Source organism: Cytobacillus purgationiresistens (genome assembly GCF_030813235.1).
Lineage (GTDB): Bacteria > Bacillota > Bacilli > Bacillales > Cytobacillaceae > Cytobacillus > Cytobacillus purgationiresistens.
The window spans coordinates 1-57,671 of the sequence record NZ_JAUSUB010000033.1 but is presented as its reverse complement, the minus strand read 5'-3'; the positions used below and the strand labels follow the sequence as shown (position 1 = coordinate 57,671).

At 39.8% G+C, this 57,671-nt stretch carries 58 protein-coding genes and 2 tRNA genes (1 of these 60 running past the window's edge); 57 read left to right on the top strand and 3 right to left on the bottom strand.

Annotated features, from left to right (window positions below; all coding sequences use genetic code 11):
- The 10 genes from J2S17_RS24375 to rsmI form a co-directional block, all read left to right on the top strand.
- On the top strand, nucleotides 1-1,251 hold the 3' portion of the coding sequence (locus J2S17_RS24375; RefSeq protein ID WP_307478828.1) for an aminotransferase class I/II-fold pyridoxal phosphate-dependent enzyme. 177 nt of this gene lie to the left of the window's left edge; only the last 1,251 of its 1,428 coding nucleotides appear in the window; its start codon lies beyond the left edge, outside the window; its stop codon occupies nucleotides 1,249-1,251.
- Nucleotides 1,252-1,286: 35 nt separating this feature from the next.
- On the top strand, nucleotides 1,287-1,925 hold the full coding sequence (gene tmk, locus J2S17_RS24370; protein WP_307478825.1) for a dTMP kinase: 639 nt from the start codon (nucleotides 1,287-1,289) through the stop codon (nucleotides 1,923-1,925).
- Nucleotides 1,926-2,027: 102 nt separating this feature from the next.
- Entirely contained in the window at nucleotides 2,028-2,357 is a 330-nt protein-coding gene (gene darA / locus J2S17_RS24365; RefSeq protein WP_307478824.1) for a cyclic di-AMP receptor DarA, read from the top strand.
- Between the two features lie 27 nt (nucleotides 2,358-2,384).
- Nucleotides 2,385-2,825 carry a YaaR family protein gene (locus J2S17_RS24360; RefSeq protein ID WP_307478821.1) on the top strand — a complete coding sequence of 147 codons (441 nt, stop codon included), beginning with the start codon at nucleotides 2,385-2,387 and terminating at the stop codon, nucleotides 2,823-2,825.
- A gap of 14 nt (nucleotides 2,826-2,839) precedes the next feature.
- Complete coding sequence (gene holB / locus J2S17_RS24355) at nucleotides 2,840-3,847, top strand: DNA polymerase III subunit delta' (RefSeq protein ID WP_307478819.1); 1,008 nt, start codon at nucleotides 2,840-2,842, stop codon at nucleotides 3,845-3,847.
- Nucleotides 3,840-4,664, top strand: a complete 825-nt coding sequence (locus J2S17_RS24350) for a PSP1 domain-containing protein (RefSeq protein ID WP_307478817.1) — start codon at nucleotides 3,840-3,842, stop codon at nucleotides 4,662-4,664. Before holB ends, J2S17_RS24350 begins: the two co-directional genes overlap by 8 nt.
- Nucleotides 4,665-4,677: 13 nt before the next feature.
- Nucleotides 4,678-5,052, top strand: coding sequence for a DNA replication initiation control protein YabA (yabA, locus tag J2S17_RS24345; protein ID WP_307478814.1), 375 nt, complete (start codon nucleotides 4,678-4,680; stop codon nucleotides 5,050-5,052).
- Between the two features lie 79 nt (nucleotides 5,053-5,131).
- Nucleotides 5,132-5,872 (top strand): tRNA1(Val) (adenine(37)-N6)-methyltransferase, encoded by a 741-nt coding sequence (locus J2S17_RS24340; RefSeq protein WP_307478812.1) that lies wholly within the window; start codon nucleotides 5,132-5,134, stop codon nucleotides 5,870-5,872.
- Complete coding sequence (locus tag J2S17_RS24335; protein ID WP_307478809.1) at nucleotides 5,862-6,122, top strand: GIY-YIG nuclease family protein; 261 nt, start codon at nucleotides 5,862-5,864, stop codon at nucleotides 6,120-6,122. The genes J2S17_RS24340 and J2S17_RS24335 overlap by 11 nt, the downstream gene beginning before the upstream one ends.
- A gap of 41 nt (nucleotides 6,123-6,163) precedes the next feature.
- Entirely contained in the window at nucleotides 6,164-7,042 is an 879-nt protein-coding gene (rsmI, locus tag J2S17_RS24330; protein WP_307478807.1) for a 16S rRNA (cytidine(1402)-2'-O)-methyltransferase, read from the top strand.
- A 42-nt stretch (nucleotides 7,043-7,084) separates the two neighbouring features.
- Here the strand turns inward: rsmI and abrB are convergent, their stop codons facing one another.
- Nucleotides 7,085-7,378: a transition state genes transcriptional regulator AbrB gene (gene abrB / locus J2S17_RS24325; protein ID WP_503128672.1), complete on the bottom strand. Its 294-nt coding sequence runs from the start codon at nucleotides 7,376-7,378 to the stop codon at nucleotides 7,085-7,087.
- 675 nt (nucleotides 7,379-8,053) lie between these two features.
- On the opposite strand from abrB, the gene metG reads away from it, so the two are divergent.
- From metG to J2S17_RS24185, 28 genes are all read left to right on the top strand, one after another.
- The gene (gene metG, locus J2S17_RS24320; protein WP_307478804.1) at nucleotides 8,054-10,012 is read left to right on the top strand and encodes a methionine--tRNA ligase; all 1,959 of its coding nucleotides are present in this window, start codon (nucleotides 8,054-8,056) and stop codon (nucleotides 10,010-10,012) included.
- 262 nt (nucleotides 10,013-10,274) lie between these two features.
- On the top strand, nucleotides 10,275-11,042 hold the full coding sequence (locus J2S17_RS24315; RefSeq protein WP_307478800.1) for a TatD family hydrolase: 768 nt from the start codon (nucleotides 10,275-10,277) through the stop codon (nucleotides 11,040-11,042).
- A gap of 454 nt (nucleotides 11,043-11,496) precedes the next feature.
- The gene (locus J2S17_RS24310) at nucleotides 11,497-12,696 is read left to right on the top strand and encodes a resuscitation-promoting factor (protein WP_307478839.1); all 1,200 of its coding nucleotides are present in this window, start codon (nucleotides 11,497-11,499) and stop codon (nucleotides 12,694-12,696) included.
- A 362-nt stretch (nucleotides 12,697-13,058) separates the two neighbouring features.
- Nucleotides 13,059-13,619, top strand: a complete 561-nt coding sequence (gene rnmV, locus J2S17_RS24305) for a ribonuclease M5 (RefSeq protein WP_307478797.1) — start codon at nucleotides 13,059-13,061, stop codon at nucleotides 13,617-13,619.
- Nucleotides 13,612-14,490 carry a 16S rRNA (adenine(1518)-N(6)/adenine(1519)-N(6))-dimethyltransferase RsmA gene (gene rsmA, locus J2S17_RS24300; RefSeq protein ID WP_307478794.1) on the top strand — a complete coding sequence of 293 codons (879 nt, stop codon included), beginning with the start codon at nucleotides 13,612-13,614 and terminating at the stop codon, nucleotides 14,488-14,490. The genes rnmV and rsmA overlap by 8 nt, the downstream gene beginning before the upstream one ends.
- 26 nt (nucleotides 14,491-14,516) lie before the next feature.
- Nucleotides 14,517-14,807, top strand: a complete 291-nt coding sequence (locus J2S17_RS24295; RefSeq protein WP_307478791.1) for a hypothetical protein — start codon at nucleotides 14,517-14,519, stop codon at nucleotides 14,805-14,807.
- A gap of 125 nt (nucleotides 14,808-14,932) precedes the next feature.
- Complete coding sequence (gene yabG / locus J2S17_RS24290) at nucleotides 14,933-15,826, top strand: sporulation peptidase YabG (protein ID WP_307478789.1); 894 nt, start codon at nucleotides 14,933-14,935, stop codon at nucleotides 15,824-15,826.
- Nucleotides 15,827-16,347: 521 nt separating this feature from the next.
- Entirely contained in the window at nucleotides 16,348-16,611 is a 264-nt protein-coding gene (veg, locus tag J2S17_RS24285) for a biofilm formation stimulator Veg (RefSeq protein ID WP_307478787.1), read from the top strand.
- A gap of 137 nt (nucleotides 16,612-16,748) precedes the next feature.
- A complete protein-coding gene (locus tag J2S17_RS24280; protein ID WP_307478836.1) occupies nucleotides 16,749-16,925 on the top strand; it encodes a small, acid-soluble spore protein, alpha/beta type in 177 nt (58 codons plus the stop codon).
- Nucleotides 16,926-17,136: 211 nt separating this feature from the next.
- Nucleotides 17,137-18,006 carry a 4-(cytidine 5'-diphospho)-2-C-methyl-D-erythritol kinase gene (gene ispE, locus J2S17_RS24275; protein WP_307478785.1) on the top strand — a complete coding sequence of 290 codons (870 nt, stop codon included), beginning with the start codon at nucleotides 17,137-17,139 and terminating at the stop codon, nucleotides 18,004-18,006.
- Between the two features lie 61 nt (nucleotides 18,007-18,067).
- Nucleotides 18,068-18,931 (top strand): pur operon repressor, encoded by an 864-nt coding sequence (gene purR / locus J2S17_RS24270; RefSeq protein ID WP_307478782.1) that lies wholly within the window; start codon nucleotides 18,068-18,070, stop codon nucleotides 18,929-18,931.
- The gene (locus J2S17_RS24265) at nucleotides 18,909-19,283 is read left to right on the top strand and encodes a RidA family protein (protein WP_307478780.1); all 375 of its coding nucleotides are present in this window, start codon (nucleotides 18,909-18,911) and stop codon (nucleotides 19,281-19,283) included. Before purR ends, J2S17_RS24265 begins: the two co-directional genes overlap by 23 nt.
- Nucleotides 19,284-19,515: 232 nt before the next feature.
- Nucleotides 19,516-19,806, top strand: a complete 291-nt coding sequence (spoVG, locus tag J2S17_RS24260) for a septation regulator SpoVG (protein ID WP_066192095.1) — start codon at nucleotides 19,516-19,518, stop codon at nucleotides 19,804-19,806.
- Between the two features lie 268 nt (nucleotides 19,807-20,074).
- Nucleotides 20,075-21,445 (top strand): bifunctional UDP-N-acetylglucosamine diphosphorylase/glucosamine-1-phosphate N-acetyltransferase GlmU, encoded by a 1,371-nt coding sequence (gene glmU, locus J2S17_RS24255; protein WP_307478774.1) that lies wholly within the window; start codon nucleotides 20,075-20,077, stop codon nucleotides 21,443-21,445.
- Between the two features lie 18 nt (nucleotides 21,446-21,463).
- Nucleotides 21,464-22,417 carry a ribose-phosphate diphosphokinase gene (locus J2S17_RS24250; protein WP_307478771.1) on the top strand — a complete coding sequence of 318 codons (954 nt, stop codon included), beginning with the start codon at nucleotides 21,464-21,466 and terminating at the stop codon, nucleotides 22,415-22,417.
- A gap of 179 nt (nucleotides 22,418-22,596) precedes the next feature.
- Nucleotides 22,597-23,214, top strand: a complete 618-nt coding sequence (locus tag J2S17_RS24245; protein WP_307478768.1) for a 50S ribosomal protein L25/general stress protein Ctc — start codon at nucleotides 22,597-22,599, stop codon at nucleotides 23,212-23,214.
- Nucleotides 23,215-23,786: 572 nt separating this feature from the next.
- The gene (gene pth, locus J2S17_RS24240) at nucleotides 23,787-24,347 is read left to right on the top strand and encodes an aminoacyl-tRNA hydrolase (RefSeq protein ID WP_307478766.1); all 561 of its coding nucleotides are present in this window, start codon (nucleotides 23,787-23,789) and stop codon (nucleotides 24,345-24,347) included.
- Between the two features lie 134 nt (nucleotides 24,348-24,481).
- Nucleotides 24,482-24,712, top strand: coding sequence for an anti-sigma-F factor Fin (gene fin, locus J2S17_RS24235; protein ID WP_307478765.1), 231 nt, complete (start codon nucleotides 24,482-24,484; stop codon nucleotides 24,710-24,712).
- 619 nt (nucleotides 24,713-25,331) lie between these two features.
- Nucleotides 25,332-28,868, top strand: coding sequence for a transcription-repair coupling factor (gene mfd / locus J2S17_RS24230; protein WP_307478762.1), 3,537 nt, complete (start codon nucleotides 25,332-25,334; stop codon nucleotides 28,866-28,868).
- Nucleotides 28,869-29,030: 162 nt separating this feature from the next.
- The gene (locus tag J2S17_RS24225) at nucleotides 29,031-29,291 is read left to right on the top strand and encodes a hypothetical protein (protein WP_307478759.1); all 261 of its coding nucleotides are present in this window, start codon (nucleotides 29,031-29,033) and stop codon (nucleotides 29,289-29,291) included.
- 52 nt (nucleotides 29,292-29,343) lie between these two features.
- Complete coding sequence (gene spoVT / locus J2S17_RS24220; RefSeq protein WP_307478757.1) at nucleotides 29,344-29,880, top strand: stage V sporulation protein T; 537 nt, start codon at nucleotides 29,344-29,346, stop codon at nucleotides 29,878-29,880.
- A gap of 215 nt (nucleotides 29,881-30,095) precedes the next feature.
- Complete coding sequence (locus J2S17_RS24215; RefSeq protein ID WP_307478754.1) at nucleotides 30,096-31,697, top strand: putative polysaccharide biosynthesis protein; 1,602 nt, start codon at nucleotides 30,096-30,098, stop codon at nucleotides 31,695-31,697.
- 30 nt (nucleotides 31,698-31,727) lie between these two features.
- Complete coding sequence (gene yabN, locus J2S17_RS24210; protein WP_307478751.1) at nucleotides 31,728-33,179, top strand: bifunctional methyltransferase/pyrophosphohydrolase YabN; 1,452 nt, start codon at nucleotides 31,728-31,730, stop codon at nucleotides 33,177-33,179.
- 33 nt (nucleotides 33,180-33,212) lie between these two features.
- Nucleotides 33,213-33,476, top strand: a complete 264-nt coding sequence (locus J2S17_RS24205; RefSeq protein WP_307478749.1) for an RNA-binding S4 domain-containing protein — start codon at nucleotides 33,213-33,215, stop codon at nucleotides 33,474-33,476.
- Between the two features lie 244 nt (nucleotides 33,477-33,720).
- The gene (yabP, locus tag J2S17_RS24200; RefSeq protein ID WP_307478747.1) at nucleotides 33,721-34,026 is read left to right on the top strand and encodes a sporulation protein YabP; all 306 of its coding nucleotides are present in this window, start codon (nucleotides 33,721-33,723) and stop codon (nucleotides 34,024-34,026) included.
- Nucleotides 34,023-34,652 carry a spore cortex biosynthesis protein YabQ gene (yabQ, locus tag J2S17_RS24195; RefSeq protein ID WP_307478745.1) on the top strand — a complete coding sequence of 210 codons (630 nt, stop codon included), beginning with the start codon at nucleotides 34,023-34,025 and terminating at the stop codon, nucleotides 34,650-34,652. The genes yabP and yabQ overlap by 4 nt, the downstream gene beginning before the upstream one ends.
- 19 nt (nucleotides 34,653-34,671) lie before the next feature.
- On the top strand, nucleotides 34,672-35,100 hold the full coding sequence (locus J2S17_RS24190; protein ID WP_307478743.1) for an FtsB family cell division protein: 429 nt from the start codon (nucleotides 34,672-34,674) through the stop codon (nucleotides 35,098-35,100).
- Nucleotides 35,101-35,197: 97 nt separating this feature from the next.
- Complete coding sequence (locus J2S17_RS24185) at nucleotides 35,198-35,650, top strand: S1 domain-containing RNA-binding protein (protein ID WP_307478740.1); 453 nt, start codon at nucleotides 35,198-35,200, stop codon at nucleotides 35,648-35,650.
- A gap of 226 nt (nucleotides 35,651-35,876) precedes the next feature.
- On the opposite strand, the gene J2S17_RS24180 is transcribed toward J2S17_RS24185, so the two are convergent.
- Nucleotides 35,877-35,948, bottom strand: a tRNA-Glu gene (locus tag J2S17_RS24180).
- Nucleotides 35,949-35,991: 43 nt separating this feature from the next.
- Nucleotides 35,992-36,065: transfer RNA gene (locus tag J2S17_RS24175), tRNA-Met, on the bottom strand.
- A 548-nt stretch (nucleotides 36,066-36,613) separates the two neighbouring features.
- Between J2S17_RS24175 and spoIIE the strand changes: the two genes are divergently transcribed.
- The 19 genes from spoIIE to lysS all read left to right on the top strand — a co-directional run bounded on the left by spoIIE (nucleotide 36,614) and on the right by lysS (nucleotide 57,289).
- A complete protein-coding gene (gene spoIIE, locus J2S17_RS24170; protein ID WP_307478737.1) occupies nucleotides 36,614-39,085 on the top strand; it encodes a stage II sporulation protein E in 2,472 nt (823 codons plus the stop codon).
- Nucleotides 39,086-39,356: 271 nt separating this feature from the next.
- Complete coding sequence (locus tag J2S17_RS24165; protein WP_307478734.1) at nucleotides 39,357-40,094, top strand: VWA domain-containing protein; 738 nt, start codon at nucleotides 39,357-39,359, stop codon at nucleotides 40,092-40,094.
- A complete protein-coding gene (gene prkT, locus J2S17_RS24160; RefSeq protein WP_307478731.1) occupies nucleotides 40,063-41,043 on the top strand; it encodes a serine/threonine protein kinase PrkT in 981 nt (326 codons plus the stop codon). The genes J2S17_RS24165 and prkT overlap by 32 nt, the downstream gene beginning before the upstream one ends.
- 276 nt (nucleotides 41,044-41,319) lie before the next feature.
- On the top strand, nucleotides 41,320-42,708 hold the full coding sequence (tilS, locus tag J2S17_RS24155) for a tRNA lysidine(34) synthetase TilS (protein ID WP_307478729.1): 1,389 nt from the start codon (nucleotides 41,320-41,322) through the stop codon (nucleotides 42,706-42,708).
- A 26-nt stretch (nucleotides 42,709-42,734) separates the two neighbouring features.
- A complete protein-coding gene (gene hpt / locus J2S17_RS24150) occupies nucleotides 42,735-43,280 on the top strand; it encodes a hypoxanthine phosphoribosyltransferase (RefSeq protein WP_307478834.1) in 546 nt (181 codons plus the stop codon).
- Nucleotides 43,281-43,426: 146 nt separating this feature from the next.
- Nucleotides 43,427-45,418, top strand: coding sequence for an ATP-dependent zinc metalloprotease FtsH (gene ftsH / locus J2S17_RS24145; protein ID WP_307478726.1), 1,992 nt, complete (start codon nucleotides 43,427-43,429; stop codon nucleotides 45,416-45,418).
- A gap of 204 nt (nucleotides 45,419-45,622) precedes the next feature.
- Nucleotides 45,623-46,402, top strand: a complete 780-nt coding sequence (locus J2S17_RS24140; protein WP_307478723.1) for a type III pantothenate kinase — start codon at nucleotides 45,623-45,625, stop codon at nucleotides 46,400-46,402.
- Nucleotides 46,403-46,483: 81 nt separating this feature from the next.
- Nucleotides 46,484-47,362, top strand: a complete 879-nt coding sequence (hslO, locus tag J2S17_RS24135; RefSeq protein WP_307478720.1) for an Hsp33 family molecular chaperone HslO — start codon at nucleotides 46,484-46,486, stop codon at nucleotides 47,360-47,362.
- Nucleotides 47,363-47,487: 125 nt separating this feature from the next.
- On the top strand, nucleotides 47,488-48,360 hold the full coding sequence (locus J2S17_RS24130; RefSeq protein ID WP_307478718.1) for a peptidyl-prolyl cis-trans isomerase: 873 nt from the start codon (nucleotides 47,488-47,490) through the stop codon (nucleotides 48,358-48,360).
- 206 nt (nucleotides 48,361-48,566) lie between these two features.
- The gene (gene cysK / locus J2S17_RS24125; protein ID WP_307478716.1) at nucleotides 48,567-49,496 is read left to right on the top strand and encodes a cysteine synthase A; all 930 of its coding nucleotides are present in this window, start codon (nucleotides 48,567-48,569) and stop codon (nucleotides 49,494-49,496) included.
- Nucleotides 49,497-49,634: 138 nt separating this feature from the next.
- The gene (locus J2S17_RS24120; RefSeq protein ID WP_307478714.1) at nucleotides 49,635-51,047 is read left to right on the top strand and encodes an anthranilate synthase component I family protein; all 1,413 of its coding nucleotides are present in this window, start codon (nucleotides 49,635-49,637) and stop codon (nucleotides 51,045-51,047) included.
- Nucleotides 51,044-51,646, top strand: coding sequence for an aminodeoxychorismate/anthranilate synthase component II (pabA, locus tag J2S17_RS24115; RefSeq protein WP_307478712.1), 603 nt, complete (start codon nucleotides 51,044-51,046; stop codon nucleotides 51,644-51,646). Before J2S17_RS24120 ends, pabA begins: the two co-directional genes overlap by 4 nt.
- A gap of 5 nt (nucleotides 51,647-51,651) precedes the next feature.
- Nucleotides 51,652-52,524 (top strand): aminodeoxychorismate lyase, encoded by an 873-nt coding sequence (gene pabC, locus J2S17_RS24110; protein WP_307478710.1) that lies wholly within the window; start codon nucleotides 51,652-51,654, stop codon nucleotides 52,522-52,524.
- Nucleotides 52,521-53,357, top strand: a complete 837-nt coding sequence (gene folP / locus J2S17_RS24105) for a dihydropteroate synthase (RefSeq protein ID WP_307478708.1) — start codon at nucleotides 52,521-52,523, stop codon at nucleotides 53,355-53,357. Before pabC ends, folP begins: the two co-directional genes overlap by 4 nt.
- Nucleotides 53,350-53,709, top strand: a complete 360-nt coding sequence (gene folB / locus J2S17_RS24100) for a dihydroneopterin aldolase (RefSeq protein WP_307478706.1) — start codon at nucleotides 53,350-53,352, stop codon at nucleotides 53,707-53,709. Before folP ends, folB begins: the two co-directional genes overlap by 8 nt.
- Before the next feature lies 1 nt (nucleotide 53,710).
- On the top strand, nucleotides 53,711-54,238 hold the full coding sequence (gene folK / locus J2S17_RS24095; RefSeq protein WP_307478703.1) for a 2-amino-4-hydroxy-6-hydroxymethyldihydropteridine diphosphokinase: 528 nt from the start codon (nucleotides 53,711-53,713) through the stop codon (nucleotides 54,236-54,238).
- Nucleotides 54,190-54,408, top strand: a complete 219-nt coding sequence (locus tag J2S17_RS24090) for a helix-turn-helix domain-containing protein (RefSeq protein ID WP_307478700.1) — start codon at nucleotides 54,190-54,192, stop codon at nucleotides 54,406-54,408. The genes folK and J2S17_RS24090 overlap by 49 nt, the downstream gene beginning before the upstream one ends.
- A gap of 32 nt (nucleotides 54,409-54,440) precedes the next feature.
- Entirely contained in the window at nucleotides 54,441-55,442 is a 1,002-nt protein-coding gene (gene dusB, locus J2S17_RS24085) for a tRNA dihydrouridine synthase DusB (RefSeq protein WP_307478698.1), read from the top strand.
- A gap of 356 nt (nucleotides 55,443-55,798) precedes the next feature.
- Nucleotides 55,799-57,289: a lysine--tRNA ligase gene (gene lysS, locus J2S17_RS24080; RefSeq protein WP_307478696.1), complete on the top strand. Its 1,491-nt coding sequence runs from the start codon at nucleotides 55,799-55,801 to the stop codon at nucleotides 57,287-57,289.
- Nucleotides 57,290-57,671 lie beyond the last annotated feature (382 nt).

Sequence of the window (57,671 nt, the reverse complement as noted above, 5' to 3'; positions counted from 1 at the left end):
CACTCGCCTGAAGGTGTGATTGCAGAGGCGGAAGAGTTACTTGCCCAGTTGTATCAGGTGCAAAAAAGCTACTTTTTAGTAAATGGATCGACAGTTGGGAACTTGGCGATGATTTTGGCTGCGGTTGGCGAAGGTGATACGGTCCTTGTTCAGAGGAATTGTCATAAATCAATTATAAATGGTTTGTCGCTTGCAAAGGCTAATCCTGTTTTCTTAGCACCCGAGTACGATGAAGAGTGGGGCGTGGCAGGCGGTGTGTCCTGTGATCTTGTGGAGGAAGCACTGATGAAATATCCACATGCAAAAGCTTTGATACTTACATACCCAAATTACTATGGCATGGTTTACCCATTAGAGGAAATGATAGCTAAGGCGCATGAAAAAGGGATTCCTGTGCTTGTTGATGAAGCACATGGGGCTCATTTTTACGGAAGTGAAATATTTCCTCCTTCAGCGGTGGAGTTAAAGGCCGATATTGTTATCCAATCCGCTCATAAGACATTGCCTGCAATGACGATGGGTGCCTACCTACATATGAATAGCACCATCGTTGCTAAGGAGCGGGTTGAGCATTATTTGCGAATTCTGCAATCAAGCAGTCCCTCCTATCCAATTATGGCATCTTTGGATTTTGCCCGCAGCTATCTAGCTTCTTTCTCAAATGAGGACGGGAAGGCTTTGATGCAAACGATAAACCACTTCCGAGATCAGTTGGATTCAATAAAGGGAATAAGCGTCTTACGTTATGCCAATCAAATGGGTGATCCTCTTAAGATAACAATACAGTCCAACACTGCTCTTACAGGCTTTGATTTACAGCGCTTATTAGAGGAGAGAAGCATTTTTACAGAGCTTGCTGATCCCTTCAATGTGTTAATGGTTTTTCCGTTGGTTAAGAAAGGAGAATTTTATCCATTTGAAGAGGTCCTAAGGTGCATAAAGGATAATATGAAGAGGCAAGAGATGTACGGTGATAAAGAAATTAAAAAAAGGCATATCAGTCACCATGCAAAGATTACCACTTTATCTAGGACGGATAGGAAAGAAGTAAAAACTGTAAAAATAGATGAGGCTTGTGGAAAGATTTGCGCGCAGCTCATTCTGCCATATCCACCAGGCATCCCGTTATTATTTCCCGGGGAAATAATAACAAAAGAACATATTCAACATTTACATGAGCTCTTGCAGGCAGGTGCGCGTTTTCAAGATGTGCTTGATTTGCAAAGAGGGCTGATTAATATTTATCAGTAACGAAACAATTTGACGAATCATCTGGGGGTTATACAATGGAAAAAGGCATTTTTATCACAGCGGAGGGGCCTGAGGGGGCCGGCAAAACAACCATCATGAATATGCTGGCTGAAAGTCTTGAGAGTGAAGGGTATAACATAAAATTAACAAGAGAGCCTGGTGGAATTGAAATTGCAGAACAAATAAGAAGTGTAATACTAGATAAGTCCAATACAAAAATGGATTCAAAGACAGAAGCGCTTCTATATGCAGCAGCACGGAGACAGCATTTGGTGGAAAAGGTTATCCCGGCATTGGAAGATGGGTATATTGTGTTATGTGACCGTTTTGTTGATAGTTCATTAGCTTATCAAGGTTATGCAAGGGGACTTGGGGTTGATGAAGTACTGTCGATCAATGAATTTGCGATCGAAAAATTAATGCCAGCACTCACTTTATATTTTGATATTGAACCAGAAAAAGGCCTTGAGAGAATTAATATTCACAAAGGGAGAGAAGTTAATCGACTTGATCTCGAAGATCTGGCGTTTCATGAAAAAGTGAGAGAAGGTTACCTCCAGCTACAGAAACGATATCCGCAGCGGATTAAAAATGTGAATGCAGCTAAATCAGTAAATGAAGTTTTTAAACAAGCACAGGAACTATTAAAACCACTGATTATTAGTAAAAAATAACAGCAACAATGAAAAATCGGTCAGTATATCCCTGTTAGTGCATAAAATAACTGATATAATATGAATAAAGTCAATTTCGCTAAATTTGAGGAGGGTGGTAAAATGAAGCTAGTATTAGCAGTTGTACAAGACCAAGACAGCAATAAACTATCAAAAGCACTTATGGATAATAATTTCCGTGCGACAAAATTAGCCAGCACAGGTGGTTTTCTGAAATCGGGAAATACAACTTTCTTGATAGGGACAGAAGATATCCGAGTGGAAAAAGCGTTGCAGATCATTAAGGATAATTGTCAATCCAGGGAGCAGCTCGTTGCGCCAGTATCTCCGATGGGTGGAAATGCAGACTCATATATTCCATACCCTGTTGAAGTAGAAGTCGGGGGAGCAACGGTATTTGTTCTACCAGTTGAACAGTTTCATCACTTCTAAAAAGATTTGGTGAATCGGGGGTAAATGATGAAAATCAATCAGGATATTCGTTTAAACGTAGATAAAGTCCGACAGGATCAAAAACAGCCTGTCGGCAACCAATTAAAATTTAATGAACTTGTTCAAAAGCATGGGCAGAAAATGCAAACATCACAAATGCATGCCCTGCTGGGTGATATAGAATCAGCGGGCAGAAGACTTGCTAGATCCAGAAGCTTTAAGGACATGGCTAAATATAAAACTTTGGTTAAAAAGTTTATTAAAGAAACGGTAGAATACGGGATGGAACTTAAGCAGTCACATAGCTGGAATCATCTCGGCCAGGGCAAGGCTTTAAAAATTGTTGAAACAATTGACGAGAGGCTTGCGGAACTAGCAAAGCAGATATTACAGCAAGAAGGAGATTCAATCGATATTCTTGGTAAAATCGGTGAGATTAAAGGATTATTAATCAATCTATATACGTAAGTGAGTTGATCAGCATGACACAAACATGGGAACAGTTTCAGGATATGCAGCCTGTCGTGCTGAAGATGTTTAAAAACAGCTTAAGTAAAAATCGGCTTGCCCATGCTTATTTATTCGAAGGAATGAAGGGTACAGGAAAAAAAGGTGCGAGCCTGCTTCTGGCGAAAAGTATCTTTTGTTTATCCCCTATTGATGGATATGTTTCATGTGAAACGTGCCTGAACTGTAAGAGAATTAACCATAATAACCATCCAGATGTTCATATGATAGAGCCTGATGGCCAATCAATAAAGAAACAACAGATTCGAGCGCTTCAAGAAGAATTTTCAAAGACAGGTGTGGAATCGAACAAAAAAGTATATGTGATTGTCCATGCGGATCGAATGACGGTGAATGCAGCAAATAGTTTATTGAAGTTTTTAGAAGAACCGCACGCTGAAACAACAGCAATCCTCATAACCGAGCAATCCCAAAGGATGCTGCCAACTATTTTATCACGATGTCAGTCTATCACCTTTAAACCACTTTCGGTTGAAATATTTATTGAACAGCTAAAAGTGAATGGTGTAAACGAGGAAATGGCAGCTATTCTTGCACGCATCACCCATAATTTGGACGAAGCTTTAGCATATAGTGGGGATGATTGGTTTGTACAAGCGCAAAAAATAGTGTTAAAATTATACGAAGTGCTAAAGAAAAATCCTTTGCAGGCGATGGTGACGCTTCAAGAGGAATGGTTTCCGCACTTTAAAGAGAAGGATCAATTAGATCTGGGTTTAGACATACTACTTCTTTTATTAAAAGATTTGCTATATATTCAGCTCGGCAAAGGTGAACAAATGGCCTTTGTTATGGAGCGAAATCGTTTAGAGCCATATTCGCTTCAATCTTCCAGCAGAAAACTGACAGATCAAATTACAGCTGTCTTAGAATCAAAAAGGAAGCTACAAGCAAATATGAATCCGCAGTTGTTGATGGAACAGCTTGTGTTAAAAATGCAGGAGGGATCTTCATTTGTATGATGTAGTGGGAGTGCGCTTTAAAAAAGCGGGCAAGATTTATTATTTTGATCCCGGAGATCTTTCAATACAAAAGGATGACTTTGTGATAGTCGAAACGGTTCGAGGAGTGGAATATGGCAAAGTCGTTATTGCTCCCAAAAAGGTTGATGAGCATGATGTTGTCCTTCCATTGAAAAAGGTCCTGCGTATTGCGGATCAAAAGGATCGAATGATTGTCGAGGAAAACAGGCAAGCAGCCAAGGAAGCTTATGATGTATGCTGCGAAAAAGTAACGACCCATCAGTTGGATATGAAACTTGTAGATGTAGAGTATACATTTGATCGCAACAAAGTAATTTTTTACTTTACAGCGGATGGACGTGTGGATTTTCGGGAGCTGGTTAAGGATTTGGCAGCCATTTTTCGGACAAGAATTGAGCTGCGGCAAATTGGTGTACGCGATGAAGCAAAAATGCTGGGTGGTATTGGACCATGCGGGAGAATGCTTTGTTGCTCAACATTTCTAGGAGATTTTGACCCTGTGTCAATTAAAATGGCGAAGGATCAGAATTTATCATTAAACCCAACAAAAATATCTGGGCTTTGCGGTCGTCTCATGTGCTGTTTGAAGTATGAAAATGATGAATATGAAACAGCTAAGAAACAGCTTCCAGATATTGGAGAATGGGTAAAAACACCTGAAGGTTCTGGTAAAGTCGTTGGTTTAAATATTTTGGAACGAATTCTGCAAGTGAACTTAAAGGAACAAGAACGCGTGCTTGAATTCACTCTTGAGGAAATAAATGAAGGTGCTGTATCAGTTCAATCCACAGATTAATGAGGTGGAATGTTTGGATAAAAAGGAAATCTTTGATTCAGTAGATAATATGGAATCTCAAATTGGGCAATTATATCAGAAGCTTGGTGAGTTAAAGCAGCATTTGGCAGAGGTGCTGGAAGAAAATAATTCTTTGAAGCTTGAAAATGATCATTTGAGACGCCGGTTAAAGATCACGACAGATAGAGAGAAGAAGACCGGGAAAAAGAATACGTCAAAACAGTCATTAGAGGAAGCGGATGACGAAAAGCTTCTGGATATTGGTGAGGGCTATGATAATTTAGCACGTCTATATCAAGAGGGCTTCCATATATGTAATCTGCATTTTGGCAGCCCTCGAAAAGAAGGGGATTGTCTATTCTGTCTATCGTTTCTTAATAAGAAATAAAAATTGCCTTCCTGTATATAGGAAGGCAATTTTTAAAGGAAATTGGGTAAAACTGAAGAATCATTTGGAGGATTTAGGTATGGATGTCTTAAAGGGAGATGAAAGATTAGATCATTTATTAGCGGAGAACTTGAGAATCATTCAAAGTCCCTCCGTTTTTTCCTTTTCAATTGACGCTGTGTTGTTAGCGAGATTTGTCTATGTACCCATTCAAAAGGGAAAGTTAATTGACCTTTGCAGCGGGAATGGTGTCATTCCACTATTTTTAAGCGCTAGAACAAAGGGGCATATTACGGGTGTAGAGATACAAGAGAGACTTTATGATATGGCGATGAGAAGTATTAAGTATAATGGTTTACAGGAGCGTTTATCGATGGTTCATGGGGACATTAAGCGTATGACTGAAAGATTTGGATATGGAAAATTCGATGTCGTCACATGTAATCCCCCATACTTTACTACTCCTTCGAATAAAGTCATGAATGAAAATGAGCATTTAGCCATTGCCCGCCATGAAATTCTTTGTACATTAGAAGATACGATTCGTGTGGCAAGCCAGCTAGTGAAGCAAGGCGGAAAGGTTGCTTTCGTTCATCGTCCTGGGAGATTACTTGATATTGTTACTTTAATGCGGAAATATCAATTAGAGCCTAAGAGAATTCAAATGGTATATCCTAAATTAGGTAAAGAGGCTAATGTATTACTTATTGAGGCCATAAAGAATGGCAAGCCGGACTTAAAGATTATGGCCCCTTTATTTATATATAATGAAGGAAATGAATATTCGAAGGAATTAAGAGAGATTTTGTATGGAGAATAATGAGCATTATTTTTACGTTTTGGAATGTAATGACGGGAGCTTGTACGCCGGATACACTAATAATCTAGAACGCCGTTTAAAGAAGCATAATGAAGGAAAGGGTGCCAAGTACACAAGAGGCAGGGCACCGCTTAAGCTGGTATTCCATCAAACATTTGATAATAAACGTGATGCCATGAGAGCTGAATATCGCTTTAAGCAGTTAGATCGTAAGCAAAAGCTCGATGTGATCGGTTTATATCGCTCGTAAATGGAGTCAATGCAATTAATAAGAAATAGGTGAGTGCATATATGCATCAACAAAAAAGCTTTAGTAATGAGGAAGAAAAGGGCATGTTGTACCTTGTCCCCACTCCGATTGGCAATCTTGAAGATATGAGTTTTAGGGCGATTAGAATCATGAAGGAAGCAGACTTTATCGCTGCGGAAGATACACGTAATACGAAGAAATTATGCAATTACTTTGAGATTGAAACACCGATTATTAGTTATCATGAACATAATAAAGAATCCAGTGGCTACAAAATAATTGAAAAGCTGAAGAGCGGATCAAAGGTGGCACTAGTGAGTGATGCGGGTATGCCGACAATCTCTGACCCAGGCTATGAATTAGTGGTGTCAGCGGTTGAAGAACATCTAACTGTTGTTCCGCTTCCAGGGGCAAATGCTGCGTTAACAGCATTAATTGCTTCAGGTATAGGAACACAACCATTTTACTTTTATGGATTTTTAGAAAGACAAAAGAAGAATAAAAGAAAAGAATTAGCTGATTTAGCGATTTTATCATCGACAATCATTCTTTATGAATCTCCTCATCGATTAAAAGAAACTCTGAATTTGATGTTAGAGCATATGGGGAATAGGAAAATCGTCTTATGCCGTGAGTTAACGAAGAAGTATGAGGAGTTTATCAGAGGAACTGTGTCTGAAGCTATACAATGGGCAGATACAGATGAGATTCGCGGTGAATTCTGCCTGATTCTTGAAGGCTCCTCAGAAGATCATCTTTCTGAAGATAATAGCTGGTGGGAAGAGCTCACAATCGAAGAGCATGTTGAACATTATATATCTGTAAAGGAATTAACAAGTAAAGAAGCAATTAAACAAACCGCCAGTGATCGTGATTTGAATAAAAGAGAGGTTTATCGAGCTTATCATGTAGAAGAATAGGGTAAATAAAAAGGCTTCTCAGGAAGAGAAGCCTTTAGCTATTTATGCTTGTTGCTTTGAAAGTTCGAAACTATTTTGGATCTCTTTTAATAATTGCTCAGCACCATCGCGACTTAAGATTAATTTACCGCCAGCAAGTGAGATGTTATCATCTGACACTTCACCTGTAACTTGGCAAGTCATGTTTGGCTTGTATTTTTTTAGGATGATTTTTTCATCATCAACATAAATCTCAAGAGCGTCCTTTTCTGCAATACCAAGTGTACGTCTTAATTCGATTGGAATAACCACACGACCTAGCTCATCAACTTTACGAACAATACCAGTAGATTTCATAATAATTTCTCCTCTCAATTCTCCAAAAGTAATATTTATCTTTTTTCGTCATTATTCGACAAAAATCTCTGTTGTTATTATAATACCAGCCATTACCATATTCGTCAATTACTTTATATTATTATTTGGTGGCAATTATTTACACGGTTCTAATCCTTGATATGAAAGGAATTAAGTTCAAAGAGGGGAAAATGACCGTTAAAAATACATTTAAAAAGGCCAAAACATAATATAACAAATTTCGACAAAATTCGTCATTTCTTATGACTTGATGAAGGAAATAGTCATATATAATTACAGTAGATTTTGAGCCCGGAACGCGGAATTACTAGTATATTTCATTTTCTTGCACAAATTATTATTTTTAGGTATATTTTGTTGATATAAGAGGTAAAGCTGACGAATATAATCGTGTACAATAGAAGGAACTGCATATGTGGAAAGTTGATACCTGTGCGGATGATTTTAATCGAATATATTTGTCGTCAAACTGAGAACGTTTATATGAGAACTCTCGTCTATTTGATGGGATCTTTATACTTTAAGACAGGAATGAGGTTCAACGTCACAGAGGATATTTTCTTTGGACTTTGTCCTTTGTTTTATCAATGCTCGTTAAGCAGAAACTGTTCTTAAAAGTTTGTATGGGGACAATATGAATGAGGAGGAACAATCATGGAGGAAAAATTAAAAACATTTTATTTAACAACTCCAATTTATTATCCGAGTGGCAATCTACATATAGGTCATGCGTATACGACTGTTGCAGGAGATGCGATGGCTCGTTATAAGCGTATGCGTGGTTTCGATGTAATGTACTTAACTGGGACAGATGAACACGGGCAAAAGATCCAGGAAAAAGCTGAAGAGAAAGGTGTCACTCCGCAACAGTATGTGGACGAGATCGTGTCAGGCATTCAAGATCTATGGAAGAAGCTTGATATTTCCTATGATGACTTTATCCGTACAACAGAGGGACGCCACAAGAAAGTTGTGGAAAAGATATTTGCACAGCTGTTGGAGCAAGGTGATATTTATTTAGGTGAATATGAAGGCTGGTACTGTACACCATGTGAATCCTACTATACAGAAACTCAGTTAGTCGATGGAAATTGTCCAGACTGCGGACGTCCAGTTCATAAAGTTAAGGAAGAGTCGTATTTCTTTAAAGTGAGCAAGTACTCTGATCGCTTGCTTAAATACTATGAAGAGAATCCATCTTTCATTCAGCCTGAATCAAGGAAAAATGAAATGATCAATAACTTTATTAAGCCAGGTCTTGAAGATTTGGCCGTTTCTAGGACAACCTTTGATTGGGGAATTAAGGTCCCTGGAAACGCAAAGCATGTTATCTACGTTTGGATTGATGCCTTATCCAACTACATTACTGCTTTAGGATATGGAACGGATGATGATTCTAAATACTTGAACTATTGGCCAGCAGATGTTCATTTAGTAGGGAAGGAAATTGTGCGCTTCCATACGATTTATTGGCCAATCATGCTGATGGCTTTAGACTTGCCGCTGCCAAAGAAAGTATTTGCACATGGCTGGCTATTGATGAAGGACGGAAAAATGTCAAAATCCAAAGGGAATGTCGTTGATCCTGTAACATTAATAGACCGTTATGGCCTAGATTCACTACGTTATTATTTATTACGAGAAGTGCCTTTTGGAGCAGATGGTGTATTTACACCAGAAGGCTTTGTCGAAAGAATTAATTTTGACTTAGCAAATGACTTAGGAAATCTGTTGAATCGTACGATTGCTATGATTGATAAGTATTTTGATGGCGTGATCCCTGCTTATCAAGGATCAACAGGAGAGTTTGATCAGGCCTTGGTGAAGTGTAATGAAGAAACGATTAGCAAATATGAAGACTCTATGGAAAAAATGGAGTTCTCTGTTGCATTAACAGCCATTTGGCAGCTAGTGAGCAGAACCAATAAATATATAGATGAAACAAAACCATGGGTGCTTGCGAAAGATGAAGATGAACGTGCAGCGCTTGCTAGTACAATGTATCATTTAGCCGAATCACTAAGACGGACTGCTGTTCTACTTCAGCCTTTCTTAACAAGAACACCGAAAGAAATTTTTGCTCAATTAAATATTGATAAGGAAGAGCTTACTTCATGGGAAAGCTTAGAATCATTTGGTGCGATTCCTGAGGATATTAAAGTACAAAAAGGTCAGCCGATATTCCCACGCTTAGATATTGCCGAAGAAGTTGAATTTATAAAAACAAAAATGCAAGGATCCGCTCCAGCACCTGCTGAGGAGGAAAAGGTCATGGAGAAGCCTGATAGTGAAGAAATTGCAATCGATGATTTCATGAAGGTGGATCTCCGTGTTGCACAAGTCCTAGAGGCTGAGCCTGTGAAAAAAGCAGATAAATTATTAAAGCTGCAGCTTGACCTTGGCTATGAAAAGCGTCAAGTGGTTTCAGGTATTGCCAAGTTCTATAAGCCGGAAGAATTAGTTGGAAGAAAGGTCATTTGCGTGACTAATCTAAAACCGGTAAAATTACGCGGAGAATTATCTGAAGGAATGATTTTAGCAGGAAGTGAGAATGGAGAACTTTCATTAGCCACGGTCGCAGAATCACTTCCTTTAGGCGCTAGAGTGAAGTAAGAACAGCCATCTGATTTATTACAAATAAGCGGACATAGAAATGTTGACGTAGAAAGGCTTACGAAGAACATTTCTATGTTTTTCTTTTTTAAATAATATTTTTAAAAAATAAAATCGTGAAATATTATAAATATCAATTCATTTTGATTAATATGAGTAACGTTTTATCTATATTAGGATAATACTCTTTGCATATACTTTTTGATATCACTATGAAATATTTGTAACACAAATATAAAAAATGATAAAAGGAGAAGATTGGATGTTTTTTGATACGCATGTTCATTTAAATGATCAACAATATAACGAGGATTTAAAAGAAGTCATTGATAGGGCGCAAACAGCGGGAATTTCCAACATGGTTGTAGTAGGATTTGATCGGCCAACCATCAATAAAGCGATGGAATTAATTGAGGAATATGATTTCCTTTATGCAAGCATAGGCTGGCATCCAGTAGATGCGATTGATATGACTGATGAGGATCTTGGATGGATTGAAGGGCTTACCAGCCATCCGAAGGTAGTAGCAATCGGAGAAATGGGACTTGATTATCATTGGGATAAATCACCAAAAGATGTCCAAAAGGAAGTATTCAGGAAGCAAATTCAGCTTGCGAAAAAAGTGAAATTGCCGATTGTGATTCATAACCGTGAAGCAACAGCAGATATCGTAGAAATTTTAAAGGATGAAGGGGCAGAAGAAGTAGGGGGGATCATGCATTGTTTCAGTGGAAGTCCAGAAGTAGCAAAGGAATGTGTGGACATGAACTTCTATATTTCACTAGGAGGACCAGTTACTTTTAAAAATGCAAAAAAACCGAAAGAGGTTGCGGCAGACATCCCGCTTGAAAAATTATTAATTGAGACAGATTGTCCATATTTAGCACCACATCCTTACCGTGGAAAAAGAAATGAACCAAGCTATGTGACACTTGTGGCAGAGCAAATTGCAGAGATTAAGGAGCTTACAGTAGAGGAAGTTGCAAGGGTAACAACCGAAAATGCAAAAAAATTATTCGGCATAAACTGATAGCGGATTATGTCAGATGTAAGCGAAGCTTGTCCAATTTTTTTCTTATTCTAAAAAGTTCTACATGAGTTTGCGGTCTCATAGGATAACCATGTCGATAACTCTCGCTTTCCAAATTCTATGTTTTTTTGCATAATAGAGACTATGTTTGGGAATATTCTGATTTTTCAAGAGGGAATAAGGTTGGTTATGGAGAATAATTTGGGAAAGAAAAGCTGAAAAATGCTTTGAGAAATTATTTTTTATGAAAGAAGAGAGCAATTACAGGAGGTGTAGTGAAGAGTTTAAACTTTCCCAGTCCCCTTGCTGTTTTCAGAGGGTAAATGCTTTTTTCTAGCAGTGTAAGAAATTAGCCTTTCTTGAAAAATCGAAATTGAGAGTGTTGACAGCCAGCAAGATACTCTATATAATCACTCCGAGAGAAAAGGAGGCAATTTTCATCGTGATAAAATACATGAAAAACCTGTTATCCAAGTCTTTGAGTAAGAAGAATTGGGCCATTATTTCTGCTAGTCTAATAGTATTTGCAGCTGCCTGCGGCTTTCTGATTTTCGAAACATCGAAGAAAACAGTCGCACTTACACTAGATGGCCAGGACCAAGTTATAAAAACACATGCAAAGACCATTCAAGATATATTTGATGATATGGATATCGGATTACGCTCAGAAGATTATGTATTTCCCTCGGTAAATACCCAGGTGAAAAATAACTTAGAGGTAGTTTGGGAACCAGCAAAACAGGTGGTAATTAAGCAAGGTAATGAGAAGGATCAAGTATGGACGACTGCTGATACAGTTCAAGAGCTGCTCGAGGAGCAGAATGTTGAAGTAAATAAGCACGATGTCGTACAGCCGCTTCCGGAAGAAGCCATTCAACATGAGATGGAAGTCGAGATTGATAAGGCTTTTCAGCTCAAGGTAGCTGACGGAGGGAAAGAGTCACAGCTATGGACAACTTCGACTACGGTCGCTGACTTTTTATCAGATCATGATATTAAGCTGAATCATTTAGATCGTGTTGAGCCAAAATTGGAAGAGACAATCAAAGAAGATGACGAAATAAAGGTCATTCGCGTTGAAAAAGTCACCGATGTAGTGGAAGAACCTATTCGTTTTGCCGTTGTTACAAGAAAAGACAACAGCATGGATAAAGGCGCAGAAAAGGTTGTTGAAGACGGCCAGGAAGGTCTTTTGAAAAAAGAATACGAAATCGTACGTGAAAATGGCAAAGAGGTCTCAAGAAAATTACTTAGTGAAAATACTGTAAAAGACAAAAAAGATAAAGTGGTAGCGGTCGGTACAAAAGCGGCACCTGTCATGCAAGTTGCTTCACGCGGAACGAACACGAATGGACAGCCGAGCGGCAAGGAAATGTATGTAAGCTCAACAGCCTATACTGCTAGTTGTAATGGGTGTTCCGGTACAACTGCTACAGGGATTAATCTAAAGGCGAACCCGGGAGCCAAGGTTATTGCAGTAGATCCGAGCGTCATTCCATTGGGTACTAAAGTGTATGTGGAAGGATATGGCTATGCTGTAGCTGCCGATACAGGTTCTGCTATTAAGGGCAATAAGATTGATGTTTTCTTTGCTGATAAATCTGACGCTTATCGTTGGGGACGTAAGCAAGTAAAAATTAAAATTCTTAATTAATCATTTTTGTGCAGGGGATTCGTCCTCTGCTTTTTTATGTGGTATATTTCATGTGGACTTTTTGTTTGAAGTCAGTTTCATATATAATAAAGGTCATGAATGTGAATCTTATACATTTATATATAATTAGACGATAAACATTACAAAAATGTTTCAACTTTTTTGCAAATAAATCATTTTTTTTAAGAAAGCTTAATTTATTTTATTGAAAGACAAGAAAGTATAAATTTTTCAATTTGAAAATGTCCAGCTTCAGTGCCTACCCTCTCTATGGTCTATGCCTAAGGGTGAGCAAGGCGCTTGCGCTTTTCTTATTGTGAAAACTTCGCGTTTTTTACAAGGTAAGTTTGTGAGGAGGATCTATGAGAATCAAGGAAATTATTGTCGTTGAAGGCAAGGATGATACCGTTGCAATCAAACGCGCATTAAATGCGGATACTATTGAGACTAATGGTTCTGCCATAAATATGGAAACGATTGAAAAAATTAAGCTCGCACAGAAGACTCGAGGTGTGATTGTGTTAACTGATCCAGACTTCCCTGGACAAAAGATCAGGAATACAATTGCAGAGCATGTCCCTGGATGCAAGCATGCATTCATTGAAAAGCATGCAGCGATACATAAACTCGGCAAGGGAGTGGGCGTAGAGCATGCTTCCCCGGAAATCATCAGGGAGGCGCTAAAAAGCGCTCATATGATGAATGAGGAGCCTGTGACGCTTATCAGCCAAGAAGATTTAATCATTGCAGGGTTAATTGGCGGGGCGGGTGCTAAGGAGCGGAGAGAAAGGCTTGGGCAGCTTCTGAAAATCGGCTATACAAACGGGAAGCAACTGCATAAGCGATTAAGTATGTTTCAGGTTAGTAAAGAGGCATTTGGTGAAGCTATAGAAAAAATACGCAAGGAGGAGCACGATGCATAAAGATATCGCGACCCCTGTTAGAACAAAAGCAATACTGGATAAGTACGGATTTTCATTTAAGAAGAGTCTTGGGCAAAACTTCTTGATTGATACAAATATACTGAACCGAATTGTAGATCATGCGGAGCTAACGCCAGAATCCGGTGCGATTGAGATAGGACCAGGAATCGGTGCTTTAACAGAACAGCTTGCACGCAGAAGTAAAAAGGTGCTCGCATTTGAAATTGACCAGCGGCTTTTGCCGATTCTTGAAGAGACACTTGCGCCTTATTCTAATACAAAAGTGATTAACGAAGATGTATTAAAGGCGGATGTGAAAACAGCGATTGAAGAAGAGTTTGAAGGTATGAACGATATTATGGTAGTGGCGAACCTCCCATACTATGTGACCACGCCTATTATTATGAAGCTGCTGGAAGATAAACTGCCAATCCGGGGTATTGTTTGCATGCTGCAAAAAGAAGTCGCAGATAGAATAGCGGCTAAGCCAGGTTCGAAAACCTATGGTTCACTATCGATTGCCATTCAGTACTATATGAAAGCTGAGACGGTAATGATTGTGCCAAAAACCGTTTTTGTTCCGCAGCCAAATGTCGATTCCGCAGTCATTAGGTTAACAAAGCTACAGGAGCCTGCCGTTGCGGTCAAGAGTGAATCATTCTTTTTCCAAGTAACGAGAGCGAGCTTTGCTCAACGAAGAAAGACATTGTTAAATAATTTATCAAGTCAGCTTCCAAATGGCAAGGCGAAGAAGGAACAAATTGTAGAGGCGCTTCACCAGGCTGGAATTGAACCAAGTAGAAGAGGAGAGACTCTTTCGCTAGAGGAATTTGCCCGCTTAAGTGACCATCTTTACACTCACTTTCAATAATCAAAGACAAAGGGGTGCCCTAAAAAGTGATTAAGTATCATTTTTGGGGAACCCCTTTATTGGTGTTCACAGAGGAATGCGGGATCGGTTTTTACTGTAAAAAAGCCTTGGTAAATGGAAAAGTAAACAGGACCCTTAAAAAGGGTGCTTACCTGCTTGCAGGCTTTCTCACTATTCGAAAATGGTTTTTAATGAGTATCAACCCAATGGGCATCTATCATCCGTGGAGACATAAAAACGCAAGTACAGTAGCTGTTGAGGAAATGGGATGTATGATACCGCCATTTTTCAAAGAAATCGTTTTAATGCTGCTTTGAATTAATTTGATTGTATTCAAACGCTGTTTTAGTAATAAACAGGCTCTTCCAGGCACAAGTTTGTGCACCCATGCATATTTTAACACTGAAACAGATTCGGAAACGGCCTAATTGGAGTGACGACAGTGACAATAAATATGATGGATATCGTCGGGAGGATCTCTTACCATTGTGATATTATGTTTCGGGTGATAGACATAAAGGAACAGGGTGGGAAGAAGCAGGCGGTGCTATACGGGGAGGATATACGGCTAATTGCAGATGCTCCTTATGAGGATTTAATTGTGATGAGTCAGTCGGATAGAAGGAAGATTGCACAAGAATACCGTTCTTTAGAAGCGCAGTCTTTAGAATTATTTCGCCAAGATGTAAGTTTGTTAAATGAGAAACAAGAGTTTGCTGCAACAGATGGTTATAGCAAATCATTCAATTATTTCCAATTGCCTGGCAGGGTTCTTCACTTAGATGGGGATCAATCGTATTTGAAGAAATGCCTTTCATTATATGAAAAAATTGGTGTGCCGGTGACAGGTATTCATTGCAGCGAGAAAGAGATGCAGAATAAGGTTGGTGAACTCATCGATTATTATAGGCCGGATATTTTAGTTATCACAGGACATGATGCCTATTCTAAAACAAAGGGTGACAAGAATAATATTAATGCTTATCGGCATTCAAAGCATTTTGTTCAAACCGTGCGTGAAGCCCGCAGAAGGATTCCTCACTTGGATCAGCTTGTGATCTTTGCTGGTGCCTGTCAATCGCATTTTGAATCGCTTATTCATGCTGGTGCCAATTTTGCAAGCTCGCCCTCAAGAGTGAATATACACGCGTTAGATCCCGTTTATATCGTTAGTAAAATTAGTTTTACCCCATTTATTGACCATATTAATGTGTGGGATGTATTGAGGAACACATTAACTGGTGAAAGAGGCTTAGGCGGTATAGAAACAATGGGTGTGCTAAGAACTGGAATGCCGTTTCATCAAGAGAACACTAATACAGATGAAGAAGTGTAGCAGGTATTTCTTGTGAATAGGCATGCCTGTTTTTTCATCCATTCTCAAATATTCGAAGCAAGACAAAGAAATTTTTTCAAAAAATGTGGAGCGCAAGCGTCCTAGCGCCTATCAAACTTCAGTTCTCCTCACTGCGATAAGTCGACATCGGTTCGCTAACCATGTTTCCTTTATCAGCTGAAGCCCTTCTGTGTCCTGTGCCCACAGGATATGGGGCATCCAGACGTTACCACAGGAAGTGGAGTCCTTAGTCTGCGATCATTGATAGAGCAAGGCGCTTGCGCTTTTCTTGAAAAGAGTAAAAGTGTGAACTAATAACCTATTTTTTCTTGTTTTCCAATATATGATTAATTTCATGCACATATTTACCTAATTTAAGGGAAAAACTATAGTTGTTGAAAAATAGCAGAAAAAGTAGATGAAAATATATTGACAACTAAATTTAATAACTGTTATAATTTATATTTTTATTTGACTATTTTGTGTCAGCGTGATATACTTTACATAGTGAGGTGGACCGAATGGCAAAAACATTATCGGATATTAAAAAAGCTCTTGATTCAAATCTTGGAAAAAGACTCTTGCTCAAGGCTAATGGCGGACGCAGAAAGACAATTGAGCGTTCAGGCGTTTTAGCAGAAACATATCCATCTGTATTCGTCATTGAATTAGATCAAGATGAAAATGCGTTTGAACGTGTATCTTACAGCTATGCGGATGTTTTAACAGAAACGGTTCAAATTACCTTCTACGAGGACACATCAGGACATGTTGCTTTAAGCTGACATATATGACTTCAAAAGAAAGCTGCAAACAAAAAGTTTGCGGCTTTTTTGTATGGTTTCTAATAAGAAAAATAAATGGGTTAACGATAGTCTACATTGACATAATAAGAACAGGCAGTGAAAAGGAGTGGATGATGATGAGCAGGAGAAAAAGCATCATGTCACAAGGTCTAAAAGAAGAAATTGCAAAAGAGCTTGGTTTTTATGATGTTGTCCAAAAAGAAGGCTGGGGCGGCATTACGGCTAAGGATGCTGGCAATATGGTCAAACGTGCAGTAGAAATGGCACAGCAAAACCTTCAAAATAAAGGCTGAACGTATACTTGCTAAAATCATAAATAAGACCACTGCTTAAAGCCGAGGCCTAGCGCTTCGGCTTTATTTTTCGCTCCCATTTCAGCGGTCGGCAAAGCATGAACTAATCTTAATATTGAATAATATTTCGTAAGAGGTCTTACTTTTCGAGTTTTGTGGTAAAATAGGACAAAAAATGGAGTCGCTGAATTTTATAAAGTGGGTGGAGACTTTGAAGCTTTTGGTTAAGGCTCCTGCTAAGATCAATTTATCATTGGATGTTCTGCGCAAGCGGGATGACGGATATCATGAGGTTGAAATGATTATGACAACCATTGATTTAGCAGATCGCCTCGAATTAACATTACTAGATACAAATGAAATTAAAATTATTTCGCATAATCGTTTTGTGCCTGATGACCATAGAAACCTAGCTTATCAAGCAGCGGTTTTGCTAAAGGAACGCTTTCATGTTAATAAAGGCGTTAGCATAGCTATCGAGAAGGTCATACCAGTAGCGGCGGGTCTGGCCGGGGGGAGCAGTGATGCAGCTGCAGCGCTCCGTGGATTGAACAGGTTATGGGGATTAGGTTTGTCATTGGATGAATTAGCGGAGATTGGAGCGGAAATCGGTTCGGATGTATCCTTCTGTGTATATGGGGGGACAGCCCTTGCTACCGGAAGAGGGGAAATTATTCAACCGCTCCCTGCCCCGCCAACTTGCTGGGTAATCTTAGCAAAGCCGTTTATTGGGGTTTCTACAGCGGATGTTTATCGACGACTGAACTTAAACGGAGTGACGCATCCAAATACAAGAGAGATGATTCATGCAATTGATACAGGTGATTACCATCTTGTTTGTAACCGTTTGGCGAATGTACTTGAGGATGTAACCTTGAAAATGCATCCAGAGGTCAATCAAATTAAAGAGCAAATGAAAAGGTTTGGCGCAGATTCAGTATTAATGAGCGGCAGCGGTCCGACCGTTTTTGGTCTTGTTCATCATGACTCTAGAATGCACCGAATTTATAATGGCCTTAGAGGCTTCTGTGATCAGGTATTCGCAGTGCGTATGCTTGGTGAAAGACATAGACTTGATTAAATCCGTACATTAATGATATATTAACGTTAAAATATTCGGATTTGATAGGAGGGTTCCAATCATGAAATTTCGACGGAGCGAGCGTTTAATAGATATGACAAATTATTTATTAGAACACCCGCGTCATTTGGTATCCTTAACCTTTTTCTCTGAAAGATATGGATCGGCAAAGTCTTCCATTAGTGAAGATCTAGCGATAATAAAAGAAACCTTTGAGCATCGTGGAATCGGGACATTACAAACTGTTCCTGGAGCGGCAGGCGGAGTAAGGTATCAGGTGAGGGTAAGGAAAGAGGATGCAGCGCCGATTATTGCGGATCTTTGTGAGTTGATTGCCAGCCCTGACAGGTTGCTGCCTGGCGGATACCTTTATATGACAGATATATTAGGTGATCCTCTCATTGTGCAACAATGTGGACGTCTATTTGCGTCTGCTTTCGCTGATAAAGAAATAGATGTTGTTATGACTGTTGCTACAAAGGGAATAGCACTTGCTTATGCAGTTGCGAACTATTTGAATGTACCTGTAGTGATAGCAAGAAGAGATAGTAGAGTGACGGAAGGTTCTACTGTAAGCATTAACTATGTATCAGGCTCTGCCAAAAGAATTCAAACAATGGTCCTGTCGAAAAGAAGCTTGGACGAAGGCTCAAATGTTTTGATTGTAGATGATTTTATGAAGGCTGGAGGCACAGTCAACGGTATGGTAAGCATGCTTGATGAGTTTAAAGCAAAGCTTGCGGGGATTGCAGTTTTAGTTGAAGCTGAAAAATCTGAGGAGCGTCTTGTTAATGATCACTTATCTTTGGTGCGCCTTTCAGACGTTGATGTGAAAGAGAAGCAAATTAATGTGACAGCAGGAAATTTCTTCGCTCATATATTAAATTCGGGAGGGAAATTGGATGAAAGTCATTCAAACAAATGAAGCACCAGCAGCTATAGGCCCATATTCACAAGGAATCATTGTAAATAATGTATTTTATAGTTCAGGTCAAATCCCGCTCACTGCTAATGGAGAAATGGTAGAAAGAGATGTTCAAGCACAAACACATCAAGTTTTTAAAAATCTCCAGGCGGTTCTTGGTGAAGCCGGAGCTTCACTTGAAACGGTAGTTAAAACCACTGTTTTTATTAAAAGTATGGATGATTTTTCAGCTATAAATGAAGTATACGGAGAGTATTTTCATACACATAAGCCAGCCCGGTCATGCGTGGAAGTAGCTCGCTTACCTAAGGATGCACTAATAGAAATAGAAGTGATTGCGCTCGTTAAATAATACGGGCGTTTTTTTTATATGCTTCAGTCCTTAGAATCGCTCGCAGCAGATAATAGTTTTGTTCATCCCCATCGTATCTGAGGTAAAAGCCCCTAAAGTCGTCCATTACACAAATCACCTAAAACATTTGACCTAAAATTCCGAAATATTTTTTTCTTAAAGAAGGAGATTTCAAAAAGATGTAGAATTGTATAATTTAGGATTTTATCTTCTGGAAAAGGTGGTGAACAGAATGGAAGTAACTGACGTAAGATTACGCCGCGTTAATACGGATGGACGCATGAGGGCGATAGCATCTATTACTTTGGATCAAGAATTTGTTGTTCATGACATTCGTGTGATTGATGGGAACAACGGTTTATTTGTGGCTATGCCAAGTAAGCGTACTCCGGATGGAGAATTTAGAGATATTGCTCATCCTATTAATTCCGGGACTCGCGGTAAAATCCAAGAAGCAGTACTAGCAGAGTACCACCGTTTAGGTGAATTAGAAGTTGAATTTGAAGAAGCAGGCGCTTCGTAAAAAAATATACAATCAATGGAGCCTTTACTCATAGTATGGGCTCTTAGATTTTTTAAAACTTTTCGCTCCTTTTTACATAGATGACCAAGAACCGACTCCATTTTGATATACCCAATTTTTTAGAAAAATCTCCTCATTTATTCATTTTCACATCAAGTTTTTACCTTTTGGATTGACAAAAATATGTACTTTCCCTTGTTTCCTTGAAATAATACCTTATTTGAGATATATTTTGTTATGGATAAAAAGGTTAATTGGAGGACTCGGAATGTCTAATCGATATGCGATCATTTTAGCTGCCGGACAGGGGACTAGAATGAAGTCTAAGCTTTATAAGGTCTTGCACCCTGTCTGCGGAAAGCCAATGGTGCAACATGTGGTTGATCATGTTTCAAAGCTTCAGATGAAAAAGGTCGTAACAATTGTCGGACACGGTGCAGAATTGGTTAAAACCCAGCTAGGTGAGAAAAGTGTTTTTGCTTTGCAGGAAGAGCAGCTCGGCACGGCTCATGCAGTCATGCAAGCGAAGGACTTGCTTGAAGGCAAGGCGGGCGTAACCATCGTAGTTTGCGGTGATACGCCACTAATTAAGTCTGAAACGATGGAAGCACTTTTTAAGCATCATGAAGAACAATCCGCTAAGGCAACCATTTTAACGGCATGGACTGCGGAACCAGCAGGCTATGGCAGAGTGGTGCGCAACAACAATGGTTTAGTTGAAAAGATTGTAGAACATAAAGATGCCTCAAAAGAGGAACTGCAGATTCAAGAAATCAATACAGGAACCTATTGCTTTGATAACCAAGCGTTGTTTTCTGCATTGAAAAAAGTTTCTAATGATAATGTTCAAGGGGAATACTACTTACCAGATGTAATTGAAATCCTTAAAGGCGAAGGGGAAGTGGTTACAGCGTATCAAACCGCTTACTTCGAGGAAACCTTAGGGATAAATGATCGTGTGGCACTATCGCAAGCTGAAAGCTTCATGAAAAAACGCATCAATGAGGAGCATATGCGCAACGGCGTCACTATTATCGATCCGATGAATACGTACATTGGTGCGGATGTTGAGATAGGCATGGATACAATTCTTTATCCTGGCACGAGTTTATCAGGGAACACGGTAGTAGGATCCGATTGCGTCATTGGACCAAATACACAGATTGAAAACTGTAAGCTAGGAGATCAAACAGCCATTCGACAATCCGTCGCTGTTGACAGCCAAATAGGCTCATCAGTGAATATCGGTCCATTTGCTCACATACGCCCGCAATCAGATATTCACGACGAAGTTAAGATTGGTAATTTCGTTGAAGTGAAAAAAGCTGTATTTGGCAAGGGAAGCAAAGCATCACATTTAAGTTATATTGGAGATGCGGAAGTCGGTCGTGATGTGAACCTAGGCTGCGGGTCGATTACAGTTAACTACGATGGAAAAAATAAATATCTGACTAAAATAGAAGACGGCGTTTTTGTCGGATGCAATTCAAATTTAGTCGCTCCGGTTACAATCGGAGAAGGTGCTTATATTGCTGCAGGTTCAACTATTACAGAGGATGTACCGGGAAAAGCCCTTTCAATTGCCCGCGCACGCCAAGTGAATAAAGAAGATTATGCGGAAAAATTAAACAAGAAATAAATATCATGGAGGCGCATCATGTCAAATCAATATTTAGATCCAAATTTAAAGGTATTTAGTTTAAATTCAAATAGAGACTTAGCTAGCGAAATTGCTAAATTCATCGGTGTAGAATTAGGAAAATGCTCTGTTACTCGCTTTAGTGATGGAGAAATTCAAATTAACATCGAAGAAAGCATTCGCGGCTGTGATGTTTATGTCATTCAATCAACAAGCAATCCAGTTAACGAGCACTTAATGGAGCTTTTAATAATGATTGATGCCCTCAAACGTGCATCTGCAAAGACAATTAATATTGTTATGCCTTACTATGGCTATGCACGCCAAGACCGTAAAGCAAGAGCGCGTGAACCAATTACAGCGAAATTAGCTGCAAATTTACTAGAAACTGCTGGAGCAACTCGCGTCATCACACTTGACTTGCATGCGCCGCAAATTCAAGGGTTCTTTGATATTCCAATTGACCACTTAATGGGTGTGCCAATTCTTTCCGAGTATTTCAAGGATAGAGTAGAAGGCGATATTGTAATTGTTTCTCCAGACCATGGCGGAGTTACAAGAGCACGTAAAATGGCGGATCAACTAAAAGCACCGATTGCTATTATCGATAAGCGCCGTCCAAGACCGAATGTGGCTGAAGTTATGAACATCGTAGGTAATATCGAAGGCAAAATTGCGATTTTAATTGACGATATTATTGATACTGCAGGGACGATTACACTTGCTGCCAATGCGCTTGTAGAAAACGGTGCATCTGAAGTATATGCTTGCTGTACTCACCCGGTATTATCAGGTCCTGCGATTGACAGAATCGAAAACTCACAAATTAAAGAATTAGTTGTCACTAATTCAATTGCATTAGCAGAAGAAAAGAAAACAGGCAAAATTGTTGAACTTTCTGTTGCTCCTCTTATTGGAGAAGCGATAATTCGTGTTCATGAAGAGCAATCCGTTAGTGTCCTGTTTGATTAATATAAGTAGATAGAATCAAAGGCTTGCTAGTAAAGCAAGTCCTTCTCTTGAAAATAAAGAACATTACGAATTTGTTTCTGAAATTGATTGTGTATAGTTATTTGAGCTTAGACGTTTAGACTTTTGAGATTTAGGGAATTTATTAAGTATAAGCCTTAAAAATGAAAGGGGACGTTATCATGGCAACTGTATTACAAGTAAAGGAAAGAAAGGAATTTCGTCATTCCTTTTTAACAAGTATACGACAAGAGGGGAATGTCCCAGCTGTTGTATATGGAAAAAAGATGGAGAGTAAATCGATTTTTTTCAGTGAGGCAGACTTTATTAAAACCATTAAAGAAGTAGGGAGAAACGGTGTTTTTTCTTTAGACTTAGATGGTAAAAAACATGATGTTGTATTAACGGATTATCAAGCAAATCCTTTAAAGAATAATATTGTACATGCTGATTTTCTATCTATAGATAAAACAACTGAATTAACAGCGGATGTTACTGTTAATCTTGTGGGAGATGCGCCTGGAGTAAAAGAGGGTGGCGTATTGCAGCAATCCTTCCATGAAGTTTCTGTTACTGCTACAGCAGATAAAATACCACAATCGATTGATGTGGACATTTCTAAACTTCAAGTAGGTGACAACTTGACCATTGCCGATTTGAAGAGTGCTTCTTCTTATATTATTAATCACGAAGAGGATGAAGTACTCTTATCCATTCTTCCGCCTAGAGTTGAAGAGGTTGTTGACAGTGGTGAGGTGCAGGGATCTCAAGAAACAGATGCAAAAGAAAAGGAAGAATAAAGGTCATTTATTCATTAAAGCCTTTATATAACTTGGGCTGGCCTATAGAATCTCTAGGTCAGCTTTTATTTATGCCTAGAAGGGCTATATGACTTGGGGACATAAGGCAAGGCCTGCGTAAAGGTAAACAACCTTTCTGTGGACCTTGTCTTATGCATGAGGTCTATACAGGCCTTAAACAAGACGTGGAGGACCTTGCCCTATGCTTGACGTCCACAGGATGTGGATGATGCAGGCGTTGCCACATGACGTGGCAAACTTAGCCTGCGTTCCTCTCTGGGCAAGCCTCCTCAACATTATAAATAGTCCAGTGTCGGAGGCTAGGGGCTCGAGGTCATAAGCCAATGCCTATATAAAGGTAAAGAACACCTTTCTATAGACCTTGTCTTATGCTTGTCGCCCCTGGGCAAGCCTCCTCAACATTATAAATAGTCCAGTGTCGGAGGCTAGGGGCTCGAGGTCATAAGTCAAAGCCTATATAAAGGTAAAGAACACCTTTCTATAGACTTTGTCTTATGCTTGTCGCCCCTGGGCAAGCCTCCTCAACATTATAAATAAGCGGGGATGAGATGATGAAGTTAATTGTAGGCTTGGGGAATCCGGGTAAGCCATATGATCGAACAAGACATAATATTGGTTTTGAGGTGATTGATGCCATTTCACAAAAATGGGGTATTTCACTTAATCAATCGAAATTTAAAGGGATATATGGAGTTGGACATATCCAAGGCGAGAAGGTTTTTCTTTTGAAGCCACTTACATATATGAATTTATCAGGAGAATCGATTAGACCGTTAATGGATTATTATGATATTGATATTGAAGATTTGGTTGTTATTTATGATGACCTAGATTTGCCAGTTGGCAGGATTAGACTTCGCCAAAAGGGAAGTGCTGGCGGACATAATGGGATTAAATCAACGATTGCACATATCGGTACACCGGAATTCAACAGAATTCGAGTGGGTATTGACCGTCCGCCAAGCGGAATGAAGGTACCTGACTATGTTCTTGGTAAATTCTCAGCTGAAGAACAAGAAGAGATGAAGGAAATGATAAAAAAATGTACAGAGGCATGTGAAGATTGGCTAGAAAAGCCATTTTTACAAGTTATGAATGTTTATAATCAATAAACCTTCATAAAAAACTTGTGCTATCATAGTATTAAATAGATGATGAACCCGCTTAATAGATTGCGACCTGAATAACTTCACTGCTAAGAGTCAATAATAAAGCTAAATTGACTCGATTAGGGAGGGACAGGCAGGTGGCCATCCATTATTATTGTCGCCATTGTGACACAAAGCTGGGTTCGATTGAAGAGAAATCTGTTCATGCGGAGCATTTAGGCTTCCATAAGCTGAATGATGAAGAAAGACAGGATATGATTTCATATAACTCATCAGGTGATATGCAGGTAAAAGCCATTTGTGAAGATTGCCAGGAATCGTTAGAACGTAACCCTGACTATCATCAGCAAGATTTCCTCATTCATTAAAGAGCTTTGGACAGTTCATCCAAAGCGTTTTTCTATTTCTTTACAAGATAAGGAAGTGTGCATTTTTCAATTTAGAAAAATGTCTAACTCCAGCGCCTATCACCTATCAAACTTCATGACTCCTCCTTGCGATAAGTCAACATCGGTTCACTACCGCTCACGGTGTTTCCTTTATCGAAAGAACAACCCTTACCGTTTGTACGGCGATGAGCAAGGCGACAGCGCCTAGCCACTCGAGGTTATAAGCCACAGTTGAATTGAAGGTAAAGATCAACCTTCATTTCAACTGCGTCTTATGCTTTTCGGGGCTGAGCGAGGCCCATTCGCTTTTCTGGTAAGGGTGAAAGTACCTAGTAACATTGATTCGGTTTTAAAAAGCTGTGTTTAACACAGGAGGTGCTTTCACTTGCAAGAACGAATAAATAGTATAAATAGATAATTGTTTAGTACAGTTCCATTCTACACGGCTTCCCGATATTATTTTTTCGGGAGGCTTGTAGCGCTTTAAAAAGGTACTGATGCTTTTCTAAAAAGATAAATATAAATTTTTTCAATTAGAATAATGTCTAGCTCCAGCGCGCAAGGCGCTTGCGCTTTTCTAAATAGGAGGACCACTGCCATGTTAGGGCTTAAACGTATTTTTACACAGCAGGACGAGGTAATGTCCGTCTTGTCGGGAATAGATGAAGGCTTAAAGGAGCAAATTATTTCTGGGCTGACAGGCTCAGCAAGAACATTATTCTTAGCTTCTATCTATGAACAATCAAAAAAGCCGATGTTGATCGCTACGCATAATTTGCTGCAGGCTCAAAAGCTTTATGATGACATGCTTCATTTATTAGGGGAGGATGAAGTATTTCTTTATCCAGCCAATGAATTAATAGCGGCTGAATTAAGTATAGCGAGTCCCGAGTTGAAAGCTCAAAGAATTGAAGGATTGAATCATTGGAGCAATCAACGCTCAGGCATTATGATTGTGCCGATGGCCGGACTTCGCAAGATTCTTCCGCCGCCTTCAATTTGGAGAAACGCGCAATTATTATTAAAAATCGGTGACGACTTAACGGAAGAACAATTAAAAAGGTTTGTGAAAATGGGGTATCAAAGAGTTGAGATGGTGTCTTCGCCAGGTGAATTTAGTGTAAGAGGCGGAATCATAGATATCTATCCATTGACTGAAATGGACCCTATTCGAATCGAGTTATTTGATACAGAAGTAGATTCCATCCGTTACTTCTCATTGGAGGATCAACGGTCAAAGGAAAAGGTCGATCGAGTGCTAATTGGCCCCGCTACTGAAACCCCAATGGAAGCAGAGCACTTTGAAAGAATCATTGATCAGCTTGAGAAAGGATTAGGAACAAGCCTGAAAAAGCTGAAGGATGATCAAGCAAAACAGAGCTTAGCGCAAAATGTGGGCTTTGAATTAGAGCAGTTAAAGATGGGCAATAAGCCTGAGCAATTATTTAAATATTTATCACTCGCCTACGATGGGGGAAGTAGTTTAATAGACTATCTTCCAGAGAATGGGCTGATTTTCATTGACGAAATTAGCAGAGTGCAAGAGATGAACGATTCGCTAGAAAAGGAAGAAGCTGAATGGTATACGAGTCTTTTAGGTGACGGACAAATTATTCATGATGTGCAAACGTCACATCAATTAAAAGAGCTGATGCATGTAACAAAGCATCCAATTACTTATATGTCACTATTCCTTCGTCATGTACCTAATACGAATCCGCAAAATATTATTAATGTCTCCTGTAAGCCGATGCAAAATTTCCACGGTCAAATGCATGTGCTTAAGTCTGAGTTGGAACGTTGGAAAAAAGGAAATTATGCCGTTGTGTTTCTCGGTGTGGATGAGGAACGGGTGCAAAAGCTGCAAAACGTACTAGAAGACTATGAAATTGAAAGTATGATTACTGTTGACAGTCAATCCCTCGCACAAGGAAGGATACAGATCATGGAGGGTGGTCTGCAAACTGGCTTTGAATTAAATAACCAGAGGCTTGCAGTCATTACGGAGGAAGAGCTGTTTAATAAACGCACAAAAAAGAAAACCCGCCGCCAAAAGCTATCGAATGCAGAGCGGATTAAAAGTTATTCGGAGCTAAAAGTAGGAGATTATGTCGTTCACGTCAATCACGGGATCGGAAAGTATTTAGGGATTGAGACCTTAGAAATAAACGGTGTACATAAGGATTATTTGAACATTCGTTATCAAGGAAGCGATCAGCTATATGTACCCGTTGAACAAATTGATCTTGTCCAAAAATATGTAGGTTCTGAATCTAAGGAGCCTAAAATATACAAGCTGGGCGGAAACGATTGGAAACGCGTAAAGAAAAAAGTTCAATCATCAGTGCAAGACATCGCGGATGATTTAATTAAACTATATGCAGAAAGAGAAGCATCAAAGGGTTATGCATTTAGTCCGGATGGAGATATGCAGCGAGAGTTTGAAGTAGCATTCCCTTATCAGGAAACAGAAGATCAAATTCGCTCCATTAATGAAATCAAAAAGGATATGGAACGGGAAAGACCAATGGATCGTCTTCTTTGCGGAGATGTTGGTTATGGGAAGACAGAGGTAGCCATTAGGGCGATTTTCAAAGCGATAGCAGATGGCAAGCAGGTTGCTTTCCTCGTACCTACAACCATTCTTGCTCAACAGCATTTTGAAACGATGAGAGAGAGATTTCAAGATTTTCCGATAGAAATTGGAATGCTAAGCCGATTCAGAACGAAAAAGCAGCAGACTGAAACGATTAAAGGTTTAAAGGCGGGCACAGTTGATGTAGTGGTAGGTACGCACCGAATATTATCTAAAGATTTATCTTATCGTGATATCGGCTTGCTTATCATAGATGAAGAGCAGCGTTTTGGAGTGACACATAAAGAAAAAATCAAGCAATTAAAAACAAATGTCGATGTTTTGACGCTTACCGCAACACCTATTCCAAGGACATTGCATATGTCGATGCTTGGCGTGAGGGATTTATCTGTCATCGAAACCCCACCTGAAAATCGCTTTCCTGTACAAACCTATGTGATGGAATACAACGGTGTATTAGCTCGTGAAGCAATAGAAAGAGAGTTAGCACGAGATGGGCAAGTATACTTTTTATATAACAGGGTGGAAGACATTGAGCGGAAGGCAGAAGAAATATCCATGCTGGTTCCTGATGCGAGGGTGACATATGCCCATGGTCAAATGAGCGAGAATGAGCTTGAGAGTGTCATGCTTGGATTTTTAGAAGGAGAATATGATGTCTTAGTAAGTACCACTATTATTGAAACAGGTGTCGATATTCCAAATGTAAATACATTGATCGTTCATGATGCAGATAAGATGGGCCTTTCACAGCTTTATCAGTTAAGAGGACGGGTAGGGCGCTCTAACAGGGTAGCTTACGCGTACTTTACTTACCGAAAAGATAAAGTGCTCACAGAGGTTGCAGAGAAGAGACTGCAGTCAATTAAAGAGTTTACAGAGCTTGGCTCCGGCTTTAAAATCGCCATGCGTGATTTAACCATACGCGGGGCAGGTAATCTGTTAGGTGCAGAACAGCATGGATTTATCGATTCCGTCGGTTTTGACCTTTATTCACAAATGTTGAAGGAAGCCATCGAAGAACGAAAAGAAAAGATTGGTGGAGAACCGAAGAAGGAACGAATGGAAATCGAAATCGAAATCGATGCCTATATACCTGACGCTTACATTTCAGATGGTCATCAAAAAATTGAAATGTATAAAAGGTTCAGAGGAATTAACTCTTTAGAGGATGTCGAAGAGCTTCAAGATGAAATGATGGATCGTTTTGGAGAATATCCGGATGAGGTATCTTACTTATTTAAAGTTGCAGAAATGAAAGTATATGGGGAATTGGCTGGCATTGAAATAGTGAAACAAGTAAAAGATGAAGTGCGCATCGTACTATCGGAAACTGGAAGTGCGCAAATCGATGGCCAAAAAGTGTTTAAGCTAAGCAGTCAATATGGCCGAATGATTGGATTAGGTATGGATGGAAAAAAATTAAAAGCGGTGCTTCATATTAAAGGTGTCCCGGCCCAAAAATGGCTCCAAATTGCATTTGAATTCATTCAGGGAATGAACGATTCTAAAAAATCACAGGAAAAAACAATCGGTTAAAAAAGACAAATGATGGTAATCCAATTGACATATATGAAATGTTTAGTGTAATAGAACAAGGGTAATTCAAGGGTAAGACACTTATTTTGACATGTTTATCCCTTTCTGGAATGAAACACACCTACAAGAAAAAAATATTTGGACATGCATATAACTTTCCATATGAAAGATACTAAGTTCAAACATGGCGATGCATTCATTATCTCCCAATTGAATCATGGCTGTAAGAAAAGTAAAGCGAATGAAGAAGAACACCGTTTAAAAGTATTTACTTTTGACATAGACGGATGTCAGCTTCCGAAGCTTAACCCAACATCAGAAAAGGGATTTCAGAAAATCACGACTACTAAAGCTATGCTTAGTATAGATGATGGGAGGATTTTTGAAACACATTGTCCTGTGTCTGAAGGGGTTAAGTATTGAGATGCTTCCGCTTTTCGTTAAAAATCATCAGATGAAAGTGAGGCAACGTTGAATGAAGGCAACAGGTATTGTTCGTCGTATTGATGATTTGGGTCGTGTAGTAATTCCTAAAGAGATTCGCAGAACCTTGCGGATACGCGAAGGAGACCCTTTGGAGATTTTTGTAGACCGTGATGGGGAAGTCATCTTAAAGAAATATTCGCCGATTAGCGAACTTAGTGACTTTGCTAAAGAGTATGCAGAAGCACTTTATGACAGCTTAGGTAATCCGGTCTTAATATGCGATAGAGATACATACATCGCAGTTGCAGGGGGATCCAAAAAGGACTACTTAAATAAGAGCGTCAGCGAACTCCTTGAAAAAACGATGGAAGATCGCAGCTCTGTTCTCATTACCCAATCAGGTGACATTTCAATTGTTGATGGCAACACAGAATCGGTATCATCCTATACAATCGCACCAATTGTAGCTAATGGAGATCCCATTGGAGCCGTCGTTATCATTGCAAAAGAAGATTCGATAGGTGAAGTGGAGCACAAGTCAGTTGAAACAGCAGCGAGCTTTTTAGCTAGACAAATGGAATCATAAATTTTAAAAGGGCAGCCTGTGCTGCCTTTTTTTGTGCGTTTTTATCCCATGGCTAGACTTTTGTCTATGCTCGACATGAAATGGCAAAGACATATATACTATATTACAGTCGAAAGAATAGAAGATCGAAGGCGGCTGCACTAGACTTGTAACCGCCGCATTACCTCCTTCTAACAAGGAATCGAACGGAAGCAGGTAGTTGGACAGGAAAGGAGATGGACGAACTGAAACCCGTTCATCAGTCTAATGGTTTCTTTAAAGGTACACTTATTTTAACGGCAGCAGCAATTATAATAAAGATTTTAAGTGCGACCTACCGCGTACCCTTTCAAAATATTGTTGGGGACGTTGGATTTTACATATATCAGCAAATCTACCCGTTTTATGGGATTGCATTAGTGTTAGCAACCTCTGGATTTCCTGTCGTCATATCAAAACTATATGCCGAGCAGGCAAGCGAGAAAGGCCGGAAACCTGCACAAAATTTATTTGTGATCTCTGCCATCGTCATATCGAGCATTGGATTCATGGGGTTTTCATTTCTTTATTGGGGGGCAGACTGGTTTGCAATAAGAATGGACGATCCTGAATTGGCAGGTCCGTTGCGGGTGGTTTCGTTTATCTTTCTGCTTCTACCTGTTATTTCTTTGTTGAGAGGCTATTTTCAGGGTGAGGAGAATATGGTTCCTACCGCGATTTCTCAAGTATCAGAACAATTCATAAGAGTGGCCATCATCCTTTTTACCGCGATTTTATTCACCAAGCAAGGGTATTCCCTCTATGAGGTTGGTGGCGGTGCGTTCTTTGGATCAATTGCAGGGGGACTAGCAGCTGTTATCATTTTACTTGTTTTTCTATATAAAGAGAAGAAAAGCCGTCCTTATATAGCCTGCGGAAGCTTGAGAATGAAAGGCAGCTGGCAGGTGGTAAAGTCGTTATTAATTCATAGCTTTGCCATTTGTGTCAGCAGCTTACTCCTTATTTTTATTCAGCTTGCAGATTCTCTTAATTTATATTCGCTGCTGGTTTCATCGGGTTTTGGTGAATTGGAGTCAAAGCAGATGAAGGGGGTTTATGACAGAGGCCAGCCCCTGATACAACTGGGACTAGTGGCAGCTACATCGATGGCCCTTTCCTTAGTACCTCTGATTACAAAGGAAAAGATGAAGAAGGATGAGGCATCATTATACGGCATGATAAACCTCGTATTGCGAATGGGTTTGGTCATTGGTGTGGCAGCCACCGCTGGCTTATGGTCCATTATCGAACCGACTAATATTATGCTTTTTGAAAACGCAAAGGGATCAGAGGTTTTAGCCATTCTGTCTTTCTTAATTTTATTCGGTTCCCTCATCATTACTGTGACAGCCATCCTTCAAGGCTTAGGGTATATATTATATCCAGCGTTTATCATATTGATTGGCTGTATTATGAAATATATATTAAATATCATCTATGTGCCAAAAGGAGATATTGCAGGTGCTGCAATTGCTTCATGTATTGCTCTATGCATCATCCTTATTTTATTATTAGCTAAGTTGAAGATTCATGTGAAGGCACCGCTTGTAAAAAAGAGATTTGTTTTTCTTATTGTCCTTGCTGCGGGATGCATGGTGTTATCGCTCTCCATTTATTTGCAGCTGACAAATGGTTTGTATTCAAACGGAGATATACGATTAGTTGCAAGTTTCCAAGCGCTTAGCGGGGCAGCAATTGGAGCGGTGGTCTATTTATATATTGTGTTAAAAGGAAAGGTTTTTACAGAAAAGGAGCTACTGATGCTCCCGTTTGGCAGCAAGCTAACGAAACTTTTATAAAACACTCAGTAAAAAGGAGAAGAAGACCGGATGAAGATAACGATTATTGGCCTTGGCGCAGGTGACTTAGATCAATTGCCTTTAGGTGTATATAAGATATTAAAATCGACGGAGCATTTATATTTGCGGACAAAAGAGCATCCCGTCATGCAGGAATTAGAAAAGGCAGGATTAGCTTATCAATCCTTTGATGACACTTATGAATCACATGACAGATTTGAGGACGTCTATGAAGAGATCTGCGAGACTCTCCTTCGTGAGGCGGAACAAAAGAAGATTGTCTATGCTGTACCTGGGCATCCGCTGGTGGCTGAGAAAACAGTGCAGCTTTTGTTAGAACGAGGAGCCAAGAATGGTGTGGAGGTCGAAATCAAAGGTGGACAAAGCTTCTTAGACGCTTTATTTCAAGCATTGAAGGTTGATCCAGTTGAAGGCTTTCAATTATTGGATGGTACGAGTTTGAGAAAAGATGAGATCATATTAAAACATCATATTGTTATTGGCCAAGTGTATGATCAGTTCGTTGCTTCTGAGGTGAAGCTATCTTTAATGGATAGGCTGCCATATGACTATAAAGTATTTATCGTTACGGCAGCTGGGAGTAAAGAGGAAGTAATAAAAGAGGTTCCTTTATTTGAACTTGACCATCATATGAGCTTAAATAATCTTACATCCGTTTATGTGCCGCCAGTAAATGACGATACAATCCTCTATAAACAATTTGAAAAGCTGAGAGAAATCATTGCTGTCCTTCGTGGTCCCAATGGCTGCCCTTGGGATCAAAAGCAAACACATTCTTCATTGAAGAAATATTTAATTGAAGAAGCTTATGAACTCATTGAAGCCATCGATGAAGATCATATTGACCATATGATAGAAGAATTGGGAGATGTCCTTTTACAAGTTATGCTCCATGCACAAATTGGTGAGGATGAAGGCTTCTTTTCAATAGAAGATATCATTCAAGGCTTATCAGAAAAGATGATTCGCCGCCACCCTCATGTGTTTAGCACGGCAAAAGTCAAAGATGTTGAGGATGTATTACAAAATTGGCAAAGTATCAAACAGGAGGAAAAAGGGGAGGAGAGAACTTCACTTCTTGATGGAATTCCGGCCTCTTATCCGCAATTGATGAGAGCTGAGACGCTGCAGAAAAAGGCAGCTAAAGTCGGGTTTGACTGGGAAGAAATCAATCCTATTTGGGATAAGGTACACGAGGAAATTAAAGAATTTCAAATTGAGGCCGAGAATAATAGTGAAGAGATGATTACCGAGTTTGGAGATATATTGTTTGCTTTTGTCAATATTGCTCGTTATTATCAAATCAATCCAGAAGAAGCTTTAAGCCGAACAAATAAGAAATTTTTAAACCGTTTCTCATATATAGAAGAAAAAGTGAATCAAAGTGGGAATGATTTCTCTGCTTTTACGCTTGAAGAACTTGACCTTTTTTGGAATGAAGCAAAGAAAAAAGGTTATTGATGAAGAAAATAGGGTAAAAGGAAGTGAATAAGTTTGAGATTAGATAAATTTTTAAAGGTATCAAGACTAATTAAAAGAAGAACGCTTGCTAAGGAAGTTTCAGACCAAGGCAGGATTTCTATTAATGGTATTCAGGCAAAGGCAAGTTCAACTGTAAAAGTCGGAGACGAATTATCAGTCCGGTTTGGACAAAAGCTTGTTACAGTGCAAATTAATAAACTCCAAGAGACAACTAAAAAAGATGAAGCAGCAGATATGTACACAATCGTAAAAGAAGAGAAACTTACTCAAGAGTAAAAATGACGTTTGACGTTTGCATCACACATATTCGTAAAAAGGTCGAACCCCTGTAATACATGACCGCTCCTGGGCAACTGCTTCGCTTGACTGATTGTGTAGCTGCGGCTCTTAGGACCTCAAGTTCTTAAGCTAGCGGGGTTGAACAATGGCTGCACTTTTCTATATACGCTTGTTCTATTTTGCTTTCACAGTTCATAGACATGTACAAAAGGATTGTACTATGGATTGTGAGGGATTAGAAATGAGCCAGTATTATGATAACAATTCGAAAGCTAGTGCAGGTTCACCGGACCATGATGTCATTATGCGTGGAAGACGATTGCTAGATATCACGGGAGTTAAGCAGGTTGAAAGCTTTGATAATGAGGAATTCTTGCTCGAAACAGTAATGGGTTTTCTGGCCATTAAAGGTCAGAATCTACAAATGAAAAACTTAGATGTTGATAAGGGGATCGTCTCCATTAAGGGGAAGGTGTTTGATCTGGTATATATGGATGACCAGCATGGGGAAAAAGCTAAAGGGTTCTTTAGCAAGTTATTCCGATGACGCTGACCACTCAATTTATGACTATGCTATCAATGATTAGCATGGGGGTCCTCTTTGGTGCCGGGCTAGATACGTATCAGCGTTTCTTAAAACGGCCGAAAAGAAAAGGATGGATTGTGTTTATCAATGATATCCTTTTCTGGCTTTTGCAAGGACTAGCTATCTTCTATGTCCTCTTTCTAGTGAATGAAGGGGAATTAAGGTTTTACATTTTCCTAGCCCTGCTCTGTGGGTTTGCCGCATATCAAAGTTTAATGAAGAATGTGTATGTCAGATTATTAGAGATGATCATTTCTTTGGTAATCTCTATTTATCGCTTTTTGTTGAAACTTGGTCACATACTTATCGTAGCACCACTACAAATGCTGTTCACGATGATCATTACCTTGCTGATAACGATTGGAAAGGGACTATTGGTTCTTTTGACATCCATATTAAAGCTTCTTCTACTCATAGTAAAGATTGTATTTCTTCCAGTTAAGTGGGTCGGACAGATACTTTGGAGACTATTGCCGAATCGTCTTAAAAAATCCGTCGAGAAGTTATATAATAAACTGGAAGGATATTTACAAACAATTAAAGAATATGTTAAAAAGCAGATAGCCAAATGGAAGAAAAAAGAGTAAGCGGGAGGAGGCGATTCAGGTGGGTGTCAACAGGAAGAAAAATATAGCTAAAATGGATACAAGCTATGTTAAACAGCGAGAAGCAGCAGAAATTAGCAAGAACCGGAAGAGAAAGCTTCTTTATAGGCGGCTAACAGCATTTTTATTCCTAGTTGTTGCTGTTTCGGTTTTAATGATTTCCACCCTTGTATCGCAATCATCTACTCTTGAAGCAAAAGGCGTTGAGAAAAAAAGGCTTGAGACAGAGTTGACCGAGCTTGAAAAAACGCAAAAAATACTTGATGAAGAAATTGTCAAATTAAATGACGATGAATATATTGCTAAGCTGGCGAGAAAGGATTATTACTTGTCAGAGAAGGGCGAAATCATATTTAAGATGCCTGAAAATGAGAAGGAAAAAAAGAAAAAGGATGAAGAGAAGCAAGAAAAGGAAAATACATCCGATTAGCCATGTGTTGACACTCTTTTTTATTATTCGGTATAATATGTAGTAAGTATGAAATTTTAAGTTTCACTTTATATCTTTAAGGAGGAAAAATCTTTTTATGTCAATCGAAGTAGGCAGCAAGTTACAAGGAAAGGTCACAGGAATTACAAATTTCGGAGCGTTTGTGGAGCTGCCGGAAGGGTCAACAGGTCTTGTGCATATTAGTGAAGTTGCAGACAATTATGTAAAGGATATTAATGACCATCTCAAAGTAGGCGATATGGTTGAGGTGAAAGTCATTAACGTCGAGAAAGATGGAAAGATCGGTTTATCCATTAAAAAGGCGATAGATCGACCAGCAAGACCAGAAAGACCTGAAAGACCTGAGAGAAGAGAGTCTAGAGGACCATCTCAACGTCCACGTCAAGGCAGACCAAACGATAATCGTCCTCCAAGAGAGAATTTCGAATCGAAAATGGCTCGTTTTTTAAAAGACAGTGAAGACCGTTTATCCTCTTTAAAACGCAATACTGAATCAAAACGTGGAGGCAGAGGAGCTAAACGAGGGTAACTTGCTGCTGAATTTCATATATAATAGCAGGGTTCATCGTTCGTGATTCCCTTTCGTAAAAAGCAATCCTTATTGGATTGCTTTTTTTGATGGATTAAGAAGAATTATAAACTTTCCTGACATTGTAGGAGGCAATCAAGATAATGAAGAAAGAAATGGAGCATATTCATGTTAAGGCATAAAAAAAGAGACATCGCGTTTAAACGCGATGCCTCTTTTTTATGAATGACCCGTACGGGATTCGAACCCGTGTTACCGCCGTGAAAGGGCGGTGTCTTAACCGCTTGACCAACGGGCCGTAGAAAATATGTTTTCGAAACAAGGCTTTTCACTATTTTTAATAGCGGCGGAGGGGATCGAACCCCCGACCTCACGGGTATGAACCGTACGCTCTAGCCAGCTGAGCTACACCGCCAAATTAAATAAGAAACTTAATCTTAGGCACATTTAATCAATGATTTGTCCCAAGACACAAGCTATATAATACAAAGATTTTTTATCTATGTCAATATCATTTGTAAGGCTTTTTTCTAAAAGATTATTGTTTTTTTATAGGCTTTGATAAGACAAACCATTGATAACAAAGTTGATTGGAGCGGAAGGTGCGAGCTTTACCGCCCTCCCCGCGGAAAGCGAGCACCTGGAGTGGAAATCAAGACTACCTGCGAAAAGCAACAAAGTATACGAAAACAGCTACTGTAAAAGAATCCTGTCGGAAGTTATCTATGCTTATTCGCCAATTTTTGGATGAAGCTAAAGCTTGCTATAAGTAGGTTTCCTTCGTTTCATAGAATAAAAATGTGCGAAAAAACTTTCACTTATTGGTTATTTTTGTATGCTAATTGATTATTGCGGAGAAAACAGTCGAACGAAAATTGAAAGCTTGTACATCATTTTGACAAAGTTTTAGGTTCTATCCTTTTATAATAATGTGCAACGATAAAAAAATGGGGAGTGTAAAACATGGAGAAGCTAGAGAGAACTATGACAGAGCCAATTGGTGGAGTAAATCTAAATAAGCCCAAGATGGAATTAGGAAAAGTTTTCGGCAATATCCAAACAGGGCTTGAAACTTTTTTTCTTAAAAAGGGTTATGTCTTTTTGATTATTGGATTTTTACTGGGTAGAGCGCTGATCCTTGCACAGCTGACCCCGTTCACTCTTCCGTTTTTCGCGGCTGTTTATTTAATTAGAAAAGATAAAGCCCCTCTTGCATTGATTGGACTAGTTGGTGGTGCTGCGACCCTATCCTTCACTCATGCGATTACGACTTTCGCCATTTCATTTTTATTTCTTTTCGCTTTCCGAGTATCGAAAAAATGGTTGCAAAATGAAGTGAAGGCATTGCCCTTTTTCGTATTTGCTACTTTGTTATCGGGCACCCTGTTAAAAACTCTGATTTTAAAGGGGAATGTTTCATTATATGAATTAATGATGGCTGGTGTGGAAGCAAGTTTAGGTTTTATATTATGTCTGATCTTTTTGCAAAGCTTGCCGTTGCTGTCACTAAATAGCCGAAGACAGTCCTTAAAAACAGAGGAAATTGTTTGTTTAATCATTATGCTTGCATCTGTTATGACAGGTACGATCGGCTGGTCTATTTATGATTTATCCATCGAGCATATTATGTCTCGATATTTAGTGTTAATCTTTGCATTTGTTGCTGGAGCAACTGTCGGTTCAACGGTTGGTGTCGTAACAGGCTTAATATTCAGCCTTGCTAATATTTCAAGCCTTTATCATATGAGTCTACTGGCGTTTTCCGGCTTGTTGGGCGGTCTATTAAAAGAAGGAAGAAAAGTAGGCGTAGCCTTAGGTCTTTTAATAGCCACCTTGCTAATGGGCATGTACGGTGATGGGGGAGCCAATCTAATCAAAACATTATATGAAACTGGGGCAGCTATTTTTCTATTCTTGCTTACACCCCAAGGTTTAACAGTAAAGTTATCTAAGCATATTCCAGGTACACCTGAATATGCAGCAGAGCAACAGCAGTATATGAGGAAAATGAGAGATGTCACTGCTCAGAGGGTCTCACAATTTTCAAATGTATTCCAGGCACTTTCAAAAAGCTTCTCATCTAATAATGAACCTTCTGAATGGGAGGAGGATACGGATCGAGAACTCGATTATTTTTTAAGCAATGTGACAGAGAAGACCTGTCAGACATGCTTTAAGAAGGATCACTGCTGGTCAAGGAACTTTAATACAACCTATGACTATATGAAAGAAATTATGAATGATTTGGATCAAAATGAAGGTGCTGTTTCTCCTAGGTTGGAGAGAGAGTGGGAAAAGCATTGTACGCGGTCGAAAAAAACAACTGAAGTTATCCAACAGGAATTAACCTTTTTTAAAGCGAATCAAAGATTGAAAAAGCAAGTGCAGGAAAGCAGAAAGCTTGTTGCCGATCAACTGTTGGGTGTATCGGCTGTAATGGGGAATTTTGCAAAAGAGATTCAAAGAGAGAGGGAGAACCACCATAAACAAGAAGAGCTTATTTTACAGGCGATGCAGGAATTTGGCGTGCAAATAGAACAGGTGGAGATTTACAGCCTAGAGCAAGGGAATGTCGATATTGAAATGACTATTCCATATTGCAATGGCCATGGGGAATGCGAGAAACTGATCGCCCCGATGCTGTCAGATATATTGGGTGAGACGATTCTCGTTAATTCTGAAGAATGCGCTGCATTTGCGAGCGATTTCTGTCATGTTTCTTTCGGTTCAGCCAAAGCATTTGTTGTTGAAACAGGCGTTGCACATGCAGCAAAGGATGGTGGACTTGTATCAGGTGACAGTTATTCAATGATTGAACTGGGAAGCGGAAAATATGCGATTGCCATAAGTGATGGAATGGGCAATGGAGAGAGAGCGCATAGTGAAAGTCAAGAAACCCTCCAGTTATTACAAAAAATATTGCAGTCAGGGATTGAAGAGCAAGTGGCGATCAAATCGGTCAATTCTGTTCTTTCCTTGCGAACAACAGATGAAATTTTCTCCACTTTAGACTTAGCAATGATTGATTTGCAGAACGCTGATGCGAAGTTTTTGAAAATCGGTTCCACACCAAGCTTTGTTAAGCGTGGCACACAGGTCATGAAGATCCAGGCAAGTAATCTGCCAATTGGAATCATAGAGGATTTCGATGTAGATGTCGTAAGCAAGCAACTGAAGGCAGAGGATTTATTAGTCATGATGAGCGATGGCATTTTCGAGGGGCCGAAGCATGTGGAAAATTTCGATTTATGGATGAAGCGTAAAATTACTGAATTAAAAACGGATGATCCGCAGGAAGTGGCTGATCTAATCATGGAAGAGGTAATCCGATCAAGGTCAGGCAATATTGAAGATGATATGACAGTCGTTGTTTCAAAAATCAAACATAATATCCCTAAATGGTCTAGTATTTCGACACAAAAGAAAGCCAATTAAATAGGTTAAACCGCTTAATTCCTAAGTGAACTGTTTTTAGGTGGAGTATCGAATGGATTATCTTCTCCTTATATCCGCAGTTTTATGTATATTTCCTTCAATTTCCGTTGAAAATGGTAATAATTCATAATGTCTAGCCACGGTGGCTAGGGGCTCGAGGTCATAGACTAGCAACCTATAAAGGTGAAAATCGACCTTTATGGGCTACTCGCCTTATGCTTGTCGCCCCTGAACAAGCCACCTCTGCATTTCAGATTTGGAGGGAAAAAGGATGAGAACTGGAACTTTGAAGCAAATTTTGCTTATTACTGATGGATGCTCTAACCAAGGAGAAGACCCGATTGCAATGGCTGCGCTGGCCAAAGAGCAGGGAATTACGGTGAATGTTATAGGGGTAATGGAAAATGATGTAATTGATGACCAAGGAATGCAGGAAATTGAAGGAATGGCAATGTCAGGTGGTGGTGTCAGCCAAGTAGTATATGCGAAGCAGCTTTCACAAACGGTACAAATGGTAACAAGAAAAGCGATGACCCAAACATTACAAGGCGTCGTAAATCGAGAGTTATCGCAAATTTTAGGAAATAGGCAAACCGTAGAGGATCTTCCTCCTGATAAAAGGGGCGAAGTCATGGAGGTTGTTGATGAGCTGGGAGAGACGGTTGAGCTTGAGGTCTTAATTCTTGTCGACACAAGCGCGAGTATGAAGCAAAAGCTTCCAACGGTGAAGGAAGCGCTGTTTGATCTATCTTTAAGCCTTAATGCTCGTTCGGGTCAAAACAGATTCTCATTATTCGTATTTCCCGGGAAAAAGAATGATGTCGAAAAAATGCTGGATTGGACACCTAAACTTGAATCACTCACTAGTATTTTTTCAAAATTGACAACTGGAGGTACTACTCCAACTGGACCTGCCATTCGTGAAGCCTTAACTTATTTCAAAAAGAAAAAATCTTTAAGAAGCCTGCTTTCCCGTGATGATGATGAATTCTATGAAGAGTCAATTTAATGTTAATCGGGGAACGGTCATAGATGGAAAATGGCATCAAAATCGCTATTTAATTGAAAAGGAATTAGGCTACGGTGCAAACGGAGTTGTCTATTTAGCAAAGTTCAGAAATCAGCATGTAGCATTAAAAATGAGTGATAACGGCATTTCGGTTACATCTGAAGTCAATGTGCTAAAATCCTTTTCAAAGGTCCAAGGGTCACCCCTGGGACCTTCTTTGCTTGATGTCGATGATTGGAAAACACAAGGGAAAGTAATCTCTTTTTATGTAATGGAATATATACAAGGGCCAGACTTACTTAGCTTTATTAAACAAAAAGGAGACTCATGGACGGCAGTACTCATTTTGCAGTTATTAAGTGATCTGGATAAGCTGCACAAAGCTGGCTGGGTATTTGGAGATCTCAAACCGGAGAATTTAATTGTTACAGGCCCACCACCTAAAATAAGATGTATAGATGTAGGCGGAACGACCATTCAAGGAAGGGCAATTAAGGAATTTACAGAATTCTATGATCGGGGTTACTGGGGACTCGGCTCTCGTAAAGCAGACCCCACGTACGATTTATTCGCCGTAGCGATGATCCTGATTAACTGTGCCTATCCTAGCCGGTTTAATAAAGATGCAGGAGGTTTGGAACAGCTTAAAGAAAGGGTAAAGCAGAGTAAACAATTACAGCCGTATGAATCAGTCATCCTACATGCGCTACAAGGAAAATATCACTCAGCGCTTGAAATGAGACAATCACTAATAGAGAACATGCAAGGTTCAACTGGTCAGCAGCAAACAAGAATGCAGAAACACACCAAGCCCGCCCAACAAGCTCATGCAACTGCCCCTCTAAAGCAGCAGAAAAAGAAGAAAAAGGGAGGGGTAGCCGAAACCCTCATGCTCATCCTCCTCATCTCCTGCCTATACTTTTTCTATATATATGGGCAGGTAATCTGAAAAGCGCAGGCGGCTCGCCCAGGGGCGACAAGCTTAAGGCACATTGGGAATGAAGGCGGTCTTTCCTTCAATTCCAATGTGCCTTAAGACCTCGAGCCCCTAGCCGCCGGAGCTGGACAAAGAAAAGCGCAGGCGGCTCGCCCAGGGGCGACAAGCAGTTGGTCAAGAGTTCCAGCCTAACAGAAGAAGCATACAGGCCCTTATCTTTTTGAAAAGTTCAATACAAAAGTGATATGCTTGAAGAGAATGAAAACGCAATCGATAAGGAAGATTAGTATGATTGATTCAAAGGTAAAGTCTTATTTAATAAATAAAGACGTGGAGTTAAAAGAAAAGAAAATAGGGGTTGGAGTGTCTGGCGGCCCTGACTCCATGGCACTTCTTCATTATTTGCATAGGCAGAAAAAGCAGACGCCATTTCATATTGTTGCTATTCATGTCGATCATATGTTTAGGGGAGAAGAATCTTATGAGGACGCATTATTTGTACAGCGTTTTTGTGAGGAGAGAAAAATCCCTTTTACGATGAAAAGAGTGAACGTAACTGAGTATATGGAGAGGACTGGGCAGAGCTCCCAAAACGCTGCAAGAATTTGCCGCTATCAATTTTATGAAGAGGTTATGGAAGATAAGGAGCTAGATTATTTGGCGTTAGGTCATCATGGAGATGATCAAATAGAAACGGTCCTTATGAGGCTAACGAGAGGAAGTACCGGCAGTGCTAGAGCAGGCATTCCTTTTAAGAGACCTTTTGGTAAGGGAGAAATTTTGAGACCATTTCTTTGCTTAAGCCGAAAAGAGATTGAAGATTACTGCGGGGAGCATCAGATTGAGCCAAGGCGGGACCCTAGTAATGAAAAAGGTATCTACAGCAGAAATAGATTTAGAAAAAAAGTGTTACCATTTTTAAGGCAGGAAAATCCCCAAGTTCATGAACATTTTCAGAGATTCAGCGAAGAGTTGCGAAGAGATGAAGCGTTCCTGCAGGAATTAACGGCCGATTATATGAATAGAGTAATGGATAAGAAACAACCAGGCGAGATAGTCCTTAATATTGACTCTTTTAGTAGTGTGCCAATGCCTTTACAAAGAAGAGGGATTCAACTAATATTAAACTATCTATATCAGGAAAAGCCGCCTTCTTTATCTGCAACGCATATCGAGAATGTTTTTTCCTTGCTTACCAATCCCCACCCATCAGGGACCTTGAATTTCCCAAACGGTTTAACGATTGTACGCTCTTATCAAAAATGCTATTTTCATTTTTCTATAAAAGCACCTGTACATACATATTGTTTTAACCTTCATGGACCTGGGGAAATAAAGCTTCCATATGGGGGAAGGATTACGTTAGAATACACCGATAAAAATGAAGGCGATAGCTGCTCTGATTGGCTGCTTTTACCTTCATCGTTGACTCTTCCTTTAATTATTCGAACGCGAAAAGATGGGGATCGAATGACATTAAGGGGAATAAGAGGCAGCAAAAAGTTAAAGGATATTTTTATAGACCAAAAGGTGCCATTGCATGAAAGAAAGACCTGGCCTGTTGTGACAGATGGAGATGGTCGAATCTTATGGCTTCCCGGTTTAAAAAAATATCAAGAAACAGTACAAAGTCATTTTGATAAAATCTACATTCTGCTGAAATACATAAAGCAATGATCTTCTAGGGGGCACATGTAATTATGATGAAACAGGATATTGAAAAGGTATTGATAACTGAAGAAGAGCTTCAGGCGAAAATTAAGGACTTAGGCGCTCATCTGACTGAGGAGTATCAAGGTCGTTTCCCATTGGCAATCGGTGTGTTAAAAGGTGCGATGCCATTTATGAGCGATTTATTAAAGCGTGTGGATACACATCTTGAAATGGACTTCATGGATGTCTCAAGCTACGGAAATTCAATGGTTTCTACTGGTGAAGTTAAGATATTAAAGGATCTTGATACATCGGTTGAAGGCCGCGATATTTTAATTATTGAAGATATCATTGATAGCGGGTTGACTTTAAGTTATTTAGTTGAGCTGTTCCGCTACAGAAAAGCGAAGACGATTAAGATTGTCACACTGCTTGATAAACCAACAGGACGCAAAGCAGCTATTAAAGCAGACTATGTCGGGTTTGATGTTCCTGACGAATTTGTGGTCGGTTACGGTCTGGATTATGCAGAGAGATATCGTAATTTACCATATATTGGCGTTCTTAAACCAGAGGTATATAGCAATAATAACTAAGTGAAATATATTAAGTGAAACGCTATGCGAAAACCCGTAAATGCAACAAGAATAGACCCGGTTATGATAAGTGTAAATCCTTGTATTGGCACGATTTTCTATGATACTATACTATGTAGTTTGTTTACCGTGGGAGGAGGTAAGGGATGAATCGTATTTTCCGAAATACCATCTTTTATTTATTAATATTTTTAGTCATTATAGGGGTTGTCAGCTTCTTTAACGGCAACAACGAACCGACAGAACAGGTTACATATGACGAATTTGTCGGGTTTTTAGAAAGTGGAGAGCTTAAATCAGTCTCCTTGCAGCCTGAAAGAGGCGTATTTGAGGTAAGAGGTCAACTGGAGGATTACGAGGAAGGAAAGTACTTTATTACGTACGTTGCTAATAGTGATGCTATCCTTGATCGTGTCGAAGAGCTAACTCAAAGTTCAAAGGTGGAAATTATTCCAGCTAAAGAAACTAGCGGCTGGGTAACGTTCTTTACTTCAATCATTCCATTTATTATCATTTTCATTCTATTCTTCTTCTTGCTTAACCAAGCGCAAGGCGGCGGTGGCCGTGTGATGAACTTCGGTAAAAGCAAAGCGAAGCTATATGATGAGAGTAAAAAGAAAGTTCGCTTTAAAGATGTAGCTGGAGCGGATGAAGAGAAACAAGAGCTAGTTGAGGTAGTAGAGTTCTTGAAAGACCCAAGAAAATTTGCTGAATTAGGAGCGAGAATTCCAAAGGGTGTTCTTTTAGTAGGACCTCCAGGTACTGGTAAAACATTGCTTGCACGTGCAGCAGCAGGTGAAGCAGGCGTACCATTCTTCTCTATTAGTGGATCAGATTTTGTTGAAATGTTTGTCGGTGTTGGTGCATCACGTGTTCGTGACTTATTTGAGAATGCTAAGAAAAACGCACCTTGTATTATCTTCATTGATGAGATTGATGCAGTTGGACGTCAGCGTGGAGCAGGATTAGGCGGAGGCCATGATGAGCGTGAACAAACGCTTAACCAATTGCTTGTTGAAATGGATGGTTTCGGAGCTAATGAAGGAATCATTATCATTGCAGCAACAAACCGCCCTGATATTCTAGATCCAGCGTTATTGCGTCCAGGACGTTTTGACCGTCAAATTACAGTTGAACGCCCAGATGTAACAGGTCGTGAAGCAGTATTGCAAGTACATGCTAAAAACAAACCATTGGATGAAGGGGTTAATCTTAAAGCGATTGCTCAGCGCACGCCTGGATTCTCTGGTGCAGATTTAGAAAATCTTCTTAATGAGGCTGCTCTCGTAGCTGCTCGCCGAAACAAGAAGAAAGTAGATATGACAGATATCGATGAAGCAACGGACCGTGTGATCGCAGGACCTGCGAAGAAGAGCCGTGTCATATCTAAGAAGGAAAGAAACATTGTTGCTTTCCATGAAGCTGGACACACAGTGATCGGGTTAATCTTGGATGAAGCCGAAATGGTTCACAAAGTAACGATTGTCCCTCGTGGTCAAGCTGGGGGATATGCGGTGATGCTTCCTAAAGAAGATCGTTATTTCCAAACAAAGCCAGAACTTCTTGACAAAATCGTAGGATTACTTGGTGGCCGTGTTGCTGAAGAAATTGTTTTCGGTGAAGTCAGCACAGGTGCACACAATGACTTCCAACGTGCCACTGGCATTGCGCGCCGAATGGTAACTGAATTTGGTATGAGTGAAAAACTTGGACCTCTTCAATTCGGTCAAGCACAAGGTGGGCAAGTCTTCCTTGGAAGAGACTTTAATAACGACCAAAATTATTCAGATGCCATTGCATATGAAATTGATTTAGAAATACAACGTATGATAAAAGAAAGCTATGAACGATGCAGACAGATCCTTACTGAGCATCGTGACAAGCTGGATCTTATCGCTAAAACGCTTCTTGAAGTAGAAACTTTGGATGCTGAACAGATCAATCACTTAGCTGATCATGGTACATTACCAGACCGTTCTGTTAAACAAATCGAAACTTCAGAAGATGTAAAAGTGAAGATCAATATCAAAAAAGACGATGAACAAGACGGTGAAGGCGAAATTACTGAAGTAGTTGAAAAGAAATCTCCTGCTGAAGAAGAAAACCCACCAGCCATCGACGAAGATCGTAAGAAATAAAAAAGCGCCCAGCGATGGGCGTTTTTTTATTTTTGCTTTAAGGTGCCTGTCACCTCCAAGGTTCGACAAGTGTGTCGAATCTTGGAGGTGACAGGCACCGATGAGGGCTTTGCTAAGATAATTAATTATACGATTTTGGGTGAGGTGTGATATGATGTTTTCAGTGAAATTTGGTTTTATATTATATATAAAGTGGTGAGATGATTGATATTTGTTTTTGATATAGGGAACACGAATATGGTTCTGGGTGTATATAAAGGTGATGAGTTAAAGTATCATTGGCGCATTGAGACGGACCGTCATAAAACAGAGGATGAGTACGCGATGATTGTTAAATCGTTGTTTGAGCATGAAAAGCTTTCATTTTCTGATATTGATGGAATCATTATTTCTTCTGTAGTACCTCCCATCATGTTCTCGCTAGAGAGAATGTGTCAAAAATACTTCCATATAAAACCGCTAGTTGTTGGGCCAGGCATTAAAACAGGTCTAAACATTAAATATGATAATCCGAAAGAAGTTGGAGCGGACAGAATTGTGAATGCGATTGCAGGCATTCATGAATACGGATCTCCTCTCATTATTGTTGATTTCGGTACAGCCACTACGTACTGCTATATTAATGAACATAAGCAATATATGGGTGGTGCCATTGCACCTGGTATTGGGATTTCCACAGAAGCGCTTTATTCAAGAGCAGCAAAGCTTCCAAGAATAGAAATAGCACGTCCCGAGGGTATCGTTGGTAAAAATACAGTTTCAGCGATGCAGGCTGGGATTTTGTTTGGCTATGTGGGTCAAGTAGAAGGTATCGTCAAACGAATGAAGGACGAATCCACTATGAAAGCGACTGTCATTGCAACAGGTGGCCTTGCTAATCTGATTGCTAAAGAATCAAATATTATTGATGTTGTAGATCCGTTTTTAACATTAAAAGGGCTGCAGCTTATTTATAAACGAAATGTGGATACGATAAAAAAGTAGTATTCATATAATAATCGGTACCGTTGCCGATAAACATCGTGGAAAAAGGTGCATCTTTGCATTCGGAAAGGGGTTTTAAAAATGAATGATTATTTAGTAAAAGCGTTAGCGTATGATGGACAAGTCAGGGCGTATGCCGTCCGTTCAACTGAATCTGTCGGTGAGGCACAGAGAAGGCATCAAACATGGCCAACAGCATCAGCCGCTTTAGGCAGAACGATGACAGCAGGTGTGATGATGGGGGCTATGGTAAAAGGCAATGATAAAATCACAATCAAGATTGAAGGAAATGGTCCACTAGGGCCGATTCTTGTAGATAGCAATGCGATAGGTGAGGTCCGTGGATATGTTACCCACCCACAAGTTCACTTCGACTTAAATGCAAACGGTAAGCTTGATGTCCGCCGTGCGGTCGGGACAGAAGGAACATTAACGGTCATCAAAGATATTGGCATGCGAGAGAATTTCTCAGGTCAAGTACCGCTTGTTTCAGGAGAGTTGGGCGATGACTTCACCTATTATTTCGTAACATCTGAGCAGACGCCTTCCTCAGTTGGAGTAGGTGTGTTGGTAAACACAGATAACACGATTCTTGCTGCAGGCGGTTTTATCATTCAGCTCTTGCCTGAAACAAAAGATGAAACCATCACTCAAATTGAAGAAAGATTAAAAGTAATTCCACCTGTGTCAAAGCTGATTCAACGTGGTTTGACCCCTGAGGAGATACTTGAAGAGGTATTAGGTAAAGATAATGTGAAATTCCTTGAAAAACAACCAGTTGCTTTTCGATGCACTTGTTCAAAGGAAAGGTTCGGAAATGCCATCATCAGCTTAGGTAAAGACGAAATTACAGATATGATCGAAACGGATGAGAAAGCGGAAGCACAATGCCATTTCTGTAACCAAACGTATCATTACACAAAGGATGAGCTTGAAGAGTTAAAAGAAGAAGCGAACTAACAAAGAGGGGAAGTGTCTTCTTTAAGCTAAAGACAAGACGCTACCCCCATCTATTTGATATCTTTTTTTAAAGAAGTAATAAATACATAGTACTCATTATAGTTATTTACTTAGGGGGAGGATTTTTGAAGAGGCAGCATTTGTGGTTAGTGATTGCTGGATTACTTTTGATTAATTTTATTACTGTTGCTTTTTTTCTTGGGAAAGATGATAAGGGCGATAAAGAAGTCGTGGCGACTATTGGCAAAGAGAAAATCACTAGGCAGGATTGGCTGAATGAAATGGAGTCAAGATACGGCAAGGAAGTATTGGATGAAATGGTCGATCAAAAAGTGGTAGCAGCAGCGGGCAATAAATATAAGGTGAAGATTTCTGAAAAGGAAATAGACCGAGAGCTGAAGATGATGAAAACGACATACGGCACTTCAGCAAGCGCACTCTCGGCAGATGAGGATAAATGGCGTGAACAAATTGAAAATAGTCTTATACTTGAAGAGCTGTTAACAAAAGATGTGAATGTTCCTGAAGAGGAGTTAAATCAATACTATGAAGATCATAGCAGTCAGTTTAACTTAAATGATACATATCATATCTCGCAAATAGTGGTAAAAACAGAAAAAGAGGCACAGCAAACAGAGAAAGAGCTGGAGCAAGGCTCAAGTTTCTCCGCGCTGGCAATGGAACGATCCATCGATTCTTTCACAGCAGTACAGGGTGGAGACCTTGGGTATGTGAATGAGGAAAACGAACAATACTCAGCTCTCATAGAAGAGGCCAAAAGCTTAAAGGCAGGTAAATGGAGTGCGCCGATTCAGACAGAGGAAGGTTTTGCTATTGTCATGCTTCATGAGCATGTAAAAGGGGAATCCTACTCTTTTAAAGAAGTAAAAGAGCAAATCCGTCGCCAAATAGCAATCGAGCAAATGGATATCCCTGTGTCCACTCAGCCCTTTAAAGATGAGGTAGAAATTAAATGGTTTTATGATGAAGCCATTTAAGGTCGATTCTAGGAATCATGATCTTAATTAGCGTTAAATTTCCTTGTGCTAATAAAGATAGAACAAATGAGTAAAAGGTGATAAAAGTTTGTGTTTTAGTGAAAAATAGGGTCAAATTTCCTGCGAAATAATTGACTTTTATCCTGTTGATTGATAAGTTTTAATAATAAAACCAATAAAAATACTCGGATTAAGGGGTGGAGAAAATGGTACGTGTGGCAAATTCTATTATTGAGCTAATTGGACAAACACCAATCGTAAAATTAAATCGAATAGTTGAAGAAGGCAGTGCAGATATTTATTTGAAACTGGAATATATGAATCCTGGCAGCAGTGTTAAGGATCGTATTGCGTTTGCGATGATTGAAGCAGCTGAAAAAAGCGGTGATTTAAAAGCAGGAGATACGATTATTGAACCGACTAGCGGGAACACTGGAATAGGGCTGGCAATGGTAGCTGCTGCAAAAGGCTATAAAACGATCCTCGTTATGCCTGAAACAATGAGTATGGAAAGAAGAAACTTATTGCGAGCATATGGTGCAGAGCTTGTCCTGACACCTGGCCCAGAAGGTATGGGCGGTGCTATTCGCAAGGCAGAAGAGCTTGCTAATGAAAATAACTACTTCATGCCACAGCAATTTAAAAACCTTTCTAACCCTGAAATTCATAAACTAACGACTGGCAAGGAAATCGCAGAGCAGATGGGTGACCAGCTGGATGCCTTTATTTCAGGAATCGGAACTGGCGGTACAATTACTGGAGCTGGAGAAGTCCTGCGTGAGAAATATAAAGATATCAAAATTTATGCAGTAGAACCTGCGGATTCTCCGGTATTATCCGGCGGAAAACCTGGCCCGCACAAAATCCAAGGGATTGGTGCAGGTTTTGTTCCTGATATTTTAGATACGAAAATCTATGATGAAATTATTCCTGTCGCGAACGAAGATGCATTTGCGCAAGCGAGACGCGCAGCAAAAGAAGAAGGTATTCTTGGTGGAATTTCATCAGGTGCAGCCATTCACGCCGCTTTAAAGGTGGCTAAGGAGCTTGGTGAAGGCAAGAAAGTGCTAGCGATTATCCCGAGTAATGGAGAACGCTATTTAAGCACTCCCCTTTACCAATTTGAATCAGAATAATAAATGATAACAGCAGCTCGCTTTAAATGAGCTGCTGTTTCTTTTTTTAATTCCCCTAAAAAGCCTCTATATTTTGTCATTCTTTTTAACTAGAAAATTACCTTTATTCATGTATGATGAATAAGAGGTGAATGTTTAATGAATCAATTAAAAATCCATACAAAAAAAATCACTTATTCTAATAAACGATTTTTCCCCCAATACAGTCACATTGCGAGTCAATATGATCATCATGTGATATTGGAAAGTGGAAGAAGCGGAAGATATAGCATAGCAGCATTCAATCCAGCAACAATTTTAAAAGGGAAAGATTCAACCCTGCAAATCGTTTCTGGCAATAAGAAACAAAGCCTTTCTGGAAATCCTTTGCACCTAATGAAAGAGTGGTTTAGTCAGTACAAGGTAGATAAGTATGAGGGATTGCCTGATTTTAAAGGCGGTGCTATCGGTTTTTTGAGCTATGATTATGGCCGATATATAGAACAGATACCAAATCTTGCAAGTGATGATTTGGATATGCCTGATCTTCATTTCTTTGTGTTTAAAGAGTGGTTTGTTTATGACCATGAAGAGAAAGTCTTATGGCTGCTTTTTCTATATGAGCATAGCGAAGAACAGCAAGTGGCAGAACGTGAAGCCTATTGGTTGAAGCAGTGGACAATGGAGTGGCCTGCGGAAGAGTGTGAAGAGCGCATCCAACCCTCGAATGAGATGGATGTATCTATGGATGAGCAGGGCTTTATTCAAGCGGTTGAGAAAATTCAACAATATATTGCCAAAGGTGATGTCTTTCAAGTGAATTTATCTGTTCGGGGGAGCAAGCCGATGGATGTTGAAGCCATGGAGGTATACAAGCAGCTTCGCGAGTTGAACCCATCTCCATATATGGGTTATGTTCATACTCCTGATTACCAGCTAGTCAGCGGTTCGCCAGAGCTATTAGTAAAGAAAAAGGATGAAGTTGTAAGTACGCGTCCGATTGCAGGGACACGATCACGCGGAAAAGACGAGATCGAAGACATGAAGCTTGCCAATGAGTTAATCGAAAATGAAAAAGAACGGGCCGAGCACGTCATGCTAGTCGATTTAGAAAGAAATGATTTAGGGCGTGTGTGTCGCTATGGAACAGTTGTTGTCGATGAGTTTATGGCCATTGAAAAGTACTCTCACGTCATGCATATCGTTTCAAATGTAAAAGGGGAAATAGCAGATGGGAAAGATGGGTTTGATCTGACCGATGCGGTTTTTCCTGGCGGTACGATTACTGGTGCACCTAAAGTGAGAACAATGGAGATCATCGAAGAATTGGAGCCTGTGAGAAGGGGTATTTATACAGGTTCACTTGGTTGGATGGACTTTAGTGGGGATTTAGAGCTGAATATCATGATTAGAACGATGCTCGTTAAGGACAAGACTGCATATGTCCAAGCTGGAGCAGGCGTGGTAATCGATTCAAACCCTAAAGCTGAATACAAGGAGTCATTTAAAAAAGCGATTGCCTTATGGAGAGCAAAGGAAATGGCAGAAGGGGCAAAGGGAGAAAATCTATGATTCTAATGATTGATAATTACGATTCCTTTACTTATAATCTCGTGCAATATCTTGGTGAATTAGGCATGGAATTGATAGTGAAAAGAAATAATGAAATCACAATAGAAGAAATGAAAAAGTTAAATCCGGAGTTTTTAATGATCTCTCCCGGACCGTGCAGTCCAGATGAAGCGGGCATCAGCTTGGAGGCAATCGAGGCATTTGCAGGAGAAGTGCCAATCCTTGGTGTGTGCTTAGGACATCAATCCATTGCGCAGTGCTTTGGCGGAGAGGTTGTTCGTGCAGAAAGATTAATGCATGGAAAAACATCTGAAATCTTTCACGATGGAAAATCGATTTTTGATGGTCTCCCTCAACCCTTCCCTGCTACGAGGTATCATTCTTTAATCGTTCAAAAAGAAACGCTTCCATCTTGTTTTGAAGTTTCGGGGTGGACTTCTGAAGGTGAGATCATGGGCATTAGACATAAAGAGCTGCCGATTGAAGGCGTTCAGTTCCATCCTGAATCGATTATGACTGCCGCCGGCAAAGACCTTTTGAAAAACTTCCTCTTATCCCATGGTTCTGGTTCAAAAAATCCTGCTGCTCTTAGGGGGTAAAACGCATGTATATTAGTTTGAATGGAAAGATAGTTCACAAGGATGAGGCAATGATCTCTCCGTTTGATCATGGCTTTTTATATGGACTGGGCCTTTTCGAAACCTTTAGAGTCTATGAAGGCCACCCGTTTTTACTGGATGACCATTTGGCTCGGTTGAATAGAGGGATGGAAGCATTGAATATCTACGGATGTTTTACTAGGGTTGAAGTGAAGGCTCTGCTTGAGCGATTATTGGATAACAATCAATACCAAAATGCCCGGATTAGAATGAATGTGTCAGCAGGCATTGGTGAGGTGGGTTTAAAGACTACGCCATACTTGAGTCCAAATGTTATGATCTTTTCAAGTGAACTCCAGAGGGAAGTGACTAAGAATGAAAAAAAAGCAGTTGTGCTTGAGCTGCCGCGTAATACACCTGAAGGAAAAGAGCGCTTAAAATCCCATCACTTTCTAAACAATATTCTCGCAAAAAGAGAGATAGGCAATCACCCGGATATTGAAGGGGTTTTCTTAACAGCAGATGGCTACCTAGCTGAAGGGGTATCTTCAAATCTATTTTGGCTAGCTGGGGGGACGTTATTTACACCTGCAATTTCAACAGGTATATTAGATGGGATTACAAGACAATTCATCATACATGTTGCGGGTGAAATAGGCTGGCGTGTCGAAGAAGGACATTATACCTTGCAGCAAGCTCTTAATGCGGAAGAAGTATTTGTAACAAATTCGGTTCAGGAAATCTGTGCCTTGACAGATTTTGCAGGAAAACGATTCCCTGGTTATCAGGGTGAATATGTTAACGAGCTTCATAGACTTTATCAGCAATATCGAAGGACGTTATGGAGCAGGACGGAAGTGCAGGAGGAATCTTTATGAGTAGAGAGATCATACAATGTGGACCCTACACATTGGATTATGGGAAGAAAACCTTAATTATGGGTATTTTAAATATTACACCAGACTCTTTTTCTGACGGAGGAAAATATAATGAGATCGAAGCAGCTGTTCAGCGTGCACAAGAACTAGTCGAAGCTGGTGCGGATATGATTGATATTGGCGGAGAGTCCACAAGGCCGGGATATGAGGAAATATCTATAGAAGAGGAAGTTGCTAGAGTCGTACCTGTGATTAAAGCAATTACCAAGGAAGTCAGAGCGCCGATTTCAATTGATACGTATAAGGCCGAAGTAGCCAAACAGGCCATTTTGGCAGGAGCGCATATCATTAACGATATATGGGGTGCAAAAGCGGATCCTAATATGGCAAAAGTAGCTGCAGATACTGGTGTGCCAATTATTTTAATGCACAATCGTGATAATGAAGAATACGATTCCTTCTTCCGGGATTGTATGAATGACTTATACGAAAGCATTGCAATTGTGAAAGCTGCAGGCGTGAAAGACGACCGCATCATTTTGGACCCTGGCATCGGATTTGCCAAGGATTTACATGGGAATCTGGATATGATGAGACAGTTGGATAAGCTTGTCGCAATTGGTTACCCAGTGTTATTGGGGACTTCAAAAAAACGCATGATTGGCACGGTCTTGGATTTGCCTGTACATGAGCGAGTGGAAGGAACAGGCGCAACAGTTTGTTATGGCATACAAAAGGGCTGCCAAATTGTCCGTATCCATGATGTAAAAGAAATTAGCCGAATGGCAAAAATGATGGACGCGCTAATGGGGAAGGGTGAGTTCAATGGATAAGATCTTCGTTAACAAGATGGAGTTTTACGGATATCACGGGGTATTTTCAGAAGAAACCCGGCTAGGTCAGCGTTTTATTATTGACTTGACAGTAGAAACAAATTTAAAAAAAGCAGGCGAAACAGATGATTTAAACGAATCTATCAACTATGCGGAACTTTACAATGCGTGTAAAGTGATTGCAGAAGGCAAGCCGTATAAGCTTGTGGAGGCTGTGGCTGAAAAAATATCAGCAGATCTTTTAAATAAGTTTTCTACGATTTCACAGGTAACTGTGAAGGTAATTAAACCAGATCCGCCAATACCCGGGCATTATGAATCTGTAGCAGTTGAGATAACAAGGGGTAGATAGAGTGATGAATGTGGCGTATATTGGACTTGGGTCTAATATTGGTAACCGGAGTGAAAACTTAAACGAGGCGATCAAAAGCCTATCTTTATTAGAAGGAATTTCAGTGGTAAATTATTCTTCCATTTACGAAACGGATCCAGTCGGGTACGAGGATCAAGATCAGTTTTTAAATATGGTGATTCAACTTGAGACAGTAATGAGTCCTATGCAATTGCTTGAAACATGCCTTCAGGTTGAAAAAAATCTTGGAAGAAAAAGGCTCGTTCGCTGGGGTCCACGAAACATAGACCTTGACATTTTACTGTATAATCACGAAAATATTGAAACAGAGAAGCTTATTATTCCACATCCTCGGATGCAAGAGAGAGCGTTTGTTCTCATACCACTTCTAGAGATTCAACCAGACATCAGTCTTCCGGAGATGAACCTGCCTCTGCAATCAACGCTTGAGGCCATCCCAGACAGAAAAGGAGTTCGGATATGGAAGCAGAAAAATGGGGAAGACGTATTCGCGCTTTTCGCAAGTTAAAAGGTTATACTCAAGAAAGCTTTGCTAAAGAGCTAGGTGTATCCGTATCGATCATTGGAGAAATTGAAAGAGGTAATCGGATGCCAACTGAACAGCTGCTGGATAAAGTAGCTCAAAGACTTAACATCACGTTAGAGGATTTGGCTCCACCAGAAGAGCAAAAAATATAATAAATAAACATCTAGATATATGGAGGTACACATTGTTTAAAATTGGTGATATTGAAATGAAAAATCGAGTTGTATTAGCACCGATGGCGGGTGTATGTAACTCCGCTTTCCGTTTAACAGTTAAGGAATTTGGTGCTGGGCTTGTATGCGCAGAGATGGTTAGTGACAAAGGAATCATTTTCAAAAATGAGAAAACGATGAACATGCTTTATATCGATGAAAGAGAAAAACCGCTTAGCCTGCAAATTTTCGGCGGTGAAAAGAAAACTTTAGTAGAAGCTGCAAAATTTGTTGATCAAAATACGAATGCTGACATCATTGATATTAATATGGGCTGTCCTGTTCCGAAAATCACTAAATGTGATGCTGGAGCGAAATGGCTGCTTGACCCAAACAAGATTTATGAAATGGTTTCAGCAGTAACAGCTGAGGTAGAAAAGCCGGTAACTGTAAAAATGCGTATGGGCTGGGACGAAGACCATATTTATGCTATAAAAAATGCACAAGCAGTTGAACGTGCAGGTGGAAAAGCGGTTGCCCTTCACGGACGTACGCGCGTACAAATGTATGAAGGAACGGCGAACTGGGATATCATTCGCGAAGTGAAGCAAAACCTTAACATTCCTCTTATTGGGAACGGCGATGTTAAAACTCCTCAAGATGCTAAAAGAATGTTAGATGAAACGGGCGTTGATGGTGTAATGATCGGCCGAGCAGCTTTGGGTAACCCATGGATGATTTACAGTACAGTCAAGTTTTTGGAAACAGGTGAATTGATGGATGAACCATCTGTAAGAGAAAAAATCGACGTATGCATTCTTCACATGGATCGCCTTATCGCTCTGAAAAATGAAGATATCGCTGTCCGTGAAATGAGAAAGCATGCTGCATGGTACCTAAAAGGAATCCGGGGCAATGCAAAAGCGCGTAATGCAATCAACGAATGTAATTCAAGAGAAGACATCGTAATCCTTCTAAATGCCCTTGTGCTTGAAATGGAAGAAAAAGAACGTAACGCCTCAGAGGCCGTTTAATATTTATTAGGTTGGGAGAAAAGATTGTGCTTTCGCTGTCTAGCCCCTCGAAGTCTTAATCCACATTGGAATTAAAGGTAAAGTACACCTTCATTTCCAATGCGTCTTAAGCTAGTCGGGTCTGAACCAGGCTCTTCCGCTTTTCGATTTGACATAAAAATTATAATTATCTATAATATTTCTGTTATCAATCGGCTGCCAGTGGACTTACTGGCAGTTTTTATTCTATTTAAGAACTTTTTGATGTCTGTAATGGCTGCTTTGTGTAAAATAATAGAGGTATACAAATAAAAATCTTATTGAATCCGCAAATATGCGCCTACATAAAAAGATTTACAAAATTGGAGATGGTATCAGTGAGTCAAAGTCATGAAGAATTAAATGACCAATTAGTTGTGAGACGGGAAAAGATGAATAGCCTTCGCGAAAAAGGAATGGATCCTTTCGGCAAAAGATTTGACCGCACACATCAATCACAAGAGCTAATTACAAAGTACGGTGAGCTGGAAAAAGAAGAATTAGAGCAAGAAGATGTGCAAGTAGTCATCGCTGGCAGAATTATGACCAAGCGTGGAAAAGGGAAAGCTGGATTTGCTCATATCCAAGACCTTTCTGGACAAATTCAATTATATGTTCGTAAAGATGCTGTTGGTGAAGAAGCATATGATATCTTTGGATCAGCGGATTTAGGAGACATCGTTGGAGTGTCCGGCACACTTTTCAAAACCAAAGTAGGTGAGCTTTCAGTAAAAGTGCAACGATTTAATCTGCTTACTAAAGCATTGCGCCCATTACCTGATAAATTCCACGGATTAAAAGATGTTGAGCAACGCTACCGCCAACGTTATTTAGATTTGATCATGAGTGAAGAAAGCAAAAAAACTTTTATCACAAGAAGCCGTATTATCCAATCAATGCGTCGCTATCTTGATGACAACGGATATCTTGAAGTTGAAACACCGATGATGCATTCTATTGCAGGCGGTGCATCTGCGCGTCCGTTTGTCACTCATCACAATGCTCTTGATATGGAACTATACATGAGAATCGCTATCGAGCTTCACCTGAAGCGTTTAATTGTTGGGGGCTTGGAGAAGGTATATGAGATTGGCCGCGTTTTCCGAAATGAAGGTGTATCTACTCGTCATAACCCGGAATTTACGATGATTGAGCTTTACGAGGCATATGCTGACTACCGTGACATCATGAGCTTGACAGAAAACTTGGTTGCACATATTGCAAAAGAGGTCCTAGGTACAACTTCAGTTAAATATGGCGAATATGAGATTGATCTGAAACCTGAGTGGAAGAGACTGCATATGGTAGATGCTATTAAAGAATATACAGGTGTGGACTTCTGGAAAGAGACAAGCGTTGAAGAAGCTCGCGCTTTTGCAAAAGAACATGGTGTAGAAATTAATGATCATATGCTCTACGGTCATATTGTGAATGAATTCTTCGAGCAAAAGGTAGAGGAACAGTTAATTCAACCAACGTTCATCTTTGGACATCCGGTAGAAATTTCTCCTCTAGCTAAGAAGAATGAAGAAGATCCGCGTTTTACAGATAGATTTGAGTTATTTATCGTAGCGCGTGAACATGCGAATGCATTCACAGAGTTAAATGACCCAATCGATCAGCGTGAACGCTTTGAAGCACAGCTTACTGAGCGGGAACAAGGAAACGATGAAGCTCATATGATGGATGATGACTTTATTGAAGCTCTTGAATACGGTATGCCTCCTACAGGAGGACTAGGGATTGGTATCGATCGTCTTGTCATGCTTTTGACAGATTCGGCATCTATAAGAGAGGTTCTACTTTTCCCACATATGCGTCAACGTTAATAATAGAAAGAGGAAGCAGAGTGCGGCCGATGCACTTTGCTTTTCTTAAAAGAAGAATAAAAAGAATATTTTTTCTTTATCTTTCTATTTAAAAATATGAAAAAAGCTATTGCCACCCGCCAAATATGGTGGTATATTAATATCTGTTGCTGCGAAACATCAGTAACACCAAAAAACTTTTTAAAAGAAGTTGTTGACACAACTTAATAAGATGTGTTAATCTAATAAAGTCGCTTTTGGGCGATGAAGAGATTAGTAACATTGAAAAAATGAAGCTAACAACTTGCTCTTTGAAAACTGAACGAACAAAAAACGTCAACGTTAATCAAAAAAAGCTGATTTATCAGCATCGCACTTTTAGTGCAAAAACGAGCTAATCAAA

Coding starts and splice junctions, on each gene's coding strand:
- tmk (WP_307478825.1), top strand. CDS start 1,287: ATGGAAAAAGGCATTTTTATCACAGCGGAGGGGCCTGAGGGGGCCGGC.
- darA (WP_307478824.1), top strand. CDS start 2,028: ATGAAGCTAGTATTAGCAGTTGTACAAGACCAAGACAGCAATAAACTA.
- J2S17_RS24360 (WP_307478821.1), top strand. CDS start 2,385: ATGAAAATCAATCAGGATATTCGTTTAAACGTAGATAAAGTCCGACAG.
- holB (WP_307478819.1), top strand. CDS start 2,840: ATGACACAAACATGGGAACAGTTTCAGGATATGCAGCCTGTCGTGCTG.
- J2S17_RS24340 (WP_307478812.1), top strand. CDS start 5,132: ATGGATGTCTTAAAGGGAGATGAAAGATTAGATCATTTATTAGCGGAG.
- J2S17_RS24335 (WP_307478809.1), top strand. CDS start 5,862: ATGGAGAATAATGAGCATTATTTTTACGTTTTGGAATGTAATGACGGG.
- rsmI (WP_307478807.1), top strand. CDS start 6,164: ATGCATCAACAAAAAAGCTTTAGTAATGAGGAAGAAAAGGGCATGTTG.
- abrB (WP_503128672.1), bottom strand. CDS start 7,378: ATGAAATCTACTGGTATTGTTCGTAAAGTTGATGAGCTAGGTCGTGTG.
- metG (WP_307478804.1), top strand. CDS start 8,054: ATGGAGGAAAAATTAAAAACATTTTATTTAACAACTCCAATTTATTAT.
- J2S17_RS24315 (WP_307478800.1), top strand. CDS start 10,275: ATGTTTTTTGATACGCATGTTCATTTAAATGATCAACAATATAACGAG.
- J2S17_RS24310 (WP_307478839.1), top strand. CDS start 11,497: ATGAAAAACCTGTTATCCAAGTCTTTGAGTAAGAAGAATTGGGCCATT.
- rnmV (WP_307478797.1), top strand. CDS start 13,059: ATGAGAATCAAGGAAATTATTGTCGTTGAAGGCAAGGATGATACCGTT.
- rsmA (WP_307478794.1), top strand. CDS start 13,612: ATGCATAAAGATATCGCGACCCCTGTTAGAACAAAAGCAATACTGGAT.
- veg (WP_307478787.1), top strand. CDS start 16,348: ATGGCAAAAACATTATCGGATATTAAAAAAGCTCTTGATTCAAATCTT.
- J2S17_RS24280 (WP_307478836.1), top strand. CDS start 16,749: ATGAGCAGGAGAAAAAGCATCATGTCACAAGGTCTAAAAGAAGAAATT.
- purR (WP_307478782.1), top strand. CDS start 18,068: ATGAAATTTCGACGGAGCGAGCGTTTAATAGATATGACAAATTATTTA.
- J2S17_RS24265 (WP_307478780.1), top strand. CDS start 18,909: ATGAAAGTCATTCAAACAAATGAAGCACCAGCAGCTATAGGCCCATAT.
- spoVG (WP_066192095.1), top strand. CDS start 19,516: ATGGAAGTAACTGACGTAAGATTACGCCGCGTTAATACGGATGGACGC.
- glmU (WP_307478774.1), top strand. CDS start 20,075: ATGTCTAATCGATATGCGATCATTTTAGCTGCCGGACAGGGGACTAGA.
- J2S17_RS24250 (WP_307478771.1), top strand. CDS start 21,464: ATGTCAAATCAATATTTAGATCCAAATTTAAAGGTATTTAGTTTAAAT.
- J2S17_RS24245 (WP_307478768.1), top strand. CDS start 22,597: ATGGCAACTGTATTACAAGTAAAGGAAAGAAAGGAATTTCGTCATTCC.
- pth (WP_307478766.1), top strand. CDS start 23,787: ATGAAGTTAATTGTAGGCTTGGGGAATCCGGGTAAGCCATATGATCGA.
- mfd (WP_307478762.1), top strand. CDS start 25,332: ATGTTAGGGCTTAAACGTATTTTTACACAGCAGGACGAGGTAATGTCC.
- J2S17_RS24225 (WP_307478759.1), top strand. CDS start 29,031: ATGAAAGATACTAAGTTCAAACATGGCGATGCATTCATTATCTCCCAA.
- spoVT (WP_307478757.1), top strand. CDS start 29,344: ATGAAGGCAACAGGTATTGTTCGTCGTATTGATGATTTGGGTCGTGTA.
- J2S17_RS24215 (WP_307478754.1), top strand. CDS start 30,096: ATGGACGAACTGAAACCCGTTCATCAGTCTAATGGTTTCTTTAAAGGT.
- yabN (WP_307478751.1), top strand. CDS start 31,728: ATGAAGATAACGATTATTGGCCTTGGCGCAGGTGACTTAGATCAATTG.
- yabP (WP_307478747.1), top strand. CDS start 33,721: ATGAGCCAGTATTATGATAACAATTCGAAAGCTAGTGCAGGTTCACCG.
- yabQ (WP_307478745.1), top strand. CDS start 34,023: ATGACGCTGACCACTCAATTTATGACTATGCTATCAATGATTAGCATG.
- J2S17_RS24185 (WP_307478740.1), top strand. CDS start 35,198: ATGTCAATCGAAGTAGGCAGCAAGTTACAAGGAAAGGTCACAGGAATT.
- spoIIE (WP_307478737.1), top strand. CDS start 36,614: ATGGAGAAGCTAGAGAGAACTATGACAGAGCCAATTGGTGGAGTAAAT.
- J2S17_RS24165 (WP_307478734.1), top strand. CDS start 39,357: ATGAGAACTGGAACTTTGAAGCAAATTTTGCTTATTACTGATGGATGC.
- prkT (WP_307478731.1), top strand. CDS start 40,063: ATGATGATGAATTCTATGAAGAGTCAATTTAATGTTAATCGGGGAACG.
- tilS (WP_307478729.1), top strand. CDS start 41,320: ATGATTGATTCAAAGGTAAAGTCTTATTTAATAAATAAAGACGTGGAG.
- hpt (WP_307478834.1), top strand. CDS start 42,735: ATGAAACAGGATATTGAAAAGGTATTGATAACTGAAGAAGAGCTTCAG.
- ftsH (WP_307478726.1), top strand. CDS start 43,427: ATGAATCGTATTTTCCGAAATACCATCTTTTATTTATTAATATTTTTA.
- hslO (WP_307478720.1), top strand. CDS start 46,484: ATGAATGATTATTTAGTAAAAGCGTTAGCGTATGATGGACAAGTCAGG.
- cysK (WP_307478716.1), top strand. CDS start 48,567: ATGGTACGTGTGGCAAATTCTATTATTGAGCTAATTGGACAAACACCA.
- J2S17_RS24120 (WP_307478714.1), top strand. CDS start 49,635: ATGAATCAATTAAAAATCCATACAAAAAAAATCACTTATTCTAATAAA.
- pabA (WP_307478712.1), top strand. CDS start 51,044: ATGATTCTAATGATTGATAATTACGATTCCTTTACTTATAATCTCGTG.
- pabC (WP_307478710.1), top strand. CDS start 51,652: ATGTATATTAGTTTGAATGGAAAGATAGTTCACAAGGATGAGGCAATG.
- folP (WP_307478708.1), top strand. CDS start 52,521: ATGAGTAGAGAGATCATACAATGTGGACCCTACACATTGGATTATGGG.
- folB (WP_307478706.1), top strand. CDS start 53,350: ATGGATAAGATCTTCGTTAACAAGATGGAGTTTTACGGATATCACGGG.
- J2S17_RS24090 (WP_307478700.1), top strand. CDS start 54,190: ATGGAAGCAGAAAAATGGGGAAGACGTATTCGCGCTTTTCGCAAGTTA.